General features: G+C 52.8%; 51 protein-coding genes, 1 rRNA gene and 1 riboswitch (1 of these 53 only partly in view). Of the genes, 46 read left to right on the top strand and 6 right to left on the bottom strand.

Annotated elements, in window-relative coordinates:
* Positions 1-217 precede the first annotated feature (217 nt).
* The 3 genes from rrf to BM322_RS03240 all read left to right on the top strand — a co-directional run bounded on the left by rrf (position 218) and on the right by BM322_RS03240 (position 2,305).
* Positions 218-334: ribosomal RNA gene (rrf, locus tag BM322_RS03250) — 5S ribosomal RNA — on the top strand.
* Between the two features lie 92 nt (positions 335-426).
* Entirely contained in the window at positions 427-1,962 is a 1,536-nt protein-coding gene (locus BM322_RS03245; protein ID WP_075428423.1) for a hypothetical protein, read from the top strand.
* 31 nt (positions 1,963-1,993) lie between these two features.
* Positions 1,994-2,305 carry a hypothetical protein gene (locus tag BM322_RS03240; RefSeq protein WP_075428422.1) on the top strand — a complete coding sequence of 104 codons (312 nt, stop codon included), beginning with the start codon at positions 1,994-1,996 and terminating at the stop codon, positions 2,303-2,305.
* A 63-nt stretch (positions 2,306-2,368) separates the two neighbouring features.
* On the opposite strand, the gene BM322_RS03235 is transcribed toward BM322_RS03240, so the two are convergent.
* Positions 2,369-3,604 (bottom strand): LL-diaminopimelate aminotransferase, encoded by a 1,236-nt coding sequence (locus BM322_RS03235; protein WP_075428421.1) that lies wholly within the window; start codon positions 3,602-3,604, stop codon positions 2,369-2,371.
* Between the two features lie 480 nt (positions 3,605-4,084).
* Between BM322_RS03235 and BM322_RS03230 the strand changes: the two genes are divergently transcribed.
* Entirely contained in the window at positions 4,085-5,425 is a 1,341-nt protein-coding gene (locus tag BM322_RS03230; RefSeq protein WP_075428420.1) for an anaerobic C4-dicarboxylate transporter, read from the top strand.
* A gap of 86 nt (positions 5,426-5,511) precedes the next feature.
* Positions 5,512-6,783: a nickel-dependent lactate racemase gene (gene larA, locus BM322_RS03225; RefSeq protein WP_075428419.1), complete on the top strand. Its 1,272-nt coding sequence runs from the start codon at positions 5,512-5,514 to the stop codon at positions 6,781-6,783.
* A 49-nt stretch (positions 6,784-6,832) separates the two neighbouring features.
* On the opposite strand, the gene BM322_RS03220 is transcribed toward larA, so the two are convergent.
* Complete coding sequence (locus tag BM322_RS03220; RefSeq protein WP_075428418.1) at positions 6,833-7,720, bottom strand: LysR family transcriptional regulator; 888 nt, start codon at positions 7,718-7,720, stop codon at positions 6,833-6,835.
* Between the two features lie 207 nt (positions 7,721-7,927).
* Here BM322_RS03220 and motA point away from each other — a divergent pair, with 207 nt between their 5' ends.
* The 19 genes from motA (at position 7,928) to BM322_RS03125 (ending at position 27,147) form a co-directional block, all read left to right on the top strand.
* A complete protein-coding gene (gene motA / locus BM322_RS03215; protein WP_075428417.1) occupies positions 7,928-8,737 on the top strand; it encodes a flagellar motor stator protein MotA in 810 nt (269 codons plus the stop codon).
* 4 nt (positions 8,738-8,741) lie between these two features.
* Complete coding sequence (locus BM322_RS03210) at positions 8,742-9,611, top strand: flagellar motor protein MotB (RefSeq protein ID WP_075428416.1); 870 nt, start codon at positions 8,742-8,744, stop codon at positions 9,609-9,611.
* Positions 9,612-9,675: 64 nt separating this feature from the next.
* Positions 9,676-10,053, top strand: a complete 378-nt coding sequence (gene acpS / locus BM322_RS03205) for a holo-ACP synthase (RefSeq protein WP_075428415.1) — start codon at positions 9,676-9,678, stop codon at positions 10,051-10,053.
* Positions 10,050-11,609: a bifunctional ADP-dependent NAD(P)H-hydrate dehydratase/NAD(P)H-hydrate epimerase gene (locus tag BM322_RS03200; protein WP_075428414.1), complete on the top strand. Its 1,560-nt coding sequence runs from the start codon at positions 10,050-10,052 to the stop codon at positions 11,607-11,609. The genes acpS and BM322_RS03200 overlap by 4 nt, the downstream gene beginning before the upstream one ends.
* A gap of 130 nt (positions 11,610-11,739) precedes the next feature.
* Positions 11,740-12,768, top strand: a complete 1,029-nt coding sequence (locus BM322_RS03195; protein WP_407047822.1) for a branched-chain amino acid aminotransferase — start codon at positions 11,740-11,742, stop codon at positions 12,766-12,768.
* A gap of 172 nt (positions 12,769-12,940) precedes the next feature.
* The gene (cdaA, locus tag BM322_RS03190; protein ID WP_075428412.1) at positions 12,941-13,780 is read left to right on the top strand and encodes a diadenylate cyclase CdaA; all 840 of its coding nucleotides are present in this window, start codon (positions 12,941-12,943) and stop codon (positions 13,778-13,780) included.
* On the top strand, positions 13,777-14,718 hold the full coding sequence (locus tag BM322_RS03185; protein ID WP_075428411.1) for a YbbR-like domain-containing protein: 942 nt from the start codon (positions 13,777-13,779) through the stop codon (positions 14,716-14,718). Before cdaA ends, BM322_RS03185 begins: the two co-directional genes overlap by 4 nt.
* 25 nt (positions 14,719-14,743) lie before the next feature.
* On the top strand, positions 14,744-16,366 hold the full coding sequence (locus BM322_RS03180) for an NAD(P)/FAD-dependent oxidoreductase (RefSeq protein WP_075428410.1): 1,623 nt from the start codon (positions 14,744-14,746) through the stop codon (positions 16,364-16,366).
* Positions 16,367-16,411: 45 nt separating this feature from the next.
* A complete protein-coding gene (gene glmM, locus BM322_RS03175; protein WP_075428409.1) occupies positions 16,412-17,761 on the top strand; it encodes a phosphoglucosamine mutase in 1,350 nt (449 codons plus the stop codon).
* Between the two features lie 2 nt (positions 17,762-17,763).
* A complete protein-coding gene (locus tag BM322_RS03170; protein ID WP_075428408.1) occupies positions 17,764-18,561 on the top strand; it encodes a sirohydrochlorin cobaltochelatase in 798 nt (265 codons plus the stop codon).
* 143 nt (positions 18,562-18,704) lie between these two features.
* Positions 18,705-19,064: an OadG family protein gene (locus tag BM322_RS03165; protein ID WP_075428407.1), complete on the top strand. Its 360-nt coding sequence runs from the start codon at positions 18,705-18,707 to the stop codon at positions 19,062-19,064.
* A 21-nt stretch (positions 19,065-19,085) separates the two neighbouring features.
* Entirely contained in the window at positions 19,086-20,216 is a 1,131-nt protein-coding gene (locus BM322_RS03160) for a sodium ion-translocating decarboxylase subunit beta (RefSeq protein ID WP_075428406.1), read from the top strand.
* An 800-nt stretch (positions 20,217-21,016) separates the two neighbouring features.
* On the top strand, positions 21,017-21,718 hold the full coding sequence (cobI, locus tag BM322_RS03155) for a precorrin-2 C(20)-methyltransferase (RefSeq protein ID WP_075428405.1): 702 nt from the start codon (positions 21,017-21,019) through the stop codon (positions 21,716-21,718).
* 37 nt (positions 21,719-21,755) lie between these two features.
* Complete coding sequence (locus BM322_RS03150; RefSeq protein WP_075428404.1) at positions 21,756-22,712, top strand: ABC transporter substrate-binding protein; 957 nt, start codon at positions 21,756-21,758, stop codon at positions 22,710-22,712.
* Positions 22,713-22,717: 5 nt separating this feature from the next.
* Complete coding sequence (locus BM322_RS03145; protein ID WP_075428482.1) at positions 22,718-23,737, top strand: iron ABC transporter permease; 1,020 nt, start codon at positions 22,718-22,720, stop codon at positions 23,735-23,737.
* 1 nt (position 23,738) lies between these two features.
* Positions 23,739-24,524 carry an ABC transporter ATP-binding protein gene (locus tag BM322_RS03140; protein WP_075428403.1) on the top strand — a complete coding sequence of 262 codons (786 nt, stop codon included), beginning with the start codon at positions 23,739-23,741 and terminating at the stop codon, positions 24,522-24,524.
* Positions 24,525-24,765: 241 nt separating this feature from the next.
* On the top strand, positions 24,766-24,990 hold the full coding sequence (locus BM322_RS03135; protein WP_075428402.1) for a ferrous iron transport protein A: 225 nt from the start codon (positions 24,766-24,768) through the stop codon (positions 24,988-24,990).
* A gap of 66 nt (positions 24,991-25,056) precedes the next feature.
* Complete coding sequence (gene feoB, locus BM322_RS03130) at positions 25,057-26,952, top strand: ferrous iron transport protein B (RefSeq protein WP_075428401.1); 1,896 nt, start codon at positions 25,057-25,059, stop codon at positions 26,950-26,952.
* A 30-nt stretch (positions 26,953-26,982) separates the two neighbouring features.
* Positions 26,983-27,147, top strand: coding sequence for a FeoB-associated Cys-rich membrane protein (locus tag BM322_RS03125; protein ID WP_075428400.1), 165 nt, complete (start codon positions 26,983-26,985; stop codon positions 27,145-27,147).
* A gap of 59 nt (positions 27,148-27,206) precedes the next feature.
* Here the strand turns inward: BM322_RS03125 and BM322_RS03120 are convergent, their stop codons facing one another.
* Positions 27,207-27,986, bottom strand: coding sequence for an SDR family oxidoreductase (locus BM322_RS03120; protein WP_075428399.1), 780 nt, complete (start codon positions 27,984-27,986; stop codon positions 27,207-27,209).
* Positions 27,987-28,236: 250 nt separating this feature from the next.
* Between BM322_RS03120 and BM322_RS13510 the strand changes: the two genes are divergently transcribed.
* From BM322_RS13510 to BM322_RS03060, 12 genes are all read left to right on the top strand, one after another.
* The gene (locus BM322_RS13510) at positions 28,237-28,377 is read left to right on the top strand and encodes a hypothetical protein (RefSeq protein WP_177220802.1); all 141 of its coding nucleotides are present in this window, start codon (positions 28,237-28,239) and stop codon (positions 28,375-28,377) included.
* 128 nt (positions 28,378-28,505) lie between these two features.
* Positions 28,506-28,688, top strand: coding sequence for a YjfB family protein (locus BM322_RS03110; RefSeq protein WP_075428397.1), 183 nt, complete (start codon positions 28,506-28,508; stop codon positions 28,686-28,688).
* Between the two features lie 93 nt (positions 28,689-28,781).
* Positions 28,782-29,174, top strand: coding sequence for a C-GCAxxG-C-C family protein (locus BM322_RS03105; protein ID WP_082334341.1), 393 nt, complete (start codon positions 28,782-28,784; stop codon positions 29,172-29,174).
* A 127-nt stretch (positions 29,175-29,301) separates the two neighbouring features.
* Positions 29,302-30,987: an alpha-glucosidase gene (locus tag BM322_RS03100; protein ID WP_075428395.1), complete on the top strand. Its 1,686-nt coding sequence runs from the start codon at positions 29,302-29,304 to the stop codon at positions 30,985-30,987.
* Between the two features lie 327 nt (positions 30,988-31,314).
* Entirely contained in the window at positions 31,315-33,285 is a 1,971-nt protein-coding gene (locus BM322_RS03095; protein ID WP_075428394.1) for a methyl-accepting chemotaxis protein, read from the top strand.
* A gap of 49 nt (positions 33,286-33,334) precedes the next feature.
* Positions 33,335-33,451: riboswitch (FMN riboswitch) on the top strand.
* 102 nt (positions 33,452-33,553) lie between these two features.
* On the top strand, positions 33,554-34,648 hold the full coding sequence (gene ribD, locus BM322_RS03090; protein WP_407047821.1) for a bifunctional diaminohydroxyphosphoribosylaminopyrimidine deaminase/5-amino-6-(5-phosphoribosylamino)uracil reductase RibD: 1,095 nt from the start codon (positions 33,554-33,556) through the stop codon (positions 34,646-34,648).
* A gap of 4 nt (positions 34,649-34,652) precedes the next feature.
* Entirely contained in the window at positions 34,653-35,288 is a 636-nt protein-coding gene (locus tag BM322_RS03085; protein WP_075428393.1) for a riboflavin synthase, read from the top strand.
* A 16-nt stretch (positions 35,289-35,304) separates the two neighbouring features.
* Positions 35,305-36,516 (top strand): bifunctional 3,4-dihydroxy-2-butanone-4-phosphate synthase/GTP cyclohydrolase II, encoded by a 1,212-nt coding sequence (locus BM322_RS03080; RefSeq protein WP_075428392.1) that lies wholly within the window; start codon positions 35,305-35,307, stop codon positions 36,514-36,516.
* A gap of 24 nt (positions 36,517-36,540) precedes the next feature.
* Positions 36,541-37,008 carry a 6,7-dimethyl-8-ribityllumazine synthase gene (gene ribE, locus BM322_RS03075; protein WP_075428391.1) on the top strand — a complete coding sequence of 156 codons (468 nt, stop codon included), beginning with the start codon at positions 36,541-36,543 and terminating at the stop codon, positions 37,006-37,008.
* 28 nt (positions 37,009-37,036) lie between these two features.
* Positions 37,037-37,594, top strand: a complete 558-nt coding sequence (gene yfcE, locus BM322_RS03070; RefSeq protein ID WP_075428390.1) for a phosphodiesterase — start codon at positions 37,037-37,039, stop codon at positions 37,592-37,594.
* Between the two features lie 102 nt (positions 37,595-37,696).
* Positions 37,697-38,575 carry an Hsp33 family molecular chaperone HslO gene (gene hslO, locus BM322_RS03065; protein WP_075428389.1) on the top strand — a complete coding sequence of 293 codons (879 nt, stop codon included), beginning with the start codon at positions 37,697-37,699 and terminating at the stop codon, positions 38,573-38,575.
* Positions 38,547-39,290: a SprT family zinc-dependent metalloprotease gene (locus BM322_RS03060; protein ID WP_177220801.1), complete on the top strand. Its 744-nt coding sequence runs from the start codon at positions 38,547-38,549 to the stop codon at positions 39,288-39,290. The genes hslO and BM322_RS03060 overlap by 29 nt, the downstream gene beginning before the upstream one ends.
* Before the next feature lie 103 nt (positions 39,291-39,393).
* Here BM322_RS03060 and BM322_RS03055 read toward each other — a convergent pair whose 3' ends face one another.
* Positions 39,394-40,110: a GntR family transcriptional regulator gene (locus BM322_RS03055; RefSeq protein WP_075428387.1), complete on the bottom strand. Its 717-nt coding sequence runs from the start codon at positions 40,108-40,110 to the stop codon at positions 39,394-39,396.
* 385 nt (positions 40,111-40,495) lie between these two features.
* Between BM322_RS03055 and BM322_RS03050 the strand changes: the two genes are divergently transcribed.
* From BM322_RS03050 to BM322_RS03035, 4 genes are all read left to right on the top strand, one after another.
* Entirely contained in the window at positions 40,496-40,801 is a 306-nt protein-coding gene (locus BM322_RS03050; RefSeq protein ID WP_075428386.1) for a PTS sugar transporter subunit IIB, read from the top strand.
* Between the two features lie 53 nt (positions 40,802-40,854).
* A complete protein-coding gene (locus BM322_RS03045; protein ID WP_075428385.1) occupies positions 40,855-42,192 on the top strand; it encodes a PTS sugar transporter subunit IIC in 1,338 nt (445 codons plus the stop codon).
* A 14-nt stretch (positions 42,193-42,206) separates the two neighbouring features.
* A complete protein-coding gene (locus BM322_RS03040) occupies positions 42,207-43,598 on the top strand; it encodes a glycoside hydrolase family 1 protein (protein WP_075428384.1) in 1,392 nt (463 codons plus the stop codon).
* 152 nt (positions 43,599-43,750) lie between these two features.
* Positions 43,751-44,056 carry a hypothetical protein gene (locus BM322_RS03035; RefSeq protein ID WP_075428383.1) on the top strand — a complete coding sequence of 102 codons (306 nt, stop codon included), beginning with the start codon at positions 43,751-43,753 and terminating at the stop codon, positions 44,054-44,056.
* A 108-nt stretch (positions 44,057-44,164) separates the two neighbouring features.
* Here the strand turns inward: BM322_RS03035 and rpmB are convergent, their stop codons facing one another.
* Both rpmB and pepF read right to left on the bottom strand, forming a co-directional pair.
* Entirely contained in the window at positions 44,165-44,356 is a 192-nt protein-coding gene (gene rpmB / locus BM322_RS03030; protein WP_075428382.1) for a 50S ribosomal protein L28, read from the bottom strand.
* 108 nt (positions 44,357-44,464) lie between these two features.
* Positions 44,465-46,264 (bottom strand): oligoendopeptidase F, encoded by a 1,800-nt coding sequence (gene pepF, locus BM322_RS03025; protein ID WP_075428381.1) that lies wholly within the window; start codon positions 46,262-46,264, stop codon positions 44,465-44,467.
* Positions 46,265-46,387: 123 nt separating this feature from the next.
* On the opposite strand from pepF, the gene BM322_RS03020 reads away from it, so the two are divergent.
* From BM322_RS03020 to BM322_RS02995, 6 genes are all read left to right on the top strand, one after another.
* Complete coding sequence (locus BM322_RS03020) at positions 46,388-48,175, top strand: B12-binding domain-containing radical SAM protein (protein ID WP_318254507.1); 1,788 nt, start codon at positions 46,388-46,390, stop codon at positions 48,173-48,175.
* Positions 48,176-48,695: 520 nt separating this feature from the next.
* Complete coding sequence (locus BM322_RS03015) at positions 48,696-48,977, top strand: nucleotidyltransferase family protein (RefSeq protein ID WP_075428379.1); 282 nt, start codon at positions 48,696-48,698, stop codon at positions 48,975-48,977.
* Positions 48,967-49,305 (top strand): DUF86 domain-containing protein, encoded by a 339-nt coding sequence (locus BM322_RS03010; RefSeq protein WP_075428378.1) that lies wholly within the window; start codon positions 48,967-48,969, stop codon positions 49,303-49,305. The genes BM322_RS03015 and BM322_RS03010 overlap by 11 nt, the downstream gene beginning before the upstream one ends.
* 100 nt (positions 49,306-49,405) lie before the next feature.
* Positions 49,406-50,371, top strand: coding sequence for a TIGR01212 family radical SAM protein (locus BM322_RS03005; RefSeq protein WP_407047819.1), 966 nt, complete (start codon positions 49,406-49,408; stop codon positions 50,369-50,371).
* Between the two features lie 82 nt (positions 50,372-50,453).
* Positions 50,454-50,825: a hypothetical protein gene (locus tag BM322_RS03000; protein WP_075428376.1), complete on the top strand. Its 372-nt coding sequence runs from the start codon at positions 50,454-50,456 to the stop codon at positions 50,823-50,825.
* Between the two features lie 158 nt (positions 50,826-50,983).
* Positions 50,984-51,226: the 5' portion of a LysM domain-containing protein gene (locus BM322_RS02995; RefSeq protein WP_075428375.1), read on the top strand. It continues 45 nt past the right edge of the window; 243 of the gene's 288 nt are visible here — the first part of the coding sequence; it begins with the start codon at positions 50,984-50,986; its stop codon lies beyond the right edge, outside the window.

The following is a 51,226-nucleotide window of genomic DNA, read 5'->3' as shown; positions in this document are numbered from 1 at the left end:
TAATAAGTCGAGGGCTTAACTTAAGCAGGGCGTTATGCTTGAAGGAGCAAAGCGACGCGCAAGCATTTACGCATCGCTTATGCAAAATTCACGAAGTGAATTTTACGTTCCTATAAAAATGAACAAGCATAGCAAGCCAGTCCTGAAATAGTTCGTAACAAACACATCGCATTTCTTCTGTATAGTTTTGAGTGGACATAGTTCATTCAACAGAATATCTGGTGACGCTGGCTATGTGGTTCCACCTGTTCCCATACCGAACACAGTAGTTAAGCACATATACGCCGAAAGTACTTGTCTGGAGACGGACTGGGAGGATAGGGAGTTGCCAGTTAAGTGAAAAGACATCCGTTTGCGGGTGTCTTTTTTTCTTTTGTTATGTTATAATACACTTTGTGACTATTACTAAATTGGGGATTCGCAGTTATGAGCAATGTATATGTTTTGGTAGAGCATTTCTACGAAAGCGATTTCAACTATGATATGATCTTGCCTCAAAATGTTATAGAGAAATACCTGCGCCGTAAGGCCTGGCAGGGGGCTGGTGATGAGGAGCTCAAGCAGATATGGGAGATTGTCTCGCTGATGGTTTCCTATGTGGAGCAGCTGCACCTGTATTCGTTAGGCTCGTTGACCATCAATGACCTGCATGAGGTGATTTATCGCTATGCCCAGGATGACAAGGAATGTCTTCTGGATGAACTTTCAGTAATGAAGTTAGTTGCGCATATTGAAGATTTCCTCATCTTTTGGTCGAAAAATGGCTCAAAAGAGGATTGGCGTTCATTCATGGACGATGTGAAGAAATCCTTTTATGTGCAGAATCATTTCGTCATGCCACCACGCCGTATGCAGGACGAATTTTATAGTTCCCTCGAACATCAGGAAGAAGTTTCTGATGAGGATATGCAGCAGCTGAATCAGATGATGGATGCCTTGCTGCATCGCATGGATGATTTCTTTCAGCAGCCTGCCTACCGGCCCGATATGGACCGGGCGATGCTGATGTTTGTGGGGCCTGATGGCGACACCTATCATCGGCTGCCGGAAGAGGAGATGCAGTCTTTCTGGATTGGTTTCTGGGACTTCTTCTTATTTGACTATCATATGCTCGAAACTGATGAAACGGCAATCCGATTCTACTATCGCTTGGAAAAGGAGCGGCTCTCAGCTGCTGAATGCGATATTCTGCTTGATTTGATGCAGGCGAAATTTGGCATCTATTCGATTGATTATTACGATGTTGATTTTGTTTCCTGCCATAATCTGCTTACGGATGAGCCGATTGAGCTGCCTATGCCGGCCATGATGGATGGTGTAGTTGATGGCTGTCTCTTGTATGGCCACGTCCATAGCAAGGGCGTCATGATGCTCAATTATGTGACAATCCTTCCGGCCAGCCGCAAGCTGCAGCGACGCATGCGGCAGGAGATATTCAAGCAGTATGAGCTCTTCAAGTGCCAGCAGCCAGAGGCTCCTTTGGAGGCATTCTTGCTGCGTGAGGCAGCGGCTGTGCGTCATACGATGAACATCCTTGCACATTTTGCCCAGCTCAATGTTGTTCCGAATCATGTGGTCAAGCCGCAGGAATTTGTTGGTGATGTGATCTGGCAGTTGTCGGAGGAAGACCGGCGGGCACTGGTCCGATTTTCGTTGAAGTTCGGCCTCAGTAAATTTTCTGCGCAGCTGATCTGCAAACTGTTTGCCGATTATATTGCTGCTTTGGGGGAAGACTATGAGAATGTCGATAAATCGGTGCTGGTTACGGCTGTTTTCTTGAAATTTGCCGAGATTAATGGCTCAGATGTGGCGGCAATCCCCGAAATCGTAAAATTCCTCGGGACGTCTTCGGACGATGTATTTGCTTGCATGGATGATATGCGGATAAGGCTTGATACCTTCCGGTTTGATCCGCGTTATCTGACAGAGGAAGGTTTTATCCGCTCCCTGTATTGGGAATAATATGTATTGCCTTTGACTGGAGGTGTACGGAATGGACGACAAGAATTCACAGGTTCGTGTTATGTCGAATTCTGAGAGCAATGACTATGATGGTGTGACCATCGATGAACATACAGGCGAAGAAGAAACGCCGAAGCAGGATCCGTATCAACGGATCACCTTCCACACGATGGGGTGGAAGGATCTGTTCTTCAGCAATTCTACCTGGCTCACGCGATTGGCAGTTGTGCTCGTAATATTGGCTGTGGCAGGCATCTTCATCTTTGCGGTTATGCCAGTGCTGCTGGTTCTTGCAGGCGTGGGAATCGTGGCGTGGCTATTGATGAATCTGTTTTTTCACTAAGTATTATAGAAACAAAAAACAGGCTGTTTGACAGCCTGTTTTTTTTGTTCTATATGTTTGCAATCAGATGCGGAATTTCGTTTTGATGCGTTCCACAGCGCGCAGGGTGTTTTCACGATTGCCGAAAGCGGTGAGACGGAAGTAACCTTCACCGCAGGGGCCAAAGCCTGCGCCCGGCGTGCCGACGATGTTGACTTCAGTGAGCAGCTTGTCAAAGAAGTCCCACGATGGCATATCGTTAGGCGTCTTGAGCCAGATATACGGTGCATTGATACCGCCGTAGGCCGTGATGCCAGCTGTTTCGAGACCTTCGCGGATGATGCGGGCATTTTCCATGTAGTAGCCGACGAGCTCTTTGACCTGCTGCTGACCATCTGGGGTGTAGATGGCAGCTGCACCACGCTGGACGATGTAGGCCGTACCGTTGAACTTCGTCGTGTGACGGCGGTTCCAGAGTTTGTTGAACTCTACAAGCGTGCCATCAGCAGCCCGGCCTTTGACCGTTTTCGGAATGATGGTATAGCCGCAGCGCGTGCCGGTAAAACCAGCGGTCTTGGAGAAGGAGCGGAACTCGATAGCGACGTCCTTAGCGCCTTCAATCTCATAGATGGAACGGGGAACATCATCTTCTGTGATATAGGCAGCATAAGCGGCATCAAAGAGGATGACAGACTGATTTTCACGGGCATAGTCAACCCATTTCTTGAGCTCAGTGCGGGAAAGCGTCGTGCCCGTCGGGTTGTTCGGGCAGCAGAGGTAGATCATGTCAACGCGTTCTTTAGGCAATGCCGGCGCAAAATTGTTGCTGGCGTCGCAGGGCAGGTAAGTCACGCCCTCGAAGTGGCCATCTGCCTTCAGCGTCCCAGTGCGGCCCGCCATGACGTTGGTATCCAGGTAGACCGGATAAACAGGGTCAGTGATGGCGACTTTGTTGTTGAGACCAAAGATTTCCTGGATGTTGCCGCAATCGCTCTTGGAACCATCGCTGACGAAAATCTCATCGGAATCGATATGGATACCGCGCTGGGTATAGTTATGCTCGATGATGGCATCTGTCAGGAAAGAATAACCCTGTTCGGGACCATAGCCGCGGAATGTATCAGCATTGGCAAGTTCGTCGACGGCCTTGTGCATGGCCTCGATGCAGGCTGCGGGCAGCGGCTGGGTGACATCACCAATACCGAGACGGATGATATCTGCCTCTGGATGTGCTTCCTTGAATGCTGCCACGCGGCGGCCGATTTCGGCGAAGAGATAGCTGCCTGGTAATTTCAGATAGTTATCGTTAATAGATGCCATAAATAAAACCTCCTGAAGTATGTGTTTACTAATATAACTTTTTAGCATATTATAACATATTAATATGCATTCTCAATAAATTTTTTTTTTATTTTTTTATGGTTTGAAAGAGTTTGCGTATCTGTAAACGAAAATGATTAATAACGGTTAATATTAAATAAATAGCATAAATTATTAAATATTTTTATAATAAATAGTATTTACTTATGAAAATGCTTTGTAGTATAATAAGCAAGGGTTTGGACTGATTGTATCATAGTTGGCACTTTTCTGAATAGTTGATAAAATATTTTTTATGGAAGCAGGAAATATTGCAAGTATGAAGAATTTATATGCCAAGGGGGATTCGATACAATCAATCTGAATGTTGTGTCGGTCTTATCTATTGGGTTAAGAATGGGAGCTTGACAGACATTAGGTAAGGCAATGGGCACAGAAGAGTTTTTGTGTTTATTTTTTTTAGGAAGGGGAGTTTTCACTATGGAAATGCTTCTTGGTTTTCTGGTGTTGCTCGCATGCTTGATTGTTGGTGTGCGTCATGGCGGCATCGGGCTGGCTGTTGTCAGTGCCATCGGTCTTATCATCTTTACGTTTGTATTCGGCTATAAGCCAGGCAAACCGCCGGTTGATGTAATGCTCACCATCATGGCGGTCGTTACCTGCGCGGGCTTCCTGCAGACGTCTGGTGGTCTTACGGTCATGCTCAAATACGCAGAGAAATTCCTGCGCAGCAACCCGAAACGCATCACGCTGTATGCACCAATCACCACCTGGCTGCTGACGATTCTCTGCGGCACGGGTCACGTTGTTTACACGATGTTCCCGATCATCTATGATATTGCCATCAAAGAAGGCATCCGTCCGGAGCGTCCGATGGCAGTAGCATCTGTTTCCTCGCAGATGGGTATCAGCGCATCGCCGGTATCCGTTGCCCTGGTTGGTTTCATCGGTTTCTTCTCGGCTGCTGGCCTGCCGTATACGGTATTGAACCTGCTCATGGTTTCGATTCCGGCTACGTTGTGCGGTGTAATCGTTGCTGCTATGTACAGCTATTCCCGCGGTAAGGATCTGGAAGATGATCCGGAGTTCCAGGAACTTATCAAAGATCCGGAAGCTAAAGAGTACGTTTTTGGTGATACGGAAAGTCTCATCGATAAAGATCTCCCGTCTTCGTATTATCATGCAATGTATATCTTCTTCATCGGTATCATCGTTATCGCGTTCCTCGGCAACAACCCGCAGCTCCTGCCGCATTTCCCGAATGCTAAGGGTGTCATGAAGGCAATTTCCATGACGACGGTCATCCAGATGATCATGCTGTTCATGGGTGCCATCATTCTCTTCACTTGCAAGATCAAGGCAAAAGATGTTGGCAACAGCCAGGTATTCCGTTCTGGTCTGGTTGCAGTCATCTCGGTATACGGCGTTGCCTGGATGGCAGATACGTACTTCTCCAACCATATGGCATTCCTCAAGGAAGTCCTTGGTTCGGCTGTACAGACCTATCCGTGGGCATATGCACTGATTGCCTTCTTCACTTCGAAACTCGTTAACTCGCAGGCAGCTGCTGTATCTATCGTTGTCCCGATGGCTTTGGGTATTGGCACCGATCCGGTTGTCATCATTTCCTTCATCTCGGCAATCTATGGTTACTTCTTCCTGCCGACTTATCCGTCTGACCTTGCCTGCATCGGTTTTGACCGTTCGGGTACGACGAAGATTGGTAAATACATCCTCAACCACAGCTTCATGATCCCAGGTCTGCTGGGCGTATTCACGGGCTGCTGCGTTGGCTATGTATTGGCACATATTCTCTACTAAGCAATTCGCTAGAGACAATGAAAAAGATGACATCAGCGATGTCATCTTTTTCTACTATATGGAGCTTTTAGGAGGTGCAGGCTTTGATGAAAGAATATGAATTTCACTATGGACATGGAACTAAGTCGTTCCAGCTGGATGAAACGAAAGTATTGAAAGTGATTGAGATGCCGAAGGTCGAGCCGCTGACGGATGTTGCGCAGGCGGTACTGGAAGCTGTATATCATCCTATCGGCCAGGCGCCTATCGATAAGGTCATAAAGCCAGGGGATACGGTTACATTCATTTGCAATGACCCTACGCGCGTGGCCAACAGCTTTGATTTCATGCCGGTACTGGTCAATGAACTGAACCGGCTCGGGGTGCCCGATGAGAATATGCAGATCGTATTTTCGCTGGGCACGCACCGCCTGATGACTCAGGAGGAAATGGAAGAGGGCGTTGGCAAGGAGGTTGCCAGCCGTCTGAAGATGTTCAACAGTGACTGCAATGTGCCCGAGGACTTCGAATACTTTGGCACGACGAGCCGGTTTACGCCAGTGCTGATCAACAAGCATATTTGCCATAGTGATCATGTCATATTGACCGGAACAATAGTCCATCATTATTTCAGTGGCTATGGTGGTGGCCGTAAGGCTGTCTTGCCAGGTTGTGCGGCGATGGAGACTGTCCGCAAGAACCACAGTTTCATGATGGATCCCAATGCGGGTCTTGGCCGTACGGAGGGCAATCCGGTCTATGAGGATCAGATGGAAGGCGTAGCTTTGTGGGCAAAAGGGCGCAGCGTCATCTTATTCAATGCGATCCTCGATGCTGAGCATCGTTTCCTGCGCATCTTTGCCGGTGATTACATCAAGGCTCATCAGGAAGCTTGCAAGTTTGTCGATGAAGTATATGGCGTGCCCATCAAGCAGCAGGCCGATATCACCATTGCCAGCTGTGGCGGCTATCCGAAGGATATCAATGTCTATCAGATGCAGAAGACGATGGATAATGCAGTGCTGGCTACGCGCCAGGGTGGCGTTGTCATCCTGCTGGCAGAATGCGAGGAGGGCAGCGGCAGCAAGGTCCTCGAAGAGGCCTGCCGGGAGCTCAAGACTGCTGATGCGATTGAGGCCAAGCTCAAGGAACGTTTCGTGATTGGCGCCAATAAGGCGTATGCAGTCACAAGGCTCACGAAGAAGGCACATTTTATCCTCGTTACGGGGCTGGACAGACAGCTGGCTAAGGACATGTTGTTTGCCGGTGCCGTGGATACGGTTGCGGAGGCTCTGCAGCTGGCCAGCCAGTATGTAGGTGATGATCCGAAATATATCTTGATGCCAACGGGAAGCCTGACGGTTCCGCTTTTGGCATGACAGCAAAAAAGTTGGCTGTGACAAATGGGAGATTGTCACAGCCAACTTTTTAATGTTCGTGTTTCTTTTTGAGCAAATCCTTGCAGAAGTCAATGAAGGATTGCGCAGCCTTGGAGATATAGCGATCTTTTTTCCAGGCAAGTCCGACATCGACAAAAATCGGATCAGATAATGGGATAGCCTTGACACCCGGTGTGTCTTCGACTACCATATCAAGGAGGAATGCAACACCAACGCCGCTGGCCACGAGGCCCTTGAGCGTGATGACCTGATTGGATTCCAGCACGATGTTTGGCGTGATGTTTTCGGCCTTCATCTTGGTCAGGATAGTCTGGCGCAGGAAGGACCCTTCCTTCATCATGACGACATTGGCATCGGCAACATCCTGCAGCGAAAGGGATTTCTTTTTCGCGAGCGGGCTGTCTTCTGGTACGCAGCAGACGACCTGATTCTTCGACATCGGCAGGAGCTGCAGATGGTTGGAAGCGCCCGAGATGATGATGATGCCGAAGTCAAGTTCATCACGTTCGAGTTGCTCGCGAATCGACATCGAACCTTCCTCGTGCATGAAGATGTCAAGATGGGAATAGCGGCGCTGGAAGCTCGAGAAAATCTTCGGGAACAGGTACGCACCCATCATCGGTGGGATACCAATCTTGATGGTACCTTTCTGTAGCTGTTTGTAGTCATTGACTTCAAGGACCGCATCTTGGATGTTGCGCAGGGCAAGTTCGACGCGATTCAGGAAGACAGCGCCCTCGGGGGTGAGAGACAGCTGCTTTTGGCTGCGGTCAAAGAGCTGGATGCCAAGCTCAGCTTCCAGTTTCTTGATGGCCACGGTAATGTTTGGCTGAGAGACACGGAGCCGTTCGGCAGCCCGGGTGATATTTCGCAGGCGGCTTGCCATCTGGAAATATTCAAGTTGTCGTAATTCCATGTTATCGCTTCTTTCTGTATAAACTAGTCTTATCTCCCTCTTATTATATCATATTTCTGACAAATATATGATATGATAATGAAAATTTATCATAAAAAATATATTTTTTTTAGCAGGAGGAGAGTAGGATTTTTGGCGTTTGCATGGAATTATATAAGTGTGTAGTAGTAGATGTAGCGAGATTTGGGATTTCATTCCAAGGAATCAATGGAAGATAATGGAAGAAATAGGGGGGCTTTTATTTTGGAAATTTCAACAGTCATAGGTGCGGTCGGTGGTCTTATCTCCGTATTCGTAGGTATGATCATAAAAGGTGCACCGATTAGCTCACTGAATAACCCGGCAGCATTCCTTATCATCATTTGCGGTACTTTCTCCTGTTTGTTTACAGCCTTCAATATGAATCAGCTGAAAAAGTTGCCTGGGCTGATCAAGATGGTATTCTTCAAACCGGCACTTCATGAAAAGGCAGAACTCTTGAGTCTCTTCATTGAGCTTTCGCAGATTGCCCGTCGTGAAGGTATCCTGGCTTTGGAGAGCAAGGTACAGGATATTGATGATCCGTTCTTTCGCACAGGTTTGAGCATGGTTATCGATGGTATGGATCCTGATTTCGTTGGCGATGTACTCGATGCAGAGCTGGCTGTCATGCAGGAACGTCACTCCGAGGGCCGTGCTATGCTGGAGCAGGCTGGTCTGTACGCGCCGACCCTTGGTGTATTGGGCGCCGTTATCGGTCTTATCGCAGCACTGGGTAACCTGAACGACGTCAATAAACTGGGTCATGCTATTGCAGCAGCATTCGTTGCTACGATTCTCGGTATCTTTACCGCATATGTTGTTTACCTGCCGATGGCTAACAAGCTGAAACTCTTGTCCAAGGCAGAGGTCAGTGAAAAGCGCATGATTATCGAGGGCATCCTGTCTCTGCAGGCCGGCGACTCGCCGACGCAGATTGAGGCTAAGCTGATGGTATTCATTCCGCAGTCTGAGCGTGAAGGCTTGAAGAAGGAGTGATTTGATGGCTAGAAAGAAACATGAAGCGCCTCATGAAGAACATGAAGGTGAGCCGTGGCTCCTGCCGTATTCTGACCTCATGACGCTCTTGTTGGCTCTCTTCATCGCCCTGTTCGCTATTTCACAGACAGACCAGAAAAAGATGGCGGAACTCTCACAGGCTTTCAGTTCGGCGTTCAATATGGGCGGCCCCTCGTTCTTTAACCAGATGGGACCGAATGTTGGCCGCCGGGCAGAGATGCCATCCGACGAGGATAAAGGTAATCACGCCTATCTGGCTGAGAATCAGCAGCTCGAGGAACTCCAGAAGAAAATGCAGGAATATATCGAGCAGAATCAGCTTGATGAGCAGCTCAGCACACAGCTCAGTGAAGAAGGGCTGATGATTCGCATCAAGGAACGGGCACTGTTCCCTTCGGGGTCGGCACAGCTGGTGGGACAGGCACAGTCAATCATTCCGGTGGTAGCCGGGCTGTTGGGGTCTGTACCGGAGCGCGTGGTCGTATCGGGACATACGGATAATGTTCCCATCAATACGGCGCAGTTCCCTTCTAACTGGGAGCTCAGCTCGACGCGTGCGATGAACTTCATGAAGGCACTTTTGGCAAGCAATCCTTCGATGAATCCGGCACGGTTCAGCGCTATCGGCTATAGCGAATATCGCCCGATTGCGGACAACAAGACTGATGCAGGGCGGCAGCAGAACCGTCGTGTCGAGGTGTTCATTGCCCGTACGTATCGGTTCAATCCAGAGGAAAAGAGTGCCAGCGCGTCTGACACGGGAGCTGATGGAATGCCTACCAGTGGCACGACGAACAATATCCCAGCGACCGCTGGTTCTGCAGGTAGTTCGATTGCAGGAACTTCATATTGATTTTGGCAAGCCGGCTTACGAGTCGGCTTGTTTGTTGTATAATGGTAGTTGAGGTGATAGGAAGTTGATACGGGGCATAGGAACAGACATCGTTGAGGTGGAACGGGTTCGCAAGGCAATCGCAAATCCGAGGTTTTGCGAGCGGGTGTATACAGCGGCTGAACGGCAGTATTGTGACAGCCGGGGCGCGCAGCAGGCTGAGAGCTATGCCGCGCGGTTTGCGGGCAAGGAGGCCGTGCTCAAGGCCTTTGGAACAGGGCTGCGGGAGGGCACTTTGCAGGATATTGAGATCCTGCCTGATGCGTTAGGATGCCCGCAGGTTGAGTTGACCGGTCATTTTGCGGGGCTGGCGAAAGAGCGGCGGATTGATCGGGTGTGGATCTCGCTGAGTCATACGAAGAATTATGCGACGGCACAATGTGTGATGGAGGAACAGTCATGAAGGTAGCATTCAAGGCGCAGATGCGCAATATCGATAAGATGGCGGCAGAAAAATATGGACTGCCGACAGTCGTGCTGATGGAAAATGCCGGCCATAGGACGGCAGAAATCATGGAGAAGATACTTGCCGGTGTAGCGGGCAGGAATCTCTGTGTGCTGGCCGGCAGCGGCAACAATGGCGGTGATGCCCTCGCAGTAGCGCGTCACTTGCAGAATATGGGAGCGAAAGTCAAGGTGTTCCTAGCGGGGGAAATGGCGCATTTTTCGCAAGCAACGGCGGCTATGCATAAGGCACTCATGGCAATGGGGGTGGAGATGCATGTGCTGGAGAGTGATCGCGATTGGGACAGATTGCATTTTGCTTTGAAATTTACTGATGGTATCGTGGACGGTATACTTGGTACGGGATTTGAAGGCGAGTTGCGCAAGAAGACCTTGCGGCTCATCGAAGAGGTAAATGAAGCCGCCAAACCGGTGCTGGCAATCGATGTGCCGAGCGGTGTGGAGGCTGATACGGGCAGGATTCCGAGTGTAGCTGTGCATGCGACGGCTACGCTGGCACTTGGCTTGCCCAAAATCGGACAGCTGCTCAGCCCGGGGGCAGATGTGACGGGGCAGCTGTTTGTGGATGACATTGGGATTCCGGTTGGATTATTGCAGCAGGAAGAAATTAAGCAGGCGCTGCTTGATGATGCGATGGCGGCAGGACTTTTGCCGCCGCGCAGCCGTGCAGCGCATAAGGGCAGCTGCGGGCGCATTCTCGTGGTAGCTGGCTCGCATGGCATGACAGGTGCCGCGGTACTGGCCGCATCGGCGGCACTGCGGGCAGGTGCGGGCATCGTGACGCTGGCCGTGCCGCAGAGCGTCCATGATATTCTGGAGACAAAGCTTACGGAAGTCATGACGGTGCCACTGACCGAGACAGCTGAGGGCATCCTAGGCGGCGAGCAGGCTTTAGCGCAGCTGTTGTCGCTGGCCGAATCATATGATGCGGTGCTCATTGGGCCGGGGCTCGGACGGGCAGTCGAAACAATGGAGCTTGTCCGCCTCTTTGCGGCGAAGGTCCAGAAGCCGCTATTGCTCGATGCTGATGCAATTTATGCGTTCAGCCGTCAGCCCGATGACCTTGCCCGTTTGCCCCAGGTGCCGGTGCTTACGCCGCATCTTGGTGAGATGGCAGGGCTGCTTGGTGTCACGGTGCCGGAACTTAGGGAATCATTGCTGCCCATCGTGCGCGAGGCGGCGGCAGAATATCAATGCGTGTTTGTGGTCAAGAGCGAATGCACGTTGGTGGCTTATCCAGATGGCGATGCATTCTTTACGACTAAGGGCAACGCAGGGATGGCAACGGCTGGCAGTGGCGACGTGCTGGCGGGGACGATTGCCGGACTCATGAAACAGACCGAAAGCGCGTTGGCACCGCTGCTCGGCGTTTACTTGCATGGCCTGGCTGGCGATCTGGCTGCTGAGCAGAAAGGCGAATCCTTGATTGCCTCGGATATCCGTGAACATTTGCCAGCGGCCCGGATGAAATTGCGGGAAATACAGCTTAAATGATAAACGAATGTGCGCACAAGAAATACGTAAATAAAAAAATGATGCAGGAAATGGATAAAACGACACTTTACATATTGACATCTGTATAGCCTAGGACTAGAATATAGTTACTTTGATAAAGAAAAGGGGCATGAACATGGCAAAGGTAAATGTTGACTGGACGAATCTCGGATTCAGCTATCAGCCGATTACGAAACGTTATGTAGCAAACTACAAAGATGGCAAATGGGGCAAGGGCGAGCTTACGGAAGACGCCAATGTCGTTATTAATGAGTGCGCTGGCATCCTGCAGTATTGCCAGGAGGTATTTGAAGGTCTTAAGGCGTATAAGACGAAAGATGGCAAGGTAGTAACCTTCCGTCCGGACATGAACGCTAAACGCATGGTGGATTCGGCAAAACGCCTGGTAATGCCGCCGGTTCCTGAGGAGATGTTCCTCGAAGCTGTCGATCAGGTCGTCAAGGCCAACGAGGATTGGATCCCGCCATATGAGACGGGCGGTGCGCTTTACCTGCGTCCGTATATTTTTGCAACGGGCCCGGTCATCGGTGTCAAACCAGCTGATGAGTATCAGTTCCGCCTGTTTGGTACGCCGGTTGGTTCCTACTTCAAGAATGGTATCAAGCCGATCACGATCTGTGTCAGCGACTTTGACCGTGCAGCCCCGCACGGTACGGGCAACATCAAAGCTGGCCTTAACTATGCCATGAGCCTTCATCCATACATCCTGGCCCATGAGAACGGCTATGATGAGAATATGTATCTCGATGCGGCAACCCGCACCTATGTAGAAGAGACGGGCGGCGCTAATTTCTTGTTCGTCACGAAGGACAACAAGATCGTCACGCCGAAATCCGATTCTATCCTGCCGTCAATCACGCGCCGCTCGCTGGTCACGTTGGCTGAGAAACTTGGTTACACAGTTGAGCATCGTCCGGTCAAGTTCACGGAGCTCAAGGACTTTGCTGAGGCTGGCCTCTGTGGTACGGCTGCTGTCATCTGTCCGGTAGGCAAAGTTGTCAACCACGGCGAGGAAATCTGTTTCCCCAGTGGCATGGATGAGATGGGCCCGGTACTTACCAAGCTCTACAATGAACTCCGTGGCATCCAGATGGGTACGATTGAGGCACCGGAAGGGTGGATTCGCGAAATCAAATAAATCGTTGTTTTTGACAAAGAAGACCTGCTGTTTTATGGCAGGTCTTTTTGTTTTTCAGATAGTTTTGAGACTTTGGCACTAAAATTTTTTAGCGGTAACAAGGATTTCTTTACAAGTAACACGAATAGTTTTTATAATAGGGAGTCAAGGTAGTTTTTAGGGAGTTTTGTTTATGCCGTTTGATATAACAGTGCCAATACAATTTCATGGAATCTTGTCGACCATCGGCTGGTTCGACATCATTGATATCCTGATTGTGGCAGTGATACTTTATAAGATTTATGTGATGCTGAAAGATACACGGGCCATCACATTGGTCAAGGGTGTGCTGGTGCTGCTGGTGGTCACACTGATCTGCAGTTGGTTTGAGCTGCATGTCATCTCGTGGTTGCTGCAGAAGACCGTGACGCTCTTATTTGTGGCGCTGCCAATCGTGTTCCAGCCAGAGCTGCGGCGGGCGTTGGAGCATTTGGGGCAGGGATCTTTCCTGGGAGCATCAACCCTTTTGAATGATGAGCAGGCCCGCTCCGTGGTTCATGAGCTCACCAAGGCCGTCAAGCAGTTGGCGGCGACGAAAACAGGTGCCCTGCTGGTCATTGAGCGCGATATGGGCCTTAATGATATCAGTGCGACGGGGATTCGCATCGATGGCCTGATTTCGGCCGATTTCCTGCTCAACGTCTTTATCGTCAATACACCGCTGCATGATGGTGCTGCCGTGATTCGCGGCAATCGCTTGATCGCTGCAGGCTGCCTCCTGCCGCTGACTGAGAACCGCTCACTTTCGACGGAGCTTGGCACTCGCCATCGTGCGGCCATCGGTCTTTCTGAGCAGTGCGATGCTCTGGTGGTGGTCGTCAGTGAGGAGACCGGTACGATTTCGGTGGCCGAGAACGGACATATCATGCGTCATCTCGATATGGATACGCTGCGGGCTGTGCTGATGCCGGCCTTTGCGTCACCGCAGGAGAGTATCCGGGACATGGTGCGAAATTGGAGGAAGAAGAAATGATTTCAACGTTTCGCCATATGATACAGCATAATTTAGCTGCGAAAATCATAGCGTTAGTGGTAGCTGTCGTGCTTTGGGGCTATGTCATGAATGACCAGAATCCCGCCATCGAGGGCAGCTATACGGTGCAGATCCAGCTCAAGAATGTACCGGATGGCTATAAGATCTCTCAGAGTTCGATGACAGTCAAGATCAAGGTACGGGGTGCCCGGTCGCTATTCGTGAACAGTGCAGCTGAGGACTTCAAGGCTTACGTAGACCTCAAAGATGCAGAGAATGGCAAGCATTCCTATAAGGTCCATGTGGATACACCGCAGGGCTTTGAGGTGGCCGACGAGAATCCGGGCACCATCGATGTGACCCTTGACCGTATCATCGATCGTGAGGTAAGGGCGACCATCAATGTCAATGGCGTGCCAGCACCTGGGGTGACGGTGGCCAAAGTCAATCAGGCAAGTGCCAAGGTAATTGTCACGGGGCCTGAGTCTGCTGTCAATGAAGTTGACCGCGTAATCGGCTATATCGGTCTCAATGGCAACAACGATAAGGATTTCAGCTTGCAAGTACCGCTGACGCCAATCAATGCGGATGGGCGGGAAGTCCAGGGCGTAACGGTCAGCCCGACGACGATGTATGTTACGGTTCAGATGGCCCGTGGCTTGCGGACGAAGATCGTTACGGTCAAGCCGGCACTGACGGGCAGTCTGAATAGCGAACTGGAACTGGTAAGTGTCAAGGTGGAGCCGGTCAAGATCGAGATTGCTGGGGATGAGTCAAAGACTGGCCCTGTGACGGCATTGTCGACGGAGCCGATTTCATTGGATGAGATAACGAAGAATACGGACCGCACGGTCAAGCTGATCCTGCCCGATGGGGTGACGGTTACCAACCAGGATGCGACTGTCCACATCGTTGTCAAAGCGAAAGAAGAAAAGTAGAATATCATAGGAGTGAAGGTTACAAGTGATTCGCATAAGAAACTTTCAGGTCCCGTTTACCGATGAGACCAGTTTGGAAGAACTTGCAGCCAGACGCTTGAAATTACCACCGCAGGCCGTGCTTGCGGTGGTAATTGTGCGTAAGGCTGTTGATGCGCGCCGCTATCGTGGCGCACCGGTACAGTTTGTCTACGTGCTTGACGTGACGGTGTCAGAACCCGAAAAGAAGGTAATGGCGCGCCTAAAACGCGATAAGAACGTCGAGGTCGTAAAGCCGCAGGCAGAGGCAGCATCATCCTTGCGCGTGTACTCGGGCAAGGAGCAGCGGCCGATTGTAGTCGGCTTTGGCCCTGCGGGCATGTTTGCAGCGCTGACGCTTGCCAAGGCTGGCTGGCAGCCAATCGTATTGGAGCGCGGCAACGATGTCGATACGCGGCAGACAGATATCGAGCGGTTTTGGCAGGGCGGCGCGCTCAATGTGCAGTCGAATGTACAGTTCGGCGAGGGCGGTGCCGGTACGTTTTCCGATGGAAAACTCACGACGCGCATCAGCGATGTCCATATGCAGGATGTCATTGAGGCGTTCATCAAGGCAGGTGCCCCGGAGGAAATCCGCTACCTGCATAAACCGCATATCGGTACGGATCTTTTGCGTGGTATCGTCAAGAACATCCGGCAGGAAATCATCCGGCTCGGCGGCACGGTACGGTTTGGCGCGCAGGTCACGGATATGGAGCTTACGGCAGCTGGGGCCATCGAGGCTTTGATCGTGAATGGCGAGGAGCGGCTGATGGCATCGGCCGTATTCCTTGGGATTGGCCACTCGGCCCGCGACACGTATCAGATGCTGCTTGGGAAAGGCGTCCGCATGGAGGCCAAGCCGTTTGCGATGGGCGTGCGCATCGAGCATCCGCAGGAATTCATCGACAGGGCGCAGTATGGCGAAGATGCCGGTCATCCGCGCCTGCCAGTCGCAGACTACGCGCTGACGTATAAAGACCCTGTGACGGGCCGCGGCGCCTATTCGTTCTGCATGTGCCCAGGCGGCCAGGTCGTCGCCGCGACGTCGGCCGAGGGACATGTCTGCACGAATGGCATGAGCAATTACAAGCGCGACTCGGGCATTGCCAACAGTGCACTGCTCGTGCAAGTTGGCCCTGAGGACTTCGGGCAGGAGGTACTTGCGGGCATGGCCCTGCAGGATAAGCTCGAGGCGCTGGCCTTTGACCTGGGGGGACGCAATTATCATGCGCCAGTGCAGACCGTCGGCGATTTCCTTGGTGGCACGGCGGGCTCGACGCAGTTCCTGACGACGCCGACATATGCGCCGGGCGTCAAGGTTGTCGACCTGCATGATTTGCTGCCGGATTATATGGCCCGGACGCTCGAAGGTGCTTTGCCTTGGTTTGACCGCAAGATTCCGGGCTTTGCCGATAAAGGTGCAGTCATGACGGGCCTTGAGGCGCGTTCTTCTGCGCCCTGTCGCATCCGCCGCAATCGTGAGAGCTTTGTGGCTGAGGCCACGCCGGGCCTCTATCCGATGGGGGAAGGCGCTGGCTATGCGGGCGGCATCATGAGCGCTGCGGTGGATGGAATGAAAGCGGCACTTGCATTTTTAGACAAAAATGTGCATACTATTAAGAGTTGATACTAAATAAAGATTTCTTATTGAGAAATAGGAGGATATTATATTATGGCAAGATTGTTTGGTACGGATGGTGTTCGCGGCGAGGCAAACTCGGTCCTGACGCCGGAGATGGCTTATCGTCTGGGACGCGCGGCTACGATTTATTTCGGCAAGGATTCCGATGAGCAGCCGCTTATACTGATTGGCCGTGATACGCGTCTTTCCGGTGAGATGTTCGAGGCAGCGCTGACGGCAGGTATCTGCTCGGCAGGCGGCCGCGCAATGCTTGCCGGCATCATTCCGACGCCGGCCATTGCTTATCTGGCCCGCCGTCATAAGGCGAAGGCTGGTATCGTCATCTCGGCATCCCACAATCCGTTCCATGACAATGGCATCAAGTTCTTCGGCGGCGACGGCTACAAACTGCCGGATGCAGTTGAGGATGAGCTCGAGGCCATCGTGCACCAGCTCGAAGAGAACGATAACTTGGCTCGCCCGACTGGCGACCGTATCGGTCATATCGAGTACCGCACGGATTTGCTGAACCAGTACATCGAATTTGTCGAGAGCACCTGCCAGGAGCGTTTTGATGGCATGAAGGTCGTCCTCGACTGCGCAAACGGTGCAGCCTATGAAGTCATGCCGAAGGTGCTGCGTTCGCTCGGCGCCAAGGTCAAGGTCATCCATGCGCTGCCGAACGGTGTCAACATCAACGAGAACTGTGGCTCGACGCATATGGAGTCGCTGCAGAAGGCTGTCATTGAGAATGGTGCTGATTTTGGTATCGCTCATGATGGTGATGCTGACCGTTGCCTCTGCGTTGATGAGAAGGGCCAGATCATCGATGGCGACCATATCCTCGTCATGTGCGCACAGGATATGATGAAGAAGGGCACGCTGCCGTATAATACGGTGGTTTCGACGGTCATGGCCAACATCGGTTTCCACAAGGCCATCAAAGAGGCTGGCGGCCGCGTTGAAATCACGCAGGTCGGCGACCGCTATGTCCTTGAGAACATGCTCAAGAACGGCTACAAGATTGGCGGCGAGCAGTCCGGCCATATCATCTTCACGGATTACAGCACGACTGGTGACGGCCCGATTACGGCCCTGCAGGTGCTCGCATCCTTGAAGCGCAGCGGCCGCAAGGCATCCGAGCTCACGGCGCTGATGACGACTTATCCGCAGCTTTTGGTCAATGTCCGCGTGGCTACGAAAGAGGGCTGGGAAAATAACGAGGCCATCAAGGCAGCTATCGAAGAGGGCAACAAGGAGCTGGGAAGCGACGGCCGCATCCTGGTTCGTCCGTCCGGCACGGAGCCGCTGATCCGCGTCATGGCTGAAGGTCCGGATCAGGCACAGCTCGATGTCATCTGCCATCGCATTGCCGATGTTGTAAAGAAAGAGCAGGGCTGAAATTGACCGGTCAAAAACAGGCGTTGGTCTTTGTGAGTTTCGGTGTCAGCGATGCGCTGGCGCGGGCGGCAAGCCTTGACGCGTCAGCCGCGCTGCTGGCGCAGGAATTTCCCGCTTGGTCGGTGCAGCAGGCGTATACGTCAAACTTCATCCGCAAGCGTCTGGTATCCCAGGGCATTGAGGCTTACAGCCTGCCGGAATTGCTGGCAAAGTTATCGGCGGATGGTTTTGCGCGCGTGCTGATCCAGCCATCGCATCTGACGCCAGGCGAGGAGTTTGACAACAAGGTAATCGCAGCGGCTGCTGAGGCGGGGCCCCTCTTTGATGAGGTTCTTGTCGGCCGGCCAATGTTTGACGAGGTGGCCGATTATGAACGCGTATTGACGGTAGTGCTGCCGGAGCTCAAGTTGCAGTCAGGTGAGGAGCTGGTACTGCTGGGCCATGGCTCGCCGCATCAGCACAATCCTGTCTATGAGCGGCTGCAGCAGATAGCAGATAACAATCAGCTGCCCGTTCATGTGGGCGTGCTGGAGCCGTCAGATACGCCGAATCTGGCAATGGTCATCGACCGGCTGCGGCAGAAGGGCACTAAGCAGCTACTGCTGGCGCCACTGCTGCTGGCAGGCGGCAGCCATGTCACGCGGGATATGGCTGGCAGCCAGCCGGACTCCTGGCTGTGCCAGCTTGAGGCCGCAGGCTTTGGCGTGCGCACCGATTTGCGGGGACTCGGAGAGCATCCTGCTTTCCGAGCTTTGTATGTTCAAAAGGTGCAGCAGACTTTAGCTAAAGCGAATGGGTGAAAATAAGAGGAATTTTCGGATAACTTTGAGCTATCATTTGAATGCGATATAAATATTTTTATTTTTTGAAAATTCCTCTATAATATATATTATGGTACCCAATATATAGGCATTATAATGTTATTGAAAAATGAGGTGAGCGTATGTCACATCCAGTCACAACGAATCCTTTGATCATCATGCTGATCAACATGACAGTCGTATTCCTGGTGCTGACGGTTCTGGGCCTGGTCATCAATCTGATCCATATCATTGACCCGACAAAGCCTAAGGCTGTCAAGCAGGAAGAGAGTGCTCCGGCAGAACCGGAGGCAGCACCTGCTGTAAGTGCACCGGCGACGGAAACGGCAGCTGTTGAGGAGGGGATTTCTCCAGAAGTCATTGCCGTTATCGCTGCTGCCATTGCCAGCTATGGTTATGGCATGGAACAGGTTCGTGCAATTCGTCCGATTCCGCGCGACGCTTGGAAGAATTCTGGCCGCGCGCAGCTTGCAAAGCGCTAACGCAGGGAAGGAGGAAATATTATGGAACTTTTGAATGCATTTGCCGTTTCCCTGCAGTCTGTTTGGGCTGACAGTGGATTCTCGGCGTTCACGATGGGCAATGGCATCATGATTCTCGTGGGCCTGTTGCTGCTCTACATGGCGATTGTCAAGGAGTTTGAGCCGCTGCTCTTAGGCCCGATTGCCTTTGGCTGCGTGCTGGCAAACTTCCCGCGTACGGGCTTTTTCACGGAGCCGGGTCTCATGCAGGCCATCCACTATGGTATCGCCAATGAGATCTTCCCGCCGCTGATCTTCCTGGGCATCGGTGCGATGACGGACTTCGGCCCGCTGCTCGCGCGTCCGGTTACGTTGCTCCTCGGTGCAGCTGCTCAGATCGGTGTTTTCGTAGCTCTCGTAGGTGCTATGCTGCTCGGGTTCAACGTGCAGGAGGCAGGTGCTATCGGCATCATCGGCGGTGCTGATGGCCCGACGGCTATTTATCTGTCCATCCAGATGGCGCCGCATCTCTTAGGTGCGATTGCCGTTGCTGCTTATTCCTACATGTCGCTGGTACCGTTGATCCAGCCGCCAATCATGAAACTCCTGACGACCCAGAAAGAGCGTGAGGTGGCCATGGAGCAGCTGCGTCCGGTCACGAAGTTCGAGCGCGTCTGCTTCCCAATCGTTGCCGCTATCGTCATCAGCCTACTGTTGCCGCCAATCGCGTCGCTGCTGGGTTGCCTGATGCTTGGCAACCTGTTCCGCGAGTCCGGCGTTATGGATCGTCTTTCCGATACGGCCCAGAACTCCCTCTGCAACATCGTCACGATTTTCCTGGCAACGGGTACTGGTATGACGATGAACGCAGATGACTTCCTGGTACCGCAGACGCTGATGATCATCGGTCTTGGTCTGGTGGCTTTCATCGCTGGTACGGCTGGCGGTGTCATTTTTGGTAAGCTCATGTGCCGCGTATCCGGCTGGAAGATCAACCCGCTGATTGGTTCGGCTGGTGTATCGGCTGTACCGATGGCCGCACGTGTCAGCCAGGTGGTCGGCATGAAGGCAAAACCGGGCAACTACCTGCTCATGCATGCCATGGGCCCGAATGTTGCTGGTGTCATCGGCACGGCAGTAGCTGCTGGTACGATGCTTGCTATGCTTAAATAAGTTCATATTATGGGCAAGCCCGCTGATTCAAGAGATGAGTCAGCGGGCTTTTGCTTTATCTAATTACAGTTTGTCTGTTTGTTCGTGCGGAAAGGAATCCCGTTCATACGCGGCTTGGGGTTCGCGGGGTAGTACTTTTTCTGTTTCCGCTGAATGGACCGTACGCCAAGTTCTACGGACTTAGTTACCTGCTCCCGTCACCAGGTCGCGGCGTACACATCTAAGTCTAGCTTATGCGATTACGGCCCAGTCCTGCTGCGCAGGACAGCCGCTCCAGACAGAAAGAAGCACTACCCCGTTCGCCCCTTTGGCAACGGAAGGTTGAATTTGCACGAACCATTGCTCCCGCAGCAAGCACATCGATGTAATTCGTGGCCTATCGCCGGAAAGGAACAGGCTTGTCCCCGCATATCGGAGGGCGAGGGTGGGTACACTTTCTTCGCAGACGGAGCGATTGCCCGAACGCAGTGAGGGATGGCACGCGGTAAGTATAAACTAGAACGCCAAGATGTATTGGCGCGCCGTCGGCCTGCCCGGCGCATGTACCTAGGTACATACAACCTGCCAGCGCGGGTCATTTAGTGGAGCGGAGAAAAAGTGCACCCACCCTCACCCAAGCTGAGCTGTAGCAAGCTTATTGTAATCTCGCACTGACAGACAAACTGCAATTTGAAAATAAAACCATGCCAGCGCTGTCGATTGACAGGCTGTATGCATCGGTGTAAAATTTGTTAATGGGCAAGAGCCGTAAGGCTTTTGTTATGGTGAAAACCAATTCTCAGGTGGAGGTTATTAGAAATATGAGCGGAATTTTTTATGGTATAGGTGTAGGCCCTGGCGATCCGGAGCTCTTGACAATCAAGGCAATCCGGGCCATCGAGAAGGTCGATGTGCTGATTGCGCCGAAGACGGAGAAGAAGGATGGCAGTGTCGCACTCTCGATTGCCAAGCCGTACCTGAAGAAAGACATCGAGATTGTCTATCAGGTGTTCCCGATGGTCAAGGGCTTTGCGGAGAACAACACGGATGCCTGGGAGTCGAACAAGAAGGAAATCCTGGAGCTCCTGAAGGCGGGCAAGAACGTTGCGTTCCTGACGCTGGGCGATCCGATGTTTTACAGCACGTATATCTACGTTTTCCGCCTGCTGGAGCATGAGGATATTGAAATCCAGACGATTCCGGGCATTCCGGCCTTTGCGGCTATCGGCAGCCAGATGGGCTATCCGATTGTCGAGGGGGACGATGTGCTGAGTATCGTACCAGCTACGGCTTCGCCCGAGAAGGTCGAAAAGGCCGTGCAGTCTGCGGATAATGTCGTACTCATGAAGGTCTATAAGAACTTCGACGAAATCACGGATATGCTGGCACGCAATGATATGGCCAAGCAGGCTGTGCTCGTAAGCCGGGCAGGCCTTCCTGATGAGCGCATCATCGAGGACATCGAGGCCCATAAGGACGAAAAACTCAATTACTTGTCGACAATCCTGACGCGGAAAAACTAAGGGGAACAGTCAATAGATAGAAGGGAAGTTTTCTACGATGAAAAAAATCCTGTTCTTGTTACTCTCAGCGGTATTTATGCTGGCAATGGCTGGCTGTGGTTCGCAGCCGGCAGATAAAGCGGATAATTCGGCCAAGGCCTATGCGGTGATTACCGATGACCTGGGCCGTGAAGTCGTACTGCCGCAGAAACCGGCCCGCATTGTCGTGACCTCGGCCTCCTTCCTGGAGCCGTTAGAGGCTGTCGATGGCGCCTCGCTGGTGGTTGGCCGTCCGGACTCGAAGACGAAGATGCCAGCCTATGCCAAGGAGCTTGCCAGCGTCGGCAAGGTCTATCAGATTGATGCTGAGAAGGTATTGGCCTGCGAGCCAGATCTTGTCATCGTCAATAAGGGCATGAACGAAAAGCTCGTCTCGACTCTTGAGAGCAATGGCATCAAGACCTTGGTACTCGACATGAAGAGCTATGAGGATGTCAAGCGTGAAGTCGGCATTCTTGCGCAGGTGACAGGGGCCAAGAATAAGGGCGATAAGCTTGTGGCCGAGATGGATGCGAAAATCCAGTCAGTAAAGGACAAGATTCCGCAGGATAAGCGCCGCGTGTCGGTTATCCACAGCACGAGCCAGGGGCTCACGGTGCAGCTGGAAGGCAGCATCGCCGGTTCGGTAGCCAAGATGCTCGGCTGGGAGAATGTGGCGAGCGGCACGACGCCGCTGGAGAAGAATCCTGATGCGGCGCCGTACAGCCTGGAGGATCTCGTGGCCCAGAATCCAGAGCTCATCTTTGTCACGAGCATGGGCAAGCTGGATACCATCAAGACAGAAATGGATGCGACCATGAAAGAAAATCCTGCCTGGCAGTCAGTGGCGGCTGTACGTGAAGGACGTGTCTATTACCTGCCGCAGGATCTTTTCCTGCTGAGTCCGGGCATCCATTATCCGGAGGCTGTGGAGATGATGGCCAAATGCGTCTATCCTGAGGTGTTTGCTAAATGAAACAGATGACGGGAAATTCCGCTCCAGCGCAGAAAACTGAATCGGACCGTCAGGTAAAGCGGCGGATATCACTTCTGGTGATATTTGCCGTTTTGGCATGTCTGGGCGCTGTTGTCAGCGTGATGAAAGGTTCGGTGGAGATTCCGCTGGCGGAAATCTTCAGCGTACTTACAGGGGGCAGTGCAGGTACGCATGAGCAGATACTGATGAATATCCGCTTGCCGCGCACCATCGTGGCAGCGCTGGTCGGCATCAATCTGGCACTGTCGGGAGCTATCCTGCAGGCCATCATGAAAAATCCGTTGGCTGATCCACATATCATCGGCATTTCCTCTGGTGCTGGCTTGGCGGGCATCGTAGTCATGCTTATGCTGCCGGAGCAAAGCTGGCTGATCATGCCCGTGGCCTTTTGCGGGGCGATGGGGGCGGCAGTGCTCATCTACATCCTGGCCTGGAAGAATGGCATCCGGCCCATCCGCATCATCTTGGCAGGCGTAGCTGTATCAGCCTTCTTCGGGGCGGGCATCTCGGCCATGATGATTTTCTACAGCGACCGCGTGCACAGTGCGCTGATGTGGATGGTCGGCGGACTGTCGGCACGCAGCTGGCCACATGTGGAGCTCCTTTGGCCATATACCCTCGTTGGCCTGGTGATGGCACTTCTGGCAGCGCGCCATCTGAATATCCTGCAGCTTGGCGATGAGCTGGCGCGGGGGCTGGGGCTTTCTGTTGAGCGTACGCGATTGCTGCTCACAGCTGTGGCAGCGCTGCTGGCAGCCAGTGCCGTGTCGGTAGTCGGGCTGCTCGGCTTTGTCGGACTCATCGTGCCCCATGCTGCGCGGCTTCTTGTCGGCTCAGACTATCGCTATCTGTTGCCAGCGGCGGCACTGCTGGGCGCAGCTGTCGTGATGTTTAGTGACACCTTTGCGCGCACAGCCTTTGCACCGGTCGAGCTGCCTGTCGGCATCATCATGGCGGTGCTCGGCGCTCCGTTCTTCCTGTTCTTGCTCAGAAGGGAGCTTTGATATGACATTAGCTGTAAAGAATCTGAGCGTAAGGATTGAGCATAAGGTCATCCTGCATGACCTGTCCATTGCTTTTGCGGCAGGCAAGCGCACGGCCATCATTGGCCCCAATGGAGCCGGTAAGTCGACATTGCTTAAAGCTGCGGCCGGCCTCAATACGGAATATGAGGGGCAGATCCTGCTCGATGCTGTCGATATCCGCAGCTTGTCCCGGCAAAAGGTTGCGCGCAAGCTCGCCATCCTGCCCCAGGGGGCGACGGCGCCGCCGGACACGACGGTGGCGCAACTTGTCGACTATGGCCGCTTTCCGTATCGCAGTTGGTTTCGCGCCAGCGATGCCAGGGCTGATCGGGAGGCTGTCGAGTGGGCGATGGCAGTTACCCATACAGAAAAGTTTGCCGCGCGTCAGGTGCAGACACTCTCAGGCGGCGAGCGGCAGCGGGCGTTCCTCGCGATGGCCCTGGCCCAAAAACCTGACATCCTGCTTCTCGACGAGCCGACGACATATCTTGATATCGCGCATCAGCTTGAAGTCATGGACATTGTGGCCAAGATCAACCGTGAGTATGGTATGACCGTCATCATGGTGCTGCACGATATCAATCATGCTCTGCAGTATGCTGATGAGATTGCCGTGTTGACCGGTCATCGCATCGCTGCCCAGGGGAAACCTCAGGAGATATTGACCGTTGACATGCTGGCGCGCGTCTTCCATGTAAAGGCTGATATCTTCGTCAACAGTCAAGGCGCAGCCGTGCTGTCGCCTGTTGGACTAGTCCGGGATTGAGAACGGTTATTTGACAAATCAATAAGGACTCCCGCTATTTCTGGTGATTTGGCATCCAGAAGTGGCGGGAGCTTTTGTTTTTGCTGCCGTTGTTGGAAGAAAATGAAAAAACATCTCAAATATAAATGATAATCCTTGACAATTGCGGTTGATATGCGTTATCATACTCAAAGATAAATGATATCATTATCAGCAAAGCAATTTTGTTTCGCTGTGGGATTTTTCTGGGGAGGTTTTTGATTTGACTCTGAAAGATGGCAAAACTGGCATGACGCTGAAAATCCAGCAGATTGGCGACAGTGAGCTGAAGGAACGCCTTATGACCATGGGGCTTACGCCGGGCACGAAGGTAAAGGTCCTGCGTTCGGCACCGCTCGGTGATCCGATTGCAATCGGCGTTCGCTCGTATAATCTGGCGCTTCGCCGCGCGGATGCGGAGAAGGTTACGGTAGAGCAGGTCGGCTGAATTTGACGTGTCAATTTGACATGTCAAAAAACGATTCAGAAGTTCAAAGGAGACGATTGATACAAAATGGCAACATTAGCAGTAGCACTGACCGGTAATCCTAATACCGGTAAATCCACGATATTCAATGAACTTACGGGTGCCCGTCAGAAAATCGGTAACTGGCCGGGCGTCACGGTTGACAAGAAAGTAGGTTATACCCGCTACAAGGACCGGGCAATCTCCATCGTAGACCTGCCGGGAACGTACAGCGTCAATGCGCGTTCGCCGGAGGAAAAGATCGTCATCGATTACCTTATGAACAATAAGCTTGACCTGGTCATGGATGTCGTTGACAGCTCGAATATCGAACGTAACCTGTTCCTTACGGTTCAGCTGCTCGAGAAGGGCATTCCTCTTCTGATCGACCTCAATATGCAGGACGATGCCGAGCGCCGCGGCATCAAGATTGACTGCCGCAAGCTCGAGGATGCGCTGGGTATGCCGGTCGTCCAGACGATTGGCCGCAGCAGCAAGAGCACGAAAAAGCTGCTCGACGTATTCACTTCGACGGTCATGGCAAACTATGAGCCGAGCCAGCTTGTCAAAGATCATATCCTCAAGGTGCAGGAGATCGAGGCTAGCAGCATGCCGGCTGAGAAAAAACAGGAAGAGATCATCGAGGCGCGTTATGCGTTGATCGATCAGGTCATGGCTGAGGCAGTCACAATCAAGAACATGGGCGCCACGTTCTCAGAGAAGGTTGATCGCGTCCTGGCCAACGGTATCCTGGCATTGCCACTCTTTTTAGCTATCATGTATGCAGTTTTCCAGATTACCTTTGAGTGGATTGGCCAGCCGATTGCTGATGGTCTGGATTCGCTGATCAATGAGGATTTCCTCGATTTTGCCAAGGACTCGCTGACGGATGCCGGTGTAGCTGAGTGGATGGTTTCGCTGATCTGCGATGGCATCATTGGCGGCGTTGGTGCAGTTCTGACCTTCGTACCGTTGATCTTTGTGTTGTTCTTCTGCCTGTCCTTCCTCGATGGCACGGGCTATATGGCTCGCATCGCCTTCATCATGGACCCGATCATGCGCCGTTGCGGCCTCACGGGTAAAGGCATCATGCCGTTGATGATGGGCTTTGGCTGCGGTGTCCCGGCAGTCATGGGTGCAAGAGCGCTCGATTCGGAGAAGGACCGCATGGTCTCGATTCTCGTTACGCCGTTCCTGACTTGTGGTGCAAAACTGCCGATCATGGCTCTGTTTGCTGCGATGTTCTTCCCAGATGATGCGGCTAATGTCGTTTTCTCCATGTATATCATCGGTGTCGTCATGGCTATCGTTGCAGCCAAGGGCCTTGGCTCCACGCTGTTCAAGGACAAGGGGTCGACGTTCCTGCTGGAGCTCCCGCCGTATCGTATGCCGGATATGAAATCCGTATTGCTTGAGACCTGGGATAAAGGCAAGGGCTACCTTGTCAAAGCTGGTACGATCATCTTTGCTGCCTCGGTTCTGCTCTGGGTTATGTCTAACTACAACTTCGAAGGTCCATGCGAGATCGATGAGTCGATCCTGGCTACGCTGGGCGGCTGGATGTCGAGCCTGTTCGTCTTCCATGGTTTCTCGACCTGGGAGTCTGGTGCTGCACTGCTGTCGGGCATCATGGCCAAAGAGACGGTTGTCGCTACCATCGGTGTTCTCTATGGCGCTGCGGATGTATCGACTGAGGCAGCTGATGCTGTTGAGTCGGCAGGTACTATGCTGGAGACGGGCATGGCTACGAGTTTCACGGCTCTGTCGGCCTTTGCCTTCATGATTTTCTCCCAGCTCTACACGCCGTGTGTCACAGCCCTCGGTACGATCAAGAAAGAGGCCGGTGGCTGGAAGTGGATGGTTTTCTCGGCTGTCTACATGTTCGTCATTGCTTGGGTAGTGTCGCTGCTGGTCTATCAGGGCGGACGTCTGCTTGGTTTCTGATTGCCGAGATTTCAGATAGGAGGGATTTTTATGGCAACCTTTATCGTTGGTGCGGTTTTGGCTGTTGCGCTGTTTTTTGCCGTTCGTCATGTGTATCGTAATTTTCGTGATGGCAAGGAAGATTGCTGTGGCAGTTCCGGCGGCTCAAGCTGCAGCTGCTGCTCAGGATGCCATTCCCTGACGGAAAAGAAATAATCGGACAGCAAAAGAGCTCGGGACGAAGGATGACTTCGTTCCGAGCTCTTTTTGCCGTTTCAGGAAAGGCGGCGGTAGATTTCACTGGCGTAGATTAGTACGTTATGGGGCAGGATGGCCGTGAGGATGCGGTGCAGGAAGGACATCGCGTCTGGCGTGCAGACCTTGATATGATTGCGGGCGGCCCGCAGGGAGCGCTGGGCGACTTCGGACTGGGTGGTGGCAAGGGGCAGGCTGTGGAAGAGTCCCTGCCGGTCGGTCTTGCGCGCCTCGCTGATGAACTCCGTGTCCTTGATCCAGTAGGGGCAGACGGCTGTGACATCGATGTGCTGGGGTGCAAGCTCCTGCCCGAGGGCGCGGCTGTAGCTTAGCAAGAAGGCCTTGCTGGCTGCATAGGCTGTGAGGAAAGGGATCGGCTGGAAGGCAGCGCAGGAGCAGATCTCGAGGATATGGCTGCCAGCTGACATAAAGGGAAGCGTCAGCTGGGTCATCATGACGGCAGCCCGGCAGTTGAGGTCGATAAGGCGGGCTGTTGTCGCTGCGTCGATTTCTGAGCAGCTGCCGATGCGGCCGAAGCCAGCGGCATTGATAAGCCAGCGAACTTCAAGGCCTTTGAGGGCGGCCAGTTGTTTTTCGATGCAGGGAAAGCTGTCCATCTGGGTAAGGTCCAGCGCCAAAAGGCGGCAGGTCCTGGGGGCAAGCTCTTCCTTCAGGGCTTCAAGGCGCTCTGTACGGCGGGCGATGAGCCAAAACTCTTCGATGGATTCGTCCTGGGCAAGCTGGCGGGCGTATTCACGTCCGAGCCCGCTGGAGGCGCCAGTTATGATTGCGATATTCATGCGTTCGTTCCTTTCGTGATTTCTAATCTCCATTATAGCGTAAATTCAGCCAGAATTCAGTAAATCGTTTTAGAATTAGGACAGTTACAGCAGGAGAAATTTTTCTTTTGCCGAAGAGTAACCAGGTAAGCAGGGTACATGCTTGCCGAACAATTTCATTATGGGAGGTTACAGTATGAGGATCAGCAAAGTGAGAAACATGTCAAAGTCGTTATTCTGGGGCGACAGACCTTTACCTGAGGACTCCGAGATGAAAGGGGTGATTGAGACCGATAATGGCAGGACCGGTATCCTGCTCAGGCTCAAGGATGGACTGTATGTGCTGGGGATGGCTGGCAGCATCTCAAAACTGAATCAAGATAAAGTTCGTCGCAAGCTCAAGGAAGCATAAGACGCAAGATAGATAACGGGCCGCCTGTCATAAGACAGGCGGTTTTTGTACGGCAGAATGATTTAAGTTTTTCTGTTTTTATCCGATAATATAGATAGCACAAGGATGTGTAATAGGAGGTGCGTGATATGGATATGAGTATTGCCGCAATGTCGGTAGGCATGCATCAGGCACAGGTTGGTCAGGATTTGGGAGTCGCCGTCCTCAAGATGGCGATGGAGACGGCCGAGGCCGGTCCGGAAGAACTTCTCGAGCAGATGGAAGCAAGCCTTGACCCCAATCTCGGCGCTCTGGTTGACATTCAGGCCTAACGCAAAAGAATCCTGTCTGACGGCAGGATTCTTTTTTTGCACTTTGGGGGGTAATCGTGTAAGATAAAGGCAGGTTATATTTTAGGAGGAATCATGATGGCAACAGGTAGTGTACGGGCCGAAAAGGCTGTGGAATTCAAGCACACGAAATGCAACTGTGCCCAGGCCGTGCTGATGGCTTTTCGCGCGGAGCTCGGAAAATCTGAAGAAGAGCTGCAGGCGCTTGGTTCGGGATTTGGCAGCGGAATGGGGGGCATGGAGGCAACCTGCGGTGCACTTTGCGGAGCGACGATTGCTATGGGACTGCTGAATCAGTCAGATACGCCGGCCAAAATGATTGCCAGGGAAATGCTGCAGGAGTTCAAGGCGGCTGCCGGGGCAACCATCTGTGGCGACCTCAAGGGCATCAAGACAAAGCAGATGCTCTGCTCCTGTGATGACTGCGTGCGGTATGCCGTGGCAGCGCTCGAAAAGCATATGGACTGAATGTATGGATATCGGTACAGAGATTGTACCGGTATCCATTTTTTGTTTCTTATTCAGCAGGTTTCTTACGAATGAAAGTGGAAGATAGAAGTGAGATACAAAGTGATAATGCGTGGAGGTATATGATATGGAACAGGAGAAAAGAGCTTGGTGGAAGGAAGCAGTGATTTATCAGATTTATCCGCGGTCCTTTGCCGATAGCAATGGCGATGGGATTGGGGATTTGAATGGCATCACGGAGCATCTCGATTATCTATCCGAGCTTGGCATTGATGTTATCTGGCTGTCGCCAGTCTATCAGTCGCCGAATGATGATAATGGCTACGATATTTCGGATTATCGCGCCATCATGGCGGACTTTGGCACGATGGCTGATTTTGACCGGCTGCTTACGGAGGCGCACGCGCGCCATATCCGCATCGTCATGGATCTGGTAGCCAACCATACCTCGGATGAACATCCGTGGTTCATCGAAAGCCGTAAGTCCAAGGATAATCCTTATCGCGATTACTATATCTGGAAAGATCCGCGGGATGGTGGGGCACCGAATAAGTGGGCTTCGTGTTTCAGTGGCCCAGCCTGGCAGTATGATGAGAAAACCGGCCAGTATTACCTGCATTGTTTCAGCCGTAAGCAGCCGGATCTCAACTGGGATAATCCCAAAGTGCGCGATGAGGTGTTTGACCTGATGGACTGGTGGTGCCAGAAGGGGATTGACGGGTTCCGCATGGACGTCATTTCGATGATCAGCAAGCATCCGGATTTCCCCGATGGGCCTGTCCATGAAGACGGCTATAGCGATATGTTTGCCTATGTCTGCAACGGGCCCCATGTGCATGAGTATCTGCAGGAAATGAATCGCCGGGTGCTGTCCCGGTATGACCTGCTGACCGTCGGGGAGGCGGCTGGCGTCACGGTGGAGGAGGCCAAGAAGTATGCCAACAGCGAGGGGACAGAGCTCGGCATGGTCTTCCATTTTGAGCACACGGATGGTGCCGCCAACTCGGAGGCGGTCATCGGCAAGTGGACGAAGAACCCGCCGAAGATGCCGTATGTGCGCAAGATCCTCAACAAGTGGCAGACGGAACTGGAGGGCAAGGCATGGGGAAGTCTCTATTGGGACAATCACGACCAGCCGCGGGCGGTGTCGCGGTTCGGCAATGATGCGCCGCAGTGGCGCGTGAAGTCGGCCAAGATGCTTGCGACCGTGCTGCACATGCAGAAGGGGACGCCCTATATCTACCAAGGCGAGGAAATCGGCATGACGAATACGCATTTCCATTCCGTGGCTGACTGCGAGGATATCGAGGAGAAGAATGCCTGGCAGGAGCTCGTGGTGGAAAAAAAGCTCGTGGATGGAAAGACGCTGCTCGCCTGCTTTGATACGGTGGCCCGCGACAATGCCCGCACGCCGATGCAGTGGGACGATACGCAAAATGCCGGTTTCACGACGGGCAAGCCATGGCTGGCCCTCAATCCGAATTATACGGATATCAACGTCAAGGCGGCACTGGCAGACAAGGATTCCGTGTTTTATTATTACCAGCAGCTCATCAAGCTGCGCCATACCTACCCAATCATCGTCTATGGAAGGTTTCGGCCGCTGCTGGAGGACAGCGGGGAAATCTACGCCTATCAGCGTGAGCTTGACGGGCAGGTGCTGACGGTGGCAGCGAACTGGACGGAGCGGGAGGTTCCGTGCAATTTGCTGGATGGACTGTCGGGCAGAGAGCTCATCGCGAATTACGCAGCGCATAAAAATGGCTGGCTCCAGCCATACGAGGCGCGTGTAATCCTCACAGACAAATCTTGATATATAAGCATATATGTACATATGATGTATACATAAACAATAAGTGTACAAAAGAAAAGGTTTTCTTGCTTTCCTTTTGTCCTTGTGTTATAATCTATTCTTAATAAAGCAAGGCGTATTTCTGTGACAGTGTATCATTGCGGGCTGTTGGGGAAGGCGCAGGGAAATAGCAAAGAATCCGGGCTGCGGAATGGCAGCTCGGATTCTTTGCAAATGGGAGATAGTTTACTTTCATCAAGCAACTAATCGCAGCAATCGTTTCAGTCGGTAAGGACAGCCTGGGCTGTTTTTATAGATCCAATACCATATGCAGAAGGAGAAATGTGAATGGGAATCAAGCAAAAGTTTCTAGTGTTGTCGGGGATCATGGGGATCTTGATGGCTGTGGTGTCGATTGCGGGCTACTATATAGCCAGCTCGGACCTGGCGCAGAGTGTTGACAATGAGCTGCGCACAGTGGTGGCCAAAGAGGTGTCCGATGTGGATGGCTGGCTTATGGCCAAGCAGGCGTCGACTGCGCATACGGCTAATGTCATGACGGCGTATAATGGGGATAAGGCCAGCATGCAGACCAACGCAGCCCTGCAATCGGCATCGTCGGAGGCTGATGTCATGGGCGTCACGCTGGGCATGGAGGATAAGTATTTCGCGTCCTCTACCGGCGGTAATCTGACTGGCAAAAAAGATCCGACCCAGCGGCCCTGGTATCAGCAGGCTAGAAAGGACGATAAGGTCGAGTTCACCGATGCGTATGTCGATGCCATCACGAATAAGCTCATCATCTCAGCCATTGCGCCGGTCAAGGCCAATGGACAGTTCGTCGGGGCGGTATGTAACGATATCTCGCTGGATGCTCTTGAGGATCAGGTCAAGAACATCGAGTACCATGGCGAAGGCCAGGGAATCATCATGGAAAAGACCGGCAATATCCTTGCAACAGCTGGTCTTGGCAAGCCTATGCAGAATTTTGCTGAGGTGAATGGCTTCGGTGAGCATTTCAAGGAGATGCAGGGCAAGGAATCGGGGTATTTCACGACGAATAGTGATGGCAAGGAGGTCGTGTTTGCCTATGCGAAAGTGCCTTCGACGGAGTGGCTTATCGGTATCGCTGTACCAGAGGATTTTGTATTCGCATCGCTCAAGCATATGCGTTGGGTCTTTGGTCTCTTGACGTTCGTTGGGTTTGCGCTCATGATGTTTGTCTGCCAGTATTTTGCTCAGAAAATCACGCGCCCGATTTTGGGCCTTACCGAACATGCTGTCCAGCTGGCTGATGGCAATCTGCGCATGTCGGAACTGCCCGTTGAAAGTGCGGATGAGATCGGCCAGCTTACGCAGGCGTTCAACACGATGAACAAGAACATCCGCCAGCTGATCCAGAAGATGAGCGCGGTCGCTGAGCAGGTAGCCGCATCTTCTGAGGAGCTGACGGCCAGCGCCCAGCAGTCGGCAGAAGCTGCCAACAGTGTAGCGGTATCGGTAGGCGATGTGGCGCAGGGCGTAAGCGATCAGGCGGAAAGCGTGGACAATGCTAAAAATGTGGTGGAGGAAGTCGTAGGCCATATCGATGATGTGGCAAAAGGCATGGAGCATGTCAACGACCGCACGAACGAGACCAACGAAACAGCTACGGCAGGCAGCCAGCTTATGCAGGATGCCATGGACAAGATGGCCCTGATTGAAAAGGCCTCCCAGGAGTCGGCAGCCATCGTCTCCCAGCTGGGCAAGAACAGTGAGCAGATCGGTAAGATTGTGGAGACGATTTCGGCTATTGCTGAGCAGACGAATCTTTTGGCCCTCAATGCGGCTATCGAGGCAGCCCGGGCCGGTGAACAGGGCCGCGGCTTTACCGTTGTAGCCGAGGAAGTTCGCAAGCTGGCGGCTGAATCCCAGGAAGCTGCTGAGGATATCAAGCGCCACATCACGACGATTCAGAGCGATACGAACCAGGCAGTGGGCTCTATGGAGTCCAGCACGGAGCAGATCAAGCTTGGCACCGATGCGATTCGTGAAGTCGGCGAGCAGTTTGGCCGCATCATCGCGAAGGTTCATGACATCAAGGAAGAAGTCGAGGCTATGAACACGCGGGTACATAAGGTTTCCGACGGCGCTAGCTCCATTGTGGGTACCATGGAGGAAATCGACGAGGTCAGCAGCAAGACCGCTGCCCATACCCAGACGATTTCGGCAGCAACGGAAGAGCAGTCGGCATCCACCGAGGAAATTGCCTCGGCATCCCAGGCCCTGGCTAACATGGCGACAGAGCTGCAGGATGCTACGGCGAAATTCAAGTTCTGACAATAATTATTGATAGAAAGTATAAAAGCGTGCTATAATAAGACGTGAGATTTGTCTTTGAGGCGGGGAGCATTTCCCCACCGGCGGTATAGCCCGCGAGCCCTTGGGAGCATGATCCGGTGAGATTCCGGAGCCGACCGTATAGTCGGGATGAGAAAAGGCATGTTGTTTTTTGCATGCGATTGAGGCCAGCGAGAAGAGAAATCTTTTCGCTGGTCTTTTTGGTCTCAATCACAAACCTAAGATGAAGGAATCTGAGGTGATACGATTGCAGGATGAAGATTTTATGCGCGTAGCCCTGCAAATGGCTCGCAATGCGGAGGGGCGTACCTCGCCCAATCCCCTGGTGGGAGCCGTGATCGTAAGGGAGGGCCGCATCGTGGCGGCGGGCTGGCATCGTAAGGCCGGCACACCCCATGCGGAGGTTCATGCGCTGAATATGGCGGGAGACCTTGCGCGCGGCGCAACGCTTTACGTGACACTTGAGCCCTGTGCCCACTATGGCCGCACAGGCCCCTGTGCCAAGGCGGTGGCCGAGGCAGGTATTGCTCGGGTGGTCATTGGCATGCGGGATCCCAATCCTCTGGTGGCAGGCAAGGGCATCAAGATTTTAGAAGATGCCGGCGTCGAGGTCACCTGTGGAGTCCTCGAAGAAGAGGCTGTGGCGTTAAACGAAGTGTTCCTCAAGTGGATTACCACGAAGATGCCATTTGTGGTGCTCAAGACTGCCATGACGCTTGACGGCAAGATTGCAACGGCTGCGGGAGAGTCCCAGTGGATTACCAATGAGACTTCCCGGCGCCGGGTCCATGAGCTGCGGGATATTTATGATGGCATATTGGCTGGTACCGGCACGGTGCTGAAAGACGACCCGAGCCTTACGACGCGGATTCCGGGGCGCGAAGGGAAGAACGCCATCCGCATCATCGTCGACAGCAAGGCGCGCACGCCGCTCACGGCCAAGGTCGTGACGGATGGGGCAGCGCCGACTATTGTGGCGGTGACGGAGCAGGCACCTAAGGAGCGCGTACAGGCTTTAAAGGTTGCCGGTGCAGAGATTATCACGGCGGGCAGCGGCGAGCAGGTTGACTTAAAGCTCCTGATGGCAAAGCTTGGTGAGCGGGAAATCTGCTCAGTATTGGTGGAAGGCGGCGGCCGGGTAAATTTCTCGCTGCTGGAAGCAGGCCTGGTGGATAAAGTCCATGCCTTCATCGCCCCGAAGCTTATCGGCGGACGGGATGCGCTGACTCCGGTAGAGGGGGAAGGCTTTGCGCGACTTTCCGATGCCGTGGAGCTTAATCGGGTTACGACGGAGCCGATGAATGGCGATATTTTGCTCACAGGTTATGTGGCGCGGAGGTGAGACGTTGTTTACAGGAATCATTGAAGAGGTCGGCAAAATCCGGCGCATTGGCGGCGGGCAGCTAGCCATTGACTGCCAGAAAGTGGTGGAGGATGTGGCCTTAGGCGACAGCATCGCCGTAAACGGCGTCTGCCTTACGGTGACCTCCTTTGACAAGAATCATTTCACGGCGGATGTGATGCCCGAAACGGTGCGGCGTACGTCGCTTTCGGAGCTTTCCAAGGGCAGTCCCGTAAATCTTGAGCGGGCACTGACCCTTGCCAGCCGCTTGGGCGGCCATATCGTCAGCGGCCATATCGACGGCACTGGCGAGATTGTTTCTTTTAAAGAGGAAGGCAATGCCATCCTGATGAAGATTGCGGCAGGGGCGGAACTTTTGCGCTACATCGTGGAAAAGGGCTCGGTGGCTCTCGATGGCATCAGCCTGACGGTGGCGGCCGTAACCAATACGGATTTTACCGTGAGCCTTATCCCCCATACCCGGGAGGTCACGAATCTTGGCAGCAAGAAGGCGGGCAGCAGGATAAATATTGAAACCGATGTGCTGGGAAAATACATGGAAAAGATGCTGGCAGGGAAGGAAGGGCAGAAGAAGGCCGGCGGTCTTTCCCGGGCCTTCCTGCTGGAGAACGGTTTTTAAGTGAAGGAGAAAGATTATGGCAGATTTTGCAACAGTAGAGCAGGCCATTGAAGATATCAAGAATGGCAAAATGGTAGTGGTGGTCGACGATGAAGACCGCGAGAACGAAGGCGACCTCATCGTGGCCGCCGCTACGGTGACCCCCGAAGACGTCAACTTCATGGCCAAATACGCCAAGGGGCTCATCTGCACGCCCATTGACGGCAAGCGCCTCGATGAGCTTAACATCGGCCAGATGGTGGTCAACAATACGGATAACCATGAGACGGCGTTTACGGTTTCCATTGACGCCCATGAGACGGATACGGGTATCTCGGCTTATGAGCGTTGCCTGACCATTCGCAAGCTTTTAGACCCCAAGGCGCGTCCGTCGGATTTCCGCCGTCCGGGCCACGTGTTCCCGCTGCGCTCCGTGGAGGGCGGCGTCCTGCGCCGTGCCGGCCATACGGAGACGACCACGGACCTGGCGCGTCTGGCTGGTTTCTATCCGGCAGGCCTTTGCTGTGAAATCATGGACGACGACGGTCACATGATGCGCACGCCGAAACTCATCGAGTTCGCCAAGGAGCATGGCCTGCACATGATTACGGTACAGGCTCTCATCGAGTACCGCAAGCGTACCGAGTCCTTTGTGGAGCTGGTGGCTGATGTGGATTTCCCCAGCAAGTTCGGCCATTTCCGCATCAAGTCCTACGAGAGCAAGCTGGACGGCAAATGCCATCTGGCCATCGTCAAGGGCGACGTCAAGGGCAAAAAAGACGTGCTGGTGCGCGTCCATTCCGAGTGCCTGACGGGTGATGCGCTGGGCTCCATGCGCTGCGACTGCGGCGACCAGCTCCATGCGGCGCTGGAGAAGATCGAAAAGGCTGGCGAGGGCGTCGTGCTCTACATGCGCCAGGAAGGCCGCGGCATCGGCCTGGCCAACAAGATGCGGGCCTATGCCCTGCAGGATAAGGGCCGCGATACGGTGGAGGCCAATGTGGAGCTCGGTTTTGCACCGGATCTGCGGGATTACGGCATTGGTGCTCAGATCCTGGCGGACCTTGGCCTTACCAGCATCCGGCTGATGACGAACAATCCGGCTAAGCGGGCTGGTCTTGAGGGGTATGGTCTTACGATTACCGAGCGGGTACCGCTGATGATTCATGCCAACAAGTTCGACAAGAACTATCTGACAGTCAAAAAAGTAAAGATGGGCCATCTCTTGAACGAAGAGACGTTGAAGTAAGGTTCCTATAGGAGGTAATATATCATGGCAAATGTAATCGAAGGTTTTATTACGGCAAAAGGGCTGAAATTCGGCATCGTCGTAGCCCGTTTCAATGAGTTCATCACGAGCAAGCTTTTGAGCGGGGCGCTCGATACGCTCCATCGTCATGAGGGCAATGATGAGGACATCGATGTGGCTTGGGTGCCGGGTGCATTCGAGATTCCGGTGGTGGCCAAGAAGATGGCAGAGAGCGGCAAATACGATGCCGTCATCTGCCTCGGTGCTGTCATCCGCGGTTCGACGACCCATTACGACTACGTCTGCAATGAGGTATCCAAAGGCACGGCACAGGTTGGCATGCAGACGGGTGTGCCGACAATCTTCGGCGTCGTGACGACGGAGAACATCGAGCAGGCTGTGGAGCGCGCTGGCACGAAGGCTGGCAACAAGGGCGTCGACAGCGCTATGGCGGCTATGGAAATGGCGAACCTGCTTAAGAAAATCGGTTAATCGCGTTTAGGAAAGAAGCTGAATTTCGATGAAAATTGGTATTATCAGTGACACTCACGGCCATGAGGGGGCTTGGCAGACGGCCTTTGACAAGGCTTTCCATGATGCCGATATGATCCTGCATGCAGGGGATGTGCTCTATCATGGCCCCCGCAATCCCATGAAGGCGGACTACAATCCGGCGGGCCTCGTGGCCAAGATCAACAGCTGCCCGGTGCCGGTCATCATCGCCAAGGGCAACTGCGATTCCTCGGTGGATGCCAGCTGCCTGGAGCTGCCCGTGCAGGCACCCTATGCCTATGTGGTTTACGAGGGGCTGCGCATCATCGTCACCCATGGCGACAGCGTCATGACCGATGAGGAAAAGGACAAGATGGCGGCGCATCTGAAGGCGGATCTCTTCATCAGCGGCCATATCCATACGACGGTGCTGGAAAAGCGTGGCCAGACGGTGTTCTTGAATCCGGGCTCGGCGGCGCTCTCCAAGCGGGAAGATGGCCGCAATACCTTTGCGGTACTCGAAGACCGCACGATCCGGATCTATGATATCGATACGGATGAAGTGCTTATGCAACATACGATTTAAGGATCAGCTTCCCCCAAGGGGGAAGGTGCCCCGCAAGGGGCGGATGAGGTCAGGTGAAACCCTCATCCGCCCCTTGTGGATTTTTACAGGAAGGAAATAATCATGAAAGACCATTTAGTAAAAGCAACGGCTGAGGGCGTGCGCATCTATGCGGCAGTCACGACGGATCTGGTCAACGAGGCCATCCGCCGCCATGACTGCTATCCCGTAGCGGCAGCAGCCCTGGGCCGCACGATGACGGCAGCGCTCTTGATGGCAGCCAACCTCAAGAACAAAGAGGCGCTGACGATAAAATTCGATGGCGATGGCCCGCTGGGCAAGGTGACGGCTGATGCAACGCCGGAGGGCTTTGTGCGCGGCTATATCGACGAGCCCCATGTCAACCTGCCCCTCAACAGCCTCGGCAAAATCGATGTGGGCGGCGGTGTCGGCAAGGGCATGGTGTCGGTCACGCGGTTCACGGGACTCAAGAACCCCATCACGGGCAGCACGGAGATTACCGATGGCGAGATCGCCGACGACCTCACGAAGTACCTCTACGTCTCCGAGCAGACGCCGTCCAGCGTCGGCCTGGGTGTGCTGGTGAATCCTGACTTCAAGTGCATCGGTGCGGGCGGCTTCATCATCCAGCCGCTGCCCGATGCCACCGACGAATGCATCGATAAGCTCGAAGCCAACCTGCGCACGGTCAACTCCGTTTCTCATATGGTCGAGCGCGGCCTCGATGCCAAGGGCATCATCGCCGAGCTCCTGCAGGGCTTTGATGTCAACTACATGACGACGACGGACCTCGCGTTCAAATGCCAGTGCTCGAAGGAACGCATCAGCGAGGTGCTCTTGAGCCTCGGCAAAAATGATTTGCAGACGCTGGTCGATGACGGCCATGCTGAGGTCTGCTGCCATTTCTGCAACGAGAAATACGAGTTCACGGGCGAGGAACTGCAGGCCATCTTTGACGAGTCGGAAAAGCGCCGCAAGTGATATGACCGAAGAAATCTTTCCCTTCGCGGGGCAGGTGGTGCACCTCCGGCGCAAGCGCATCAAGAATATGTACCTGCGGGTGCAGAAGCCCGATGGACATATCGAGATCTCCGCGCCGCTGGCCATGAAACGGGCGCAGATTGAAGCGTTTCTGCTGAAAAACACCGGCTGGGTGCAGAGAAAGCAGCGGGCCATGAAGGAACGGGCTGCGCAGCGGGCTTTGACTTGTCAATATCTGACCGGTCAGAAGCTGCTGGTCTGGGGCGAGGCCTGTGAGCTTGTCGTGCGCAAGGCCAAGGGGCGTGAGGCCTCGGTCTGCCGCAAGGGCGATCGGCTGCTCCTGACCGTGCCGGACTATGCGACAGCAGAACAAAGACGCGATCTTGTGAACGGCTGGTACCGGCAGCAGCTGGCGGCAGTTATCCCTAAGCTGCTGCCCCGCTGCGAAACCATCGTCGGCAAGAAAGCCGCCGAATGCCGCATCCGCAACATGAAGACCCGCTGGGGGACCTGCAATGTCGTAAAGGCTCGTGTCTGGCTCAACCTGCAGCTGGCCAAGTACAAGCCTGAGGCCCTTGAGTATGTCATGCTTCATGAACTCACGCACCTTTGGGTGCATAACCACGGTCCGGCATTCAAGGTCAGGATGGACAAATATTGCCCCGATTGGCGCCGAATCCGCAAGGAACTCAACGCCAATGCAGATTTTTCCTGAGAAACTTGCAGATTTGCATATAGTACATAATGAAAAAGACGCAATGGCGGCTCGTAATGAGCTGCTATTGCGTCTTTTATTGTTCTGCATGGTACTAATAGGCTTAGCGGATGCTGATAGCCGAAAATTCGCTTTTGTCGGCCCGATGATGGGAAATCGAGTATTCAAACGGATGTCCATCGCTAAGGAAGGCGACCTGCTCTACTTCGAGGATGGGCTCATTGGGCGAAAGCTCCAGCTGCTGCTGCTCCATTTCCGTAGAGCGCACGGCCCGGACAATGCGGTGGGCGGACTGGATGCTCAGCTTCAGCGTCTGCTCGATATGATGGTAGATGGAGTCCTCGAGAATCTCGTGACGGATGCCGGGGATGAGCTGGATGGGCATCATGGTGTACTCGACGACCAGCGGTGTATCGTCGAGTATCCGCAGGCGGATGATATCGTAGACGAAGTCCTTGGTGGACATCTGCAGCTTGATGGCTACCTCATCTGACGGATGGATGATTTCGAATTTCAGTACCTTGGTGCGCACCTTGCAGCCTTTATGTGTCTCCATGAAGCCGCAGAACTGATTGCCGGTGCTGATGCTGAGCTGCTTGGCATAATTGTCGTCGAGGGTCTTGACAAAGGTGCCCGAACCGCGTCGCTTGGTCACGAGGCCCTGGTTTACAAGCAGATCCATGGCACGCTTGATGGTGACGCGGCTTACCTGGTATTTGTCGCACATATCCTTTTCCAGGGGCAGCTGGTCGCCGGAGGTGTATTTGCCTTTGCGGATGGCCTGCCGCAAATCATCCGCTATCTTTTCATATTTGAGCATGGCTATCATTCCTTATCTCTATAGTTATTATCATTATACAAGAAAAGAATATACATTTCAAACAGTTTTCTAGAAAAAGACTGGTATTTATACAAAGAAAGCTATTGGCTATCCGGGGGAGGATGGTCAATAGCTTTCTTTGTCGTTTGTTCCACAGGCAGAAATAAAGGGAAATGCCTGTGGATGGGGATTCAGGGGATGAACGTCCAGTTAGATTTCTTCTAGGAAGGACTTCGCTTCTATCCTAGAATATATGAAACAGGTAGTTCTTGTCAAGATATAGGATTATTTTTATATATTTAGAATATTTAAATTGATAAAAAGAATAGTCATATATTAAAATAAAGCTGTGTTTTAAAGTATTGAGACGGAAAGGAAGAGTATCATGAACATTTATCTGGTATGTAATGCAGGCATGTCGACGTCGATCCTGGTCAAGAAGATGCAGGAAGCAGCTAAGGAAAAGGGGCTGGCAGATGCGGATATCGAGGCGTTTTCGGTTGAGGTCCTCGATCGGCGTGTGGATACGGCCGACGTGGTCTTGCTGGGGCCGCAGATCCGCCATATGATTGGCGATGTGAAGAAGGTCGTGGATGGGAAATGTCCGGTAGATGTCATCGACATGCGCGACTATGGCATGATCCGTGGCGATAAGGTGCTGGATAAGGCTCTGAAACTGTTGGGCGCGTGACGGGCAAGAAAGTAAAGAGCATTTGTGGATAGGCGTTACAGGAGGGAAAGAAATTGGGGACAGTTATTTCCAGGTTTGAGCAGGTCATGATGCCACTGGCGGGAAAGATTTCTAGCAACAAGTACCTGCTGGCTATGCGTGATGCGTTTTCGATGCTGCTGCCGTTCATCATCGTCGGTTCTTTTTTCGGTATCATTGAATGGGTAGTCCTTGATCCATCGGGAACCATCATGGGTGAAGATGGTATGAATCTTGGTCATGCCATCACGGGACTTTCTGGTGATGCCTATAAGACCTCCGGTTTTGTTGCGACGATGCAGGTACTGCAGGGGCTTTGCAACAATGTCGTGACGGTAGGTTTTGGCATGTTCTCATTCCTGCTGGTGGCAGCTTTTGCCTATCGGCTGGGCGATATCTGGGGCGGCGACCAGTTCGCCACGGCACTTACTTCCGTTGGTGCCTTCATCATCATGACGCCGCAGCAGGTGATTGGCAAGGCTGGCGATACGATTGGCGGCTTCAGCTTGGAATACTTCGGCAACAAAGGCGTTTTGACGTCTATCCTCGTAGCGACAGTGGCGTCTTGGCTGTTTATCCGGCTATCTAAGAACGAGAAGATCCGCATCAAGATGCCGGATACGGTGCCGCCGGCTGTATCAAAGTCCTTTGCGGTGCTGATTCCCGTGTTCATCACGCTGTTCGTGTTCACGATACTAGCCACAGTCCTGTCGCAGGCTGCGCTGTTTGGCAAAACGGCGCTCAATGATCTCATCTATGCGATTATCCAGGCACCCCTCATGGGCTTTTCTCAGGGCATCGGTTTTTCGCTGCTGTATCAGGGCATCATCTGGTTCTTCTGGTGGTTCGGCATTCATGGCCACAATGTGACGGCAGCTGTTCAGAATATGGTCTATATGCCGGCACAGCTGGCCAATCAGGCAGGCGATGCCTCCTATATATTCAGCAATGGTTTCTTTGAAGCCGGTCTTATGCATATCATGGGCCTTTTGATTGCCATATTCCTGTTCTCGAAACGTGACAGTTGGCGGGCTGTAGCTAAGCTTGGCTTCCCGGCCATGCTGTTCAACATTCAGGAGCCCATTGCCTTCGGCCTGCCGATTGTGTTGAATCCTATCCTGTTGATTCCGTATATCCTGGCGCCTCTTGTCAATACGTTGATTGGCTGGGCCGCCATTGCCACGGGACTCGTGCCGATCTTCAAGTATGTGGTACCGTGGACGATGCCGCTGTTCTTTGGTGGTACGATTGGTACGGGCTCCGTTATGGGCGGCCTGTTGCAAGTGGTGTGGCTGCTGGTGGATATCGTCATTTATGCGCCGTTTGTCATAGCGGCCAATAAGATGAAGGATGAAGATCCGGAAGAAGAGTGACAGGAGGAGAAGGAATGGAGTACAAATTTCCGGATGGATTCTGGTGGGGAGCGGCAACTTCTGGCCCGCAGACCGAGGGCCGTTTCCATAAGGCCCATCGCAGTGTGTTTGATTATTGGTATGATATCGAGCCGGAAGCGTTTTTTGACCGTGTCGGGCCCAATGTGGCGTCGAATTTCTATAACGATTATGTGCAGGATATCGCCTTGTTGAAGGAAATCGGGCTGAACAGCGTCCGCACTTCAATCCAGTGGACGCGTCTCATCAAGGATTTGGAGCAGAATACCGTCGATGAGGAGGCGGTGCGGTTTTATCGCGCTGTGCTGGATGAATTCCTGCGGCAGGGGATACGTCCTGTCATCAACCTGCATCATTTCGACCTTCCCGTAGCGCTGTACAAGAAGTATGGCGGTTGGGAATCGAAACATGTAGTGGATCTTTTCGTGCAGTTTGCCACGAAATGTTTCGAGCTGTTTGGCGACCGCGTCAAGGATTGGGTGACATTCAACGAACCTATGGTGGTGGCCGAGGGCGAGTACCTCTATCAGTTTCATTATCCGAATCTGGTGGATGGCCGCAAGGCCTGTCAGGTCATCTACAATCTGAATCTGGCGTCGGCTAAGGCAATTGCGGCTTTCCGGGCCTCAAAATGCGCAGCGTCTGGCGGCAGGATTGGCATCGTGCTCAACCTTACGCCGGCCTATCCGCGCTCAGAGGAGCCGGCCGACCAGAAGGCGGCGGCATTTGCAGAGGATTTCAAGAACAATGCGTTCCTGTATCCTGCCACGAAGGGGGGATTCCCGGAGTCGTTGGAAAAAGTGTTGGCCGCAGATGGTGTCCTTTGGCAGTCGACGCCAGAGGAGCTGGCCATTATCCGCGAGAATACTGTGGACTTCCTGGGCATCAATTATTACCATCCGTTCCGGGCTAAGGCCAGGGAGACGGCATTTGACGATGATTCTGGCTGGCTGCCGGAAAAATATTTCGAGGAATACGAAATGCCGGGGGCAAGGATGAATCCCTATCGCGGTTGGGAAATCTATCCGCAGGCCCTCTACGATATCGCCATCAATGTGCGGGATAACTGCGGCAATATTCCTTGGTATGTTGCTGAAAATGGCATGGGCGTCGAAGGCGAGGAACGATTCCGCAATGAAGAGGGCTTCATCGAGGATGACTATCGGATTGACTTCTTGAAGGAGCATCTGACTTGGCTGCATAAGGGCATAGAAGAAGGCTCGAATTGCTTTGGCTTTCATATGTGGACTCCAATCGACTGCTGGTCGTGGAAGAATGCCTATAAGAACCGCTATGGCTTCATTGCTGTAGACCTGGCCACACAAAAGAAAACCATCAAGAAATCCGGTCGCTGGATGCATGACGTCAGTGCGCAGAATGGTTTCTGAGGGATAAATACTGTTTGAATAGAAATGACCGATCAAATTGATCGGTCATTTTGGTATGAAAGATTGTATGCAGTTTTGGAAATCTAATAGTTTTTTTATACTGACATTGTAAACTGATTACTATAGTTATCAAGAGTGAAGAAGGTAGTTACATGTCAGAACGGACAACGAATCTAACGAAGAAATTCATCTGTACCGCTTGTGCGCTATCACTGGTCGGGGTAGGTGTGGTGACCGAAATGTCTGAGGGAAGTAATGAGGATACAGAGTCTGCGGCTATGTGGCAGAAGTATGTCAATCAGGCGAAAATCAAAGTCCATACCGATGAAGGCCATTTGGAAGGCTATCAGACCATATCGTGCTTTATGCTGGGGAATAATGCCAGTGCCTTGTATTCGCGGTTCTCGCCATATGCGATTGCAGCTACGGAGGCATATTGGCTGCCGCTTGGTATCTGAGGCAATGGCAGCAGCAGTTTTACATTTACATACGAAAATAAAGAAAGCGAAAGAGACGAGCTCTTTCGCTTTCTTTATGATATATCAGCTTTTGATATTATGCGCAAATTAGAGGGCACGCTGAACCTTACCGGAACGCAGGCAGCGCGTGCAGACGTTGACGCGTTTGATCTCGCCATCAACAACAGCGCGGACACGCTGGATGTTCGGCTTCCAAGCACGTTTCGTCTTCAGATGGGAATGGCTGACATTGTTGCCAGACAGCTCGCCTTTTGCACAAACTTCGCAAACACTTGCCATGTGTTACACCTCCTTAACTGTCGGAGCATAGTAGCCCCTAACACACAATACAAGTATTCTAGCATAAATTCCAACAGGTTGCAAGTAAAAAACCTTGACAGGCTGAAATTATTTGATAATTTTTTCAAGCTGATCGAGACACTGGCTGAATTTGCGGAACGTGATGGCAAACGGCTCGCGGCTCGTCATGTCGACGCCGGCCCTTTGCAGCAGCTTGATGGAGTAGTCGCTGCCGCCGCTGGCGAGGAACGAAAGATAAGCCTGCTGCGCTGGCTCGCCCTGGGTGCGGACTTTCTCCGACAGCGTCATGGCAGCCGCATAGCCCGTCGCGTACTGGTAGACGTAGAAGGGGCGGTAGAAGTGCGGGATGCGCGACCACTCAGCGCGCAGTTCATCGTCAAGCACGACGCCGTTGCCGTAATACTGGCGGTTAAGGTCCATCCAGATGCCTTCGAGTTTGTCGGCGGTCAGAGCCTCGCCTTTTTCCACAGCCTCGTGGGTGAGTTTTTCAAACTCGGCAAAGAGCACCTGACGGAATACCGTCGTGCGAATCTGCTCGAGGTAGAGGTTCAGATAGTAGAGGCGTTCCTTCTCGTCGGCATGTTTTAGCATGTATTCCAGCAGCAGGTTTTCGTTGGTGGTGGAGGCGACTTCAGCGCAGAAAATCGTGTATTCGGAATTGGTGTATTCCTGATTCTTGGCGCTGTAGAAGCTGTGCATGCTATGGCCCATCTCGTGGGCGAGTGTCGAGACGGCATCATAGGTATCGTGCCAGCTCATGAGCACGAAGGGGTGCACGCCGTAGACACCCCAGGAGTAAGCGCCGCTGCGCTTGCCTTCGTTTTCAAGACGATCCACCCAGCCGCCATCAAGACCCGCAAAGAGGTCGGCAAGATACTGCTGGCCTAAGGGAGCCAGCGCTTCTTTTAAGATATGGCGGGCCTCGTTGTAGGTATACGGCGTTTTCGGCTTTTCTACTACTGGCACGTAGAGGTCATACATATGGAGCTCGTTGACGCCTAAGAGTTTTTTCTTGAGCTTCATGTAGCGATGGAGCTCGGGCAAAAACTCGTGGGTGACCTTTATGGTCTGCTCGTAGACGCTGACGGGAATATTGCCCGCATCGAGGGCCCCAGCAAGCATCGAAGGATATTTGCGGGTGGTGCTCAGGAACTGGCTGGCCTTCACCGAGGAGCTGTAGAGGCTGGCAAAGGTGTTGCGGAACGAAAGATAGGTGGTAAAGAGCTTGTGAAAGGCATCGGCGCGCACTTTGCCATCCTGGGAGCGGATGAACTGCATGTAGCGGCTCTCAGATAGGGTCGTAAGCTTGCCATCTTCGCCCAGAGTGTCAGGGAATTTCATATCCGCATTGGTCATAACCGTGTAGGTATTGCGGGCCGTGGCGCGGATTTCGCCGGTGCGGGCGAGGAAGGCCTCCTGCTCCGTGGTCAGCACATGCTCCTTGCCTCGCAAGAGGTCCAGGAAGCGGAACTGGTATTTTTTTAGGCCCGGTAGTTTATCGGCCATGGTACGCAGGGCTTCTTCGGGCAGGGACAGAAGCTCAGGCTCGATAAAGGCGCAGGCCGCCGAGGCTTTGTCCAGGAGCGGCAGGCAGCTGGCGGTATCGGCCTGATATTCCTGATTGGCCGTATCGGTATCGGCCATCATGCGCGCATAGGCAAAGACGGCGCTAAGATTGATTTCCATGGTGTCGACGGCGGTCAGGCAGTCCAGGAGCTGCTGGGGGACAGAGAGCTTTCCGGCAAACTGCTGGATGGTTTCCAGCTGGCCTTCGATGGCGTCCCGAGCCTTTTGCCAATCGGCGTGGGTGGCGAAAATATCGTTAAGATGCCATTTGTCTGCTGCAGGAATGTCCTCCCGGCGGGCTAATTTATTTTGACTTGTCATACTATCGTCCTCTCTATTAGAAAGTTGTTCTCAATTATTATAACACATACCAAGGGGAATCGTAATGTGGTAGAATAAGTAGATATTATATAGAAAGCTTTTGCTATAGTAAGGAGAACGATTTTGATAGAAGATATTTTATGGCTGGGCATCAATGCCAAATATTCCCATACGTCCCTGGCCATTCGTTATTTGCGCGAGGCCGTGCCGGGCTCGCGGATTTTGGAGCTTACCATCAATCATCAGCTTTTGGACATGCTCGGGGAAATCTATGAGCAGCAGCCAAAAGTCTTGGGGATTTCCTGCTATATCTGGAATATCGAGGTGGTAAAACGGCTGCTGCGTTTGCTGCCAGCGGCCCTTCCGGATACCGTTATTATCTGTGGCGGGCCCGAGGTTTCCTATGGCACGGCGGACTTTATGCGGGAATTTCCCATGGTGGATTATGTCCTGCGGGGCGAGGGCGAAGAGTCAATCCGCCAATTGACAAGTCAGCTTTTGACTTGTCAATTTGACCGGTCAAAAGTCAGTGCCCTGCTTGACCAGTCAGAAATCCGCGGCATCGCCTGGCGCGGCGCCGATGGCGCCATTCATGAGGGGCATGATGTGACGGTGGCAGATCTTGCCGCGGTGCCCTTTGCCTATCGCGAAGAAGAAATGGAAGATATTTGCGAGCGCATTCTCTACTATGAGACGTCGCGCGGCTGTCCGTTTTCGTGTGCTTACTGCCTGTCCTGTGCGACGGCGGGGGTTCGTTTCCTGCCGCTTGCGCGCGTCTTTTCCGAGCTTGACTTTTTCGTGCGCCATGATGTGCGGCAGGTAAAGTTCGTCGACCGCACGTTCAACGCCAAGAAAAAGCACTTTCTGCCAATCTTGAAATACCTTTTGGCTCTGCCGGATTCGTGCCGTACGAATTTTCATTTTGAGGTGGCCATCGACTATTTAGACGAAGAAGTGCTGACGGTGCTTAGCCAGCTGCCCAAAGGCCGCGTGCAGCTCGAAATCGGCATCCAGTCCACGAATGAGCAGGTGTTGAAGGCCGTCTCCCGGGTCAATCACTGGCAGGACATCAAGGCGCATATCAATCGCATCATGAGTTTTCACAATATGCATCTGCATGTGGACCTCATCATCGGCCTGCCCGGGGAAGGCATGGCGTCGTTCCAGCGTTCCTTTAACGATGTTTACGAACTGCAGACCGATATGCTTCAGCTGGGCTTTTTGAAATTCCTCAAGGGGGCGACGATGATGAATCTCGTAACCCCCTATGGCTATCAGTACATGCCCATGGCCCCCTACGAAGTGCTCGTGACCGATGCCCTAAGCTATGGGGAGATTCGCTGGTTCCACAGCTTTGAGATGGTCTTTGAGCTCTACTACAACGCAGGCCGCTGCCGCAAGACCGCTGCCTATATCATCCGGGAGCAGGAGGCGGGCGATGCCTTTGCCTTCTGGCAGAAATTCACCGACTGGTGGGAGAAAAAAGGGTTCCATAAAATCGGCCATAGCACGAAAAATCTCTATGGCTATCTGCGGGACTTTGCCTGCGAAGTCTACGCCCTTGATGAAGAACTGCTCGACAATCTCCTGCGCTTTGATGCCCTGCTGGCCGACGGCGGCCGCATCCGTCCCGAGAATCTTGGCTGGAACCGCCAGCACTATCAGGATATCACCGCGGACTTCTGGAAAGGCGCCCCGAACCGCGTACGCGAGTACCTGCCGGGCTATGAATTTATCAACTGGCGGGACGTCAACAAGAAGTACCATATTGAAATCTTTGCCTACCATGTAATGGAGGCAGAAGACAAAACATTGACCCGTCAACAGACGGCGGTATTGTTCGACTACACGGCGGGCGAACCAGTATGTCAAAGGATAAATTTGGAAATCGATGACAGGGCGAATAAGTGATTGGTTTTGGTTGGTGACGTCAGATTCCATTCTCAGCCAGACGTTGGCGAATTTAGGCAATCCAGTTCATCCGTATCATCAACGCTTGGAACAGGACAATCGCGGACAGGTGGAAGGTTATAGCAAAGAACAGCTTTTGTCTGGCCAGGACTTTTCTTTGGATAGCGTGCGGGCGTAGTTTTATTTAGCACAGTTGGACCGGCAAGACGTCAACAGGAATGTGTTACGCGAGTGGTGGCAGGACTAACATCTGCGTTGGAGAGTTCCTTGGCCTTTTATACCGCGAAGATAAAGGATAAAATTGAAGTTGGGGCGTCATTGGCAGGAAAAAGCTGGGAAGATTTATAAATACTTTATGGTGTTTTATAAAAAGGCTATTCAGGCCGATGGTGCATATACAATGGATAGGTTTATTGGCGAGATATTGCGTGAGCTATAAATAATAGAAAAAGATACGCTATTATGCTACAATGAAGGCAAGAGCAAGGTAGTGATTCCATGATTTTCGGGGGGATGAGCTATGAAGATTGCACGGATACGAGAAGCTGTCTTGAAAGTTGTATTGAACTATCCTGTCAGCCGGGTTACGCTTTTTGGTTCACAGGCAGCAGGGCTATCCAAGGAAGATAGCGATGTGGATTTGATTGTAGAGTTTTCTAAGCCTGTATCGCTGTTGACGTTGTCTAGCATGAAATGCGATTTAGAGGAATTGCTGAATAGTAAAGTGGATTTGATACATGGACCAATCAGGGATTCGGATATGATTGAGATTGGGCAGGAGGTTGTCCTGTATGCAGCATAGAGATAAGATTGTCTTGCAGAAAATCATTTCGGAAATAGATGTTGGGACACAAATGTTAGGGGACAGTAGCTTAGAATCATTCTTGCAGAATGAAATGCTGAAAAGAGCTATTGGGATGACAGTTATTAATATTGGAGAACTGATAAAGAATGTAACGGATGAAATGCGTAACGAATATCCTGCTGTCCCATGGAAGCAGGTAGCTGGATTTCGCGACATAACAGCGCATAAGTATCAGACTTTACGCATGGAAGATGTATATCAGGTAGTGGTGGAGGACTTTCCCGTATTGAAAAAACAATTAGCCGCGATAGTTGCGAAGGGATAGGTATTACAGACGCCCGGAGATTGCTGATGCTTTTACATTAGCAGTTTCCGGGTTTGTTGTGTGTAGCGTAGGATGAAATGAATTTTAGTGAGGAATGACATTGGAACAACAAGTGTATCGGACTTTTTCGGATTATTTGAAGGAACGTTATGGGGAGAAGGTATATAAGCTGCCGGTGGCGCTTCCGGTCAGCTGCCCGAATCGGGATGGCTCCTGCGGCAATGGCGGGGCGGGCTGCACGTTTTGTGGCTCGATTGGCGCTGGCTATGAGAATCTGCCGGCGGATATGACGATCACGGCGCAGCTGGCGGCCAACAAGGCCCATATCATCCCCAAGTACAAGGCTAAGAAATTCATCCCGTATTTCCAGAACTTCAGCAATACCTATGCGCCGCTGGAAACACTGCGCGCCTGGGTGCAGGAGGCGGGCGCCGGCGAGGATATTGTGGCGATCTATATTGCGACGCGGCCGGACTGCGTCAGCGATGAATATTTGGCGATGCTGCGGGCGGAAGCAGATAAGCTCGGCATTGATATCTGCGTGGAGCTTGGCCTGCAGAGCGTCAACTACCGTTCCCTGCAGAAAATCAACCGCGGCCATACGCTGGGGGAGTTTATCGATGCGATTTTGCGCATCAAGGCATATGGTTTGCAGTCCTGTGCGCATCTTATCCTGAATCTTCCCTGGGATACGATGACGGACGTGGTGGAAGATGCCAAGGTGCTCTCGGCCTTGGGCGTCGACCAGGTCAAGCTCCATGCCCTCTACATCGTCAAGGGGACAGAGATGGCGCGGCAGTATGAGGCGGGGGAGCTTACGCTCATTTCCCGGGAGGAATACGAGGCCCGGGTCATCAACTTCCTGGAGCATCTGTCGCCGGACATTGTGCTCCAGCGCATCATCGGCCGGGCCCCGGAGACGAATACGCTGTTTTCCAACTGGCACACGGGCTGGTGGAAGATTCGCGACAACATCACCGCCACTATGGCGGCAAAGGGACAGTATCAGGGAAGGCTCTGCAAGTATCTCAATGGGCCGGCTGTAAGAAAGTTTTTGTCCGTCTAAGCAGGATATTGCCTCAGAATGTCTAATATAACAGTATAAAATGACGATAATGCTGTAGATAGACAGTGAAAGGGGCGATACTATGCAGGTATGGATTGAACGAATCGGTCCGCTCGGGGAAAATGAACTCTATGCATTCGGCCCGTCTTGGCAGGATGTGACTGGCCGGGTCGAACTTGATGTCATGGGCAATGGCGTGATACGCCGCAAGCATGTGGCTTTTTCGGAGAAGCAGATGGCTATCATTGCTGCCCGGATTGATGGGTGGATCCGCGATCTGGGCAGCTGTCAGCTTTCCTGCATCAGTGCTGCCGACAAACTGGAGGATGAGCCGGAGCGCCGCTGCCGCTGGAAACCGCGGGCGGCGGATCTGCGTCCGCTGGACCTGCCGATGCGTTCGGTGGCGATTGCCCCCGACCATGCTGCTTGGGAGCAATACGAAACCTGGCTTTGATGAGAGAATGGCGAGAATCTTAACGGGTTCTCGTCTTTTTTTGGCAAGGGGATTAAAATTTCCTGTAAAAATAAGCAAATTATTCTGAAAAGTATTGCTTTTGCCGTTGCGAGCCTTTATACTAAATGTAGGGAATGGCTTATATGGAGGAATACAGTATGAAAAAGGCAATTATCGCAATGATGGCTGTCTTTTGCCTTTGCCTTGTGGGAACGAATGCAGAAGCAGCTGGCAAGAACTGGAAGTTTGTAGAGGCGTCGTATACGGTGCAGCATGGGGATACGCTGGAGGGAATTGCAGAGAAGTACATGGAGAAGAATACCTATGGCCCGCGCGAGCTGCGGGAGTTCATCGCAGGAATCAAGGAGCTCAATGATTGGCTGCTGAAGCGTGACGTTGCG

Origin of the sequence: Selenomonas sp. GACV-9 (assembly GCA_900116485.1) — a bacterium.
Taxonomy (GTDB): Bacteria; Bacillota; Negativicutes; order Selenomonadales; family Selenomonadaceae; genus Selenomonas_A; species Selenomonas_A ruminantium_G.
This window is presented reverse-complemented; position numbering and strand designations above follow the sequence as displayed.

Bases quoted from the DNA above. Each gene is read 5' to 3' on its own strand.
- BM322_RS03105 (WP_082334341.1), top strand. From the start codon at position 28,782: ATGATGGCAACAGGTAGTGTACGGGCCGAAAAGGCTGTGGAATTCAAG.
- BM322_RS03040 (WP_075428384.1), top strand. From the start codon at position 42,207: ATGGAGTACAAATTTCCGGATGGATTCTGGTGGGGAGCGGCAACTTCT.
- BM322_RS03120 (WP_075428399.1), bottom strand. From the start codon at position 27,986: ATGAATATCGCAATCATAACTGGCGCCTCCAGCGGGCTCGGACGTGAA.
- BM322_RS03195 (WP_407047822.1), top strand. From the start codon at position 11,740: ATGAACATGGCAAAGGTAAATGTTGACTGGACGAATCTCGGATTCAGC.
- pepF (WP_075428381.1), bottom strand. From the start codon at position 46,264: ATGACAAGTCAAAATAAATTAGCCCGCCGGGAGGACATTCCTGCAGCA.
- hslO (WP_075428389.1), top strand. From the start codon at position 37,697: ATGAAAGACCATTTAGTAAAAGCAACGGCTGAGGGCGTGCGCATCTAT.
- BM322_RS03125 (WP_075428400.1), top strand. From the start codon at position 26,983: ATGGCAACCTTTATCGTTGGTGCGGTTTTGGCTGTTGCGCTGTTTTTT.
- cobI (WP_075428405.1), top strand. From the start codon at position 21,017: ATGAGCGGAATTTTTTATGGTATAGGTGTAGGCCCTGGCGATCCGGAG.
- larA (WP_075428419.1), top strand. From the start codon at position 5,512: ATGAAAGAATATGAATTTCACTATGGACATGGAACTAAGTCGTTCCAG.
- BM322_RS03055 (WP_075428387.1), bottom strand. From the start codon at position 40,110: ATGCTCAAATATGAAAAGATAGCGGATGATTTGCGGCAGGCCATCCGC.
- cdaA (WP_075428412.1), top strand. From the start codon at position 12,941: ATGCCGTTTGATATAACAGTGCCAATACAATTTCATGGAATCTTGTCG.
- BM322_RS03145 (WP_075428482.1), top strand. From the start codon at position 22,718: ATGACGGGAAATTCCGCTCCAGCGCAGAAAACTGAATCGGACCGTCAG.
- BM322_RS03210 (WP_075428416.1), top strand. From the start codon at position 8,742: ATGGCTAGAAAGAAACATGAAGCGCCTCATGAAGAACATGAAGGTGAG.
- BM322_RS03230 (WP_075428420.1), top strand. From the start codon at position 4,085: ATGGAAATGCTTCTTGGTTTTCTGGTGTTGCTCGCATGCTTGATTGTT.
- BM322_RS03220 (WP_075428418.1), bottom strand. From the start codon at position 7,720: ATGGAATTACGACAACTTGAATATTTCCAGATGGCAAGCCGCCTGCGA.
- BM322_RS03235 (WP_075428421.1), bottom strand. From the start codon at position 3,604: ATGGCATCTATTAACGATAACTATCTGAAATTACCAGGCAGCTATCTC.
- BM322_RS03165 (WP_075428407.1), top strand. From the start codon at position 18,705: ATGTCACATCCAGTCACAACGAATCCTTTGATCATCATGCTGATCAAC.
- glmM (WP_075428409.1), top strand. From the start codon at position 16,412: ATGGCAAGATTGTTTGGTACGGATGGTGTTCGCGGCGAGGCAAACTCG.
- BM322_RS13510 (WP_177220802.1), top strand. From the start codon at position 28,237: ATGAAAGGGGTGATTGAGACCGATAATGGCAGGACCGGTATCCTGCTC.
- motA (WP_075428417.1), top strand. From the start codon at position 7,928: ATGGAAGATAATGGAAGAAATAGGGGGGCTTTTATTTTGGAAATTTCA.
- BM322_RS03100 (WP_075428395.1), top strand. From the start codon at position 29,302: ATGGAACAGGAGAAAAGAGCTTGGTGGAAGGAAGCAGTGATTTATCAG.
- feoB (WP_075428401.1), top strand. From the start codon at position 25,057: ATGGCAACATTAGCAGTAGCACTGACCGGTAATCCTAATACCGGTAAA.
- BM322_RS03095 (WP_075428394.1), top strand. From the start codon at position 31,315: ATGGGAATCAAGCAAAAGTTTCTAGTGTTGTCGGGGATCATGGGGATC.
- BM322_RS03035 (WP_075428383.1), top strand. From the start codon at position 43,751: ATGTCAGAACGGACAACGAATCTAACGAAGAAATTCATCTGTACCGCT.
- yfcE (WP_075428390.1), top strand. From the start codon at position 37,037: ATGAAAATTGGTATTATCAGTGACACTCACGGCCATGAGGGGGCTTGG.
- BM322_RS03110 (WP_075428397.1), top strand. From the start codon at position 28,506: ATGGATATGAGTATTGCCGCAATGTCGGTAGGCATGCATCAGGCACAG.
- BM322_RS03015 (WP_075428379.1), top strand. From the start codon at position 48,696: ATGAAGATTGCACGGATACGAGAAGCTGTCTTGAAAGTTGTATTGAAC.
- BM322_RS03185 (WP_075428411.1), top strand. From the start codon at position 13,777: ATGATTTCAACGTTTCGCCATATGATACAGCATAATTTAGCTGCGAAA.
- BM322_RS03050 (WP_075428386.1), top strand. From the start codon at position 40,496: ATGAACATTTATCTGGTATGTAATGCAGGCATGTCGACGTCGATCCTG.
- BM322_RS03140 (WP_075428403.1), top strand. From the start codon at position 23,739: ATGACATTAGCTGTAAAGAATCTGAGCGTAAGGATTGAGCATAAGGTC.
- BM322_RS03160 (WP_075428406.1), top strand. From the start codon at position 19,086: ATGGAACTTTTGAATGCATTTGCCGTTTCCCTGCAGTCTGTTTGGGCT.
- rpmB (WP_075428382.1), bottom strand. From the start codon at position 44,356: ATGGCAAGTGTTTGCGAAGTTTGTGCAAAAGGCGAGCTGTCTGGCAAC.
- BM322_RS03245 (WP_075428423.1), top strand. From the start codon at position 427: ATGAGCAATGTATATGTTTTGGTAGAGCATTTCTACGAAAGCGATTTC.
- ribE (WP_075428391.1), top strand. From the start codon at position 36,541: ATGGCAAATGTAATCGAAGGTTTTATTACGGCAAAAGGGCTGAAATTC.
- BM322_RS03240 (WP_075428422.1), top strand. From the start codon at position 1,994: ATGGACGACAAGAATTCACAGGTTCGTGTTATGTCGAATTCTGAGAGC.
- BM322_RS03080 (WP_075428392.1), top strand. From the start codon at position 35,305: ATGGCAGATTTTGCAACAGTAGAGCAGGCCATTGAAGATATCAAGAAT.
- BM322_RS03150 (WP_075428404.1), top strand. From the start codon at position 21,756: ATGAAAAAAATCCTGTTCTTGTTACTCTCAGCGGTATTTATGCTGGCA.
- BM322_RS03200 (WP_075428414.1), top strand. From the start codon at position 10,050: ATGAAGGTAGCATTCAAGGCGCAGATGCGCAATATCGATAAGATGGCG.
- BM322_RS03000 (WP_075428376.1), top strand. From the start codon at position 50,454: ATGCAGGTATGGATTGAACGAATCGGTCCGCTCGGGGAAAATGAACTC.
- BM322_RS03010 (WP_075428378.1), top strand. From the start codon at position 48,967: ATGCAGCATAGAGATAAGATTGTCTTGCAGAAAATCATTTCGGAAATA.